The following is a 53,980-nucleotide window of genomic DNA, read 5'->3' as shown; positions in this document are numbered from 1 at the left end:
GACCATCCTTGTGACGCACCATGCTATTCGCCCTCCTAAATTAAGAAATCCAATTACCTGGCCCCTGCCGGGCGCCCTAGCTGGGCTGCCAGTGCCGCCCCTTCCGGATAGAGCTCCGCCATGACCTCCTCGAAGCCCGCGCCCAGCATGCGCCGGACCCGCGACAGGAAGATCGGCGCCGGATGACTCGGTTCGTGAAGCAGGAAGTATTCGACGATGCGATCGAGTGCCGCCTCCACGTCCTTTCTCGTCGCCAGACTGGACCCGCTCCTGTGCGCCTCGCCGTTGCGAACCGGCTCGACGGCTGAAACTGACGGTTCATCGCTCGTGTCGGGCGGCCCATTCGTGCTGATTCGCGACAGAGCCTGATTCAGCAAAGTCAACACGCCCGTGATGTCGATCTGCTGCTCCGCGGCATCCATCGATTCACTTATCTTTAGAAAGGAATCCTGAATTTGATGAAGAAAGCTCGATGTCGACGCCTTATGAGCGGAATCCTTGAGAATCGCACCCGCCTCTCCATTCGCCAGCGCACTCAAGGAAATGTCCGTCTCGCCGAAGCAGGCGCAGCCGAACTGATGCAGGAACTGAGAAGTTGAGATCCAGCCCAGGTGCAGCGCATGAATGTCGCCCGGCGCCTCGCCAGGTAACGCGCGCGGATGAATGGCATCGACCGGCAGGCTCATGATGTCGGCCAGCACCCTGACGCTCTCGGCCAGCCCGGCGATGCCTCTTCTCGCCATGCACGCGCGGATGTACCAGATCGCCACACGGATATCCTTCGCCCGTGCCAACAGAGTCATGCAGGTCTTTTCGATCGACGTCCATTGAAAGGCGCCCTCCCCCTTTCTCTGCGGCGCAGCGCCGATCGCGTCGTACTCGCAGATCGCGGCATCGATTCGCATGAAATCTTCGTCGAAGTCCAATTCGTCAGACACGCCCGGAGATTGCATTGATATGTTCTCGTCCATCACATTCCTCGAGATACCCCACACCGGCAGCAGGATTTCTAAAAAACGAAGTCGGAAAACGCTGCTGCCGTACTGCAGTCGCAATAGTGACTGCACACCCCACGGCCGGGGAGTCCTGGTGCTTGAAAGAAGCCCTGATTTTCTGACGCCACGTGACATTTGGGAAAATGATTCACCCCCCTCCATCACACCGCATCGTAAGCACCATCAAGCCCGCACGCCCATCCCTTAATGCAATTTAAATTTCATCAAACATAATTTGACGAATGATGGAGGTTTTACTATGTTTAAACTATCGTGCCCGAAAAGCCTTCACACCACGAGCCATCAGGCGCAACGATGGCGCGAACGCAGAACGGCACAGTGCGCATTTCGATGCAGGAAAAATACAATCCGGGAAATGAAAGTGCACGCATCGCTTGTACACAAGCAATGCGTCATTCGAGCATCGATTTACGCGCGAACACATCCACATCACAACCATTTATACAGTTTATTTCATTTGGCTGACATCAACCCACCACCACCCCAATCAGAACGGATGTGAAATTAATTGTTCGCTTCATAAAATCTTCATACTCATCACGGGCAAGCCACCACACAAACAGCTGCTTTTACGGACAAGCACGCTCTCAGGAATCACTCCGTCTAGAGAATTCACTCTATGACACAACAAATATAAGCGTTCACCTCCCCCATGGCAAGCTAAATAAATCGAACGAGAATTTCACATTTCTTCAGAAATGGCCGTTCAATGGCACCACCAGCCCTCGCGCCATCGGCAAAATCACCTATGGAACCGATTCCATTCAGTACGAAACACAGGAATATTGATTCTGTATTACCGATACCCGGCTCATTATATTTCAAGGTGGAATTTTTTTACCCAATCAACAACCAGGAAAAAACAATATCGACACATCAGGAAAAATATTCGCGCCACGATGGTTTCAAGAAAAAATTACTTACCCTCAACATTCTCCTCATCGGACGTACAGGATTGTCCGGCCCACATCAGACGCCGCCGACCCTCGCGACGCCCGCTCGATCGAGAAGGTTATAGCGATCGATATAGCCGGAGGCATCACCACACGCCATATCGTCGACCTTATAGAGGCGCGTTGGAATACATTTTCTCGGCCCACTCTCCTCGCCTGTGCCGTGAAGCGCGCCTCGAATCGGTCGGATCGATAAGGATGCGCAGGTGCAGTGCCCTGACGATATGGCGCTTCGGGCAACCGTGAATATTGTTGCTCCTCGGTTCGTCGCTCGACGTCGTGATGAATCGACCTGACACCATCGCATGTACCGACGCTGCACAACGCAAGTCGGACGGCGCGCGGTTAAACCGCCGCGAACACGAATAGACCAACCGTCGTGGGGCAGTGTTCCAACGTTGGCATGTACGCGTCGATTCCAAGCGAAGTGACTGCGCGACGAGAAGGACAAGAATCGGTTGAACGCAAGCGATGCTTCAGCCACCCGCACGGTGCGAGACACGTACCGTCGCGCTTCATGGCGAAGCGCGATGCCCACATCGATGACCATTGCGCGGGCAACCGATGGAATCGGTTATTCGACTTCGCGCTCGATCCGAATCATCAATACATGCCATTTACCGACCGGCGGACTGACCACAGCGTTTTGCAGATCACCCCGCACCTCGCGATTGTTCGAAACGCAGCAAGCCGAGCTTCGGCGAGAAGATGCGGCTGTTCACCCGATCGGGCTTGATTCGTTTCGTCAGGGTGGCGGAGGCCGTCGCGATGCTTCTTCCTGAATTTCGGGAATGCCACGCGTTTGGCGAAGAAGTTTTCATACGCCCACGCTCTCCCCTGGATCTCATGCCGCAAGGGATGCAGCGGCGCTTCAGCCAGTCGCGGCGGCTCGCCGCGCGGTCAGGTGTCACACCGTGGCCACGCAGTCGATGAACTCGTCGCCCGCCTCGCGGTTCTTCGTCGGCGACGCGAGCACCGTGTTGTAGACGAAGCTGCACGACCCGGCAAAGCGGCGCATGTCGTGTCGCCGTTCACCGGTCGACATCAGCGCGAACGCAAAGGGTTGAAGGCATTGCATCGGGTCACTGCACAGTTGACCGATCAACCCGAGCCACGACATTCGACACGACCGTCATCGCATCTTCCTGTTGCATGCGCATGTGTTCTTCTTGACGAAATACCGGCGCGAGATATTTACCAAGGCGATACCGGACGACATGCACGATGTCTTTGCCGGTATATGCCGCAATGTCGAAGTCGGGCGGCTGGAACCCGATGCAAGGGCAAGCCCGTGCGCCTGCCGGTGAACCCTCCACCCAGAGCCGCGGACCGCCGGCCTCGAAAGCACATCCAGCCGCATGATCCAGCGGAAGAACGACCTCGGCCTCCGCAAGAAATCGCGGCGTGCTGCACGTTATCCAACCTTGCCCGATGCCTGCGGCTTCCACGCTATCTTTCCGCGCCCCGACGCGCTATGTTTGACGCGCTTGCCGATCAATCGCTGCATGCTCCTCTCAACACCACCACACGGAGACACAGATGGCGACATGGCGTTTCAGATTCGCGTGCGCAGCCCTTGCCGCGGCGATGACCGTTCTGGCAGGGGGTCCCGCTCAATCGGCGCAAGCCGCCGAAGCCTTCGGCTCGCCGGGCGCGACACCCGTGCGGGGTCCGTCGGCCAAGTCGTTCCTCGGCACCGCGGTCAACGGAAAGTCGCGCGTGTACTTCACCGGTTACCGAGGCATCCTGTCCGAGGTCTACTATCCGGTGCTCGACACCCCTGAATCGGTCGACTTGCAGTTCCTGGTCGGCGATACGGGCAAGACCTTCGTCGACGAGGAAAAGTCGCAGGCCTACTCGGCGCAACAAACCGACGCGCGAACCATGAGTTGGCAAGTGACGGTCCGCAACCGCGCGCATCACTGGGAAATGCGCAAGGTCATCTTCGCGGACCCGACCTACAACGCCATCGTTCAGCGCGTCACCTTCACGGCGCTCGACGGCCGCACGGTCGGCGATTTCAATCTGTATCTGTTGTCGAAGCCCTATCTCGACAATGCCGGGAGCGGCAACACCGCGCAGACGGTTTCCTATCGCGCCGGCACGGCGCTGGTTGCCAGCCGCGACAGCCGTTATTCCGCACTGGTGGCAAGCGCGCCGTGGAAGGTGGTCAACGGCGTCCGCATGACATCGAACGGCTTCGTCGCGCAAAGCGACGGCTGGACCGATCTGCTCGGCGGGCGAGCCGACAAGACCATGGACTGGACCTTCTCGTCCGCCACCAACGGCAACGTGGCGCAGATGGGCTGGGTCGACACCGGCGACCCGACCGCGACCCGCGTGTCGTTCGACGTAGTGCTCGGCTTTGGCGGTACGCAGGACCAGGCGCTCGGCGACGCGGGCGCCGTGCTCGGCAGCGATCTCGCGAACGCGCAGCAGCAATACGATGCGGCGTGGCATCAGTACGCGGCGGGCCTGTCGACGCAAAACGGTACGGCCGATGCCGCCTACTATCTTGCCGCCATGACGCTCAAGACGATGCAGGACAAGAGCAACGGCGCGATGATCGCCGGCATCGGCACGCCCTGGGGCGAAACGCAGGGTGACGCCAACGCAGGCGGCTATCACCTGGTCTGGGCGCGCGACCTCTTCAAGTTCGCCAACGCGCTGACGACGGCGGGCGATACGTCGACGGCTGCGAGCGTCGTCAACTACCTGTTCGATACGCTGCAACAGACCGCCAACTGCGGTATCGCCGAATACAACGCGTCGGGCTGCCCGCAGGGCTACAGCCGCGTGGGCCGATTTCCGCAGAATGCCTGGGTGAGCGGCTGGCCATACTGGCAAGGCACCCAGATGGACGAGCAAGCCATGCCGATCATCCTGGCGTGGCGTCTCGGCCCGAGCGTATCCGACCCGCTATGGCCCAAGATCAAGCTCGCCGCCGACTATATCGTCGCCACCGGCCCCTGGACCTACCAGGAACGCTGGGAGGAAAACGCCGGCTATTCACCGTCCACGATCGCCGCCGAAATCGCCGGCCTCGTCACGGCGGCCGACATCGCGATTCGCAACAACGACACGGCAAGCGCCTCGCGCTACCTGTCGACGGCCGACTACTGGCAGGAAAACGTCGCGGCGTGGACTTACACCGGCACCGGTTCGTTCGGAAGCGGCCGCTACTACCTGCGCATCAACCCGGCGAACCGTTCAGGAACCGGCACCGATCGCGCGAGCTTTGCCCCGACGGCCGGCCCCGACGCCGCGCAAATCCTCGCGATCAAGAACGGCGGCGGAAGCCACGATGCGCGACGCGTGGTCGACGGCGGCTTCTTCGAGCTGGTGCGGATGGGCGTGAAACGCGCGACCGATCCCACGATCCTCAATACGATCGCCGTATACGACAGCGTGCTGGGCCAGTCGCTGAGCGTGCCGAACGGGCCGTCGCCGAGCCCGAACGCGTGGTTCCGCTACAACTTCGATGGATACGGCGAACATAACGACGACGGCGATTTCGACGGAACCGGCGTCGGCCGATTGTGGCCGATCTTCACCGCCGAGCGCGGCATGTACGAGATCGCTCGCCAGGGCCGCGGCGATGCCGGCCGCGCCTATTTGTCCACGCTCAAGCAGCTGACGACGCCCGAAGGGTTCCTGCCCGAGCAGGTATGGCCCACGTCGACCACGCTGCCGGACAACTGGGTGGTCACGACGCCCGCCAATGAAACGCCCGGCCGGCCGACCCGGTCGATGGCGCCGTTGAACTGGGCAATGGGCGAATACATCAGCCTCCTGGCCTCGATTCAGGCCGGACGCATCGTCGACGTGCCGTCGGTCGTCTGCGCGCGCTACGGCACTTGCCTGCCCCCCTTGCAAAGCGGACAGGTCGCCGTCTCGGTCAACGTCAATGCCGGCACCCAGCTCGGCCAGCAAGTCTACGTGACAGGCAACGTGGCGGCACTCGGCAACTGGAATACGGATCTCGGCATTCCGGTCGACCCGGCTCGTTACCCCGTTTGGAGCAATACCGTCAACCTCCCCGCCGGCCAGACCATTCAATATAAGTATTACCGCAAGAACGCGGACGGCGGCGTGAGCTGGGAGAATCTGACGGCGAACCGCCTGATGCAGACGCCGGCGCATGCGAACCTGACGCTGAACGATCAGGTGAGCTGGTGAAGACGCGTGTTCGCCGGCTTGCCGCCGCCGCCGCGCTGTTGAGCGCGGCGACATTGGGGATGCGCTTCGGCGTGCTTGCCGTTCGGGAGCCTGGGGCAGCCGCGCAAGCGGCCGCTCCGTCCGATCGCGCGCCGCCCGTGAGGTCGGCTCCACCGTCGAGTCGATCGCTCGTCGAGGCGCTGCCGCCGATGAAGGCCGCTGCGACGGGAACCACGTGGAGCGCGACCCCGGCCAAGACCCAGCCGCCGATCGAGGCCCAGCGTGGCGCGCCCGACATCCGAGGCGCGCAGCCGCTCAAGCCGCCGCCCTCGAATCCGGGTTGATCGTCATGCCTGCCGGCTTGAAGCGGGCGGATTTCCATGCCCCTTTGCCGCACCTCGTCAGGCGACGGCGCGGCATTCCGAAAATTTCCCGATCAACGGGACCACGCGAAGGATCGCGCGCGGCGCGCCGGACGCGGATCCGGGCGATGCCGCGCTGCAAGCCGTCGTCGACGCCGCCTTCGCCCCGACTGAAGCGGCCGGGCACGATCGACCGGACCGGCCGGGCTGCGTGGGCTCGTGCCGCGCCGCCCGCGATGCACGCCACACGCCGCGCCGCTAGATCCGCATCAGCACGACGCCGACGATCAGGCACAGCGCCCCGGCAAGACGCAGCGGCGTGGCGGGCAGCCGGGCGAGCCCCATCAAGCCGTACTGGTCGCAGAGCATCGACGTGAGCATCTGCCCCGTCACGATGAACGCCACGGTCGCCGCCGCGCCGAGGCGCGGCAGCAGGATGATGGACAGCACGATATACGCGCCGCCGAACAAGCCGCCGAGCCACGCGAACCACGGCACCGATGCGAGCGCGTGGGCGCCGGGCCGCGACGCGCCCTGGATCAGCAGCACGATGATCATCATCACCGTGCCGCCGAGATAGCTGACGAGCGCGGCCCAGGACCAGGACGCGAGCCCCGAACGCAGATTGACGTTGAGAATCGCCTGGACGACGAGGCTCGAACCCGCAAGCATCGCCACGAACGGCAGCCCCACGAAAGACAAAAGCTCACGCATGACGATCAGGATCGGTCGGTTGGGCATCCGGCGGGCCGGCGCGCGAGACGCCCCCGCCGCGATGCGATGATCAGCGGATCGCGCTCAGGTCGAGCGGCGCGCCCGTCTTGGTCTTGATTTCGTCGACGCTCACGCCGTCGGCCAACTCGACCACCTTCAGCCCCGCCGGCGTCACCTCGATCACGCCGAGGTCGGTGATGATCAGGTCCACGACGCCCACGCCCGTCAGCGGCAGCGTGCATGCGTCGAGAATCTTGTGCTGGTCGCCCTTCGCGACGTGCTCCATCAGCACGATCACGCGCTTCACGCCCGCCACCAGGTCCATCGCACCGCCCATGCCCTTGATCATCTTGCCCGGGATCAGCCAGTTCGCGAGATCGCCCGTCCTGCTGACCTGCATCGCGCCGAGGATCGCGAGATCGACGTGGCCGCCGCGGATCATCGCGAACGAATCCGCCGACGAGAACGTCGACGAACCCGGCAGCGTCGTGATCGTCTGCTTGCCGGCATTGATCAGGTCGGCGTCGACCTCGTCGTCGGCCGGGAACGGCCCGATGCCGAGCAGCCCGTTCTCCGACTGCAGCCACACCTCCGCCCGCGGCGGCACGTGGTTGGCCACGAGCGTCGGCAGGCCGATGCCGAGGTTCACATAAAAGCCGTCCTGCAGCTCCCGCGCCGCGCGCGCGGCCATCTGGTCACGATTCCAGGCCATGTCGCGCTCCTTTCGTGCGGACGGTGCGTTGTTCGATGCGCTTTTCCGGCGTGGCGTTGAGCACCACCCGCTGCACGAAGATGCCGGGCGTATGGACCTCGTCCGGATCGAAGGTGCCGGTCTCGACGATCTCCTCGACCTCCGCGACCGTGATCCTGCCCGCCATCGCGCATACCGGGTTGAAGTTGCGCGCCGTGCGGCGGTAGATCAGGTTGCCCGCCTTGTCCGCCTTCCAGGCCTTCACGAGCGCGACGTCGGCCGTGAGCGACGGCTCCAGCACGTAGTGGCGATCGCCGAACTGGCGGGTTTCCTTGCCCTCCGCGATCACCGTGCCGTAGCCCGTCCCCGTGAAGAAGGCCGGGATCCCCGCACCGCCCGCGCGCAGCTTCTCCGCGAGCGTGCCTTGCGGCGTGAATTCGATCTCGACCTCGCCCGCCAGATATTGACGTTCGAATTCCTTGTTGTCGCCGACGTAGGAGGAAAACATCTTCCTGATCTGCCGCGTTTCGAGCAGCAGCCCGAGTCCGAAGCCGTCGACGCCAGCGGTGTTGCTGATGCAGGTGAGCCCCTTCACGCCGGTGTCGCGCAGCGCGGCGATCAACGCCTCGGGAATGCCGCACAGGCCGAAGCCGCCGACCGCGAAGGTCTGTCCGTCCCCGACGATGCCATCGAGCGCGGCGGCCGCGCTCGGATAGAGTTTGTTCATCTCACATCCCTTCTTCCAAGAAAGCCTGTCGAGTCGGACGACGTGCGGCATGCGCGATACCCGTGCGCGTCCTCGTGCAACGGCGCGCGGATTCGCCGAAACGAGCGTGACGGCGCGCCGCATGAAACACCATCCGCAAAACCACATCAGCACCGATTGCGATGAAGGTCCGCCCGACATGCCCGCCTGCTTTGAATCGGCCATCGCGTCAGTCGGCATCGCTCGTGTCGTGGAAACGCGCCGGATTCAAACCGATGCACGCATCGACAAGCGCAGCCCATCCACGCCGACGGAGGCGATGCGCCCATGCGCACCAACACGCCGCGTCCCTATCGCAACACGCGCGATGCCGATCGGGACCGGCATGATCCCTGCGCCCTGCCAGGCGCTACGTCGTGCCCCGTCAAAACACCCCGGCACGACCGACCACCCGGCGCAACGCGCCGGCCGATCGATCGCGCCGGGGTCGGGCAACGCCTTCCCGTGCGCTCGCCTCGCGCCTAGACCGAGTGAAGCGTCCGGTCCGGCGCCGTCGGCCCGAGGAAATCGCTTTCCTCCAGCACGAGCCGCTCCACCCGCCCGCCTGCTTCGAGCGCATCCACGATCTCGGGCAGGTCCGCGCTGGACACCCGCCCGTAGAAGTAGTGATCCGGCTCGACCAGGAGCGCGGGCCCCGCCCAGCACGCGTCGAGACAGCTCGACGTGCACGCCCGGACTTCCGTCGCCGCCAGGCCGCGCACCCGCACCAGCTCCTTCAGCTCGGCGTGCAGCTCGACCGAACCGCGCGCCGCGCACGAGCCCTTCTGCGCCCCCGCCGGCCGCAGGTTCGTGCAGACCATCAGATAACGTTGACGCTGCGTCATCGTCCGGCCCCCGCTTATGCGCGCGCGCCGGACAGCAACGCGTCGCGCTCGGCCGGCTGCCGCGACGACAGCTTGAGCAGGCGCTCCGCGTTCAGGCCCAGGATCTTCTCCTTGCTCGAGGCGGACAGCTCCGTACGATTCGCGATCGCCGCCACGGCGCCCGGGAACATCGCGTCGAAGTGCGGATAGTCGGACGCGAACAGCAGGTTGTCGTCACCCATCGTCGCCGCGACGTAGTTCAGCATCACTTCGTCCGGGTCGCAGCTGACCCAGCAGTTGCGCTGGAAATACTCGCTCGGCTTGAGCTGGAGATCCGGCACATACCAGCCCAGGTGCTCGAAGTCCTTGTCCATCCGGTCGACCCAGTAGGGCAGCCAGCCCACGCCGCTCTCCATGAACGCCACCCGCAGATCCGGGAAGCGCTCGAACACGCCGCCCGCGATCAGCGTCAGGCAGGCGAACTGCTGCTCGAACGGATGCGACAGCACGTGACTGATGTAGTGGTTGTAGCGGCCCTTCGCGTTCGCCTCGTAGCGATCGGCGCCGATGATCGGCAGCGGGCCGTTCGCGCCCTCGTGAAAACCCACGCAGACGTCGAGGTCGACGATCGCCTCCCACAGCGGGTCGTACTCGGCATCGTCGAGATTGCGATGCCCATACGGATTGGGCCGCATGTACACGCCGACCATGCCCAGCTCCGTGACCGCGCGCCGCAATTCGCGGATCGAGGCCTGCACGTCGAGCAGCGGCAGGTGCGCATAGCCCTTCAGCCGGTCCGTATCGACCGAGCAATAGTCATGCAGCCAGTTGTTGTACGCGATGCTGATCCGCTCCGAGAGCGGCCGGTCCTGGATCCCGGTCAGGAACATGCCGAGCGTCGGGAACAGCACCGCGACGTCGATGCCTTCGAGATCCATGTCCTTCAGGCGCTCGCGCGAATCGAAGCCGCCCGCCTTGTTGAACTCGTAGCGCTTCGTCTTGATCGCGGGCGGCACGACCGGCGCGCCCGCCGAACCCGCGCCGTTCAGGCCGTAGTGATGGCGCGGAAACAGGCGCCCGTCCACCACCACGCGTTGCAGCCCGGTCTCGTCCTCGATGATCTTCGGCGCGCGTCCGCGGTAGGCGCTGTCGATATAGCGCTCCCACAGGTCCACGGGCTCCAGCACATGTCCGTCGGCGTCGATGACGCGATGCGTACTCATGCGCGTGCCTCCTGCAGCGATGCGGTCCGTTGTCCGTGCGCGGCGTCGCGCGGATCCTCGGCGAGCGTGCGGCTCAGGTTCTCCACGAGATCCGCATAGGTCTCGAGGAACAGGTGCAGGCCGCGGTACACCGCGTCGCGGTTGGTCTGTTCGAGCATGGCGTACAGGATCACCGCGTCGAGCATCAGGCTCGCGTGGCTCGCCTCGAATGCCGGCGCGCCGTCCTCGCCGTCCTCCGAGGCATGGTCGCCGAAGTAGTCGCAGGCGTGATCGCTGAGCCCGTAGTCGCGCTGGAACCGCTTGAAGCCCTTGTAGAGCTTCCCGTACAGCTGGCCCGCGACGGATTCGTTGCCGTACATGAACGCGCATGCGCCGGCGCACGACACATCCGGACGCTTGGTGATGATGCGGCGCGTATGCCAGGCGTTGAGCGCCTGCTCGGGCAGTACGTCGATCGGATCCTCCCGATCCATCTGGTCGGCCGTCACGCGCATGGAACCCGCCGCCACCAGCTCGTCGATGACGCCGTAGAACCGTTCCAGATGCGGCGGGTCGCGGCGCAGCATGCCCTTGTGCGTCAGGACCGCGAGCGCATCGTCGACCGAGATCTGCTGCTGCGATTCCGACCAGACCGCATGCAGCATCGGCGTGACCGTCGAGACGAGATAGTGCGGGTTGTCCGTGAACTCGTCGAAGGCGGCGAACAGCGGGCCCGCGGCCGCGATCCGGTCGCGCCGGCCGCGTTCGAGCCGGGTGTCCTCGGTGATCCGCCCGGACAGATACAGCAGGCCGCCGCGCAGGCCGTTGTGATAGTGGCGCACGGTGCGCAGCACCGTGGCCAGCGCGTCCGGGCCGTGGGCGCGCGCGCCGAAGCGGCTGTCGAATTCCTTGATGCTGCGCTGGACCCGGTGGTCGCGGATGTATTCGAGCAGATGCCGCCGGGTGTTCTCGGGCGACGGGTCCGCCGCGAGCTGCAACAGGCGCGGCGGCACGCGATCGGTGATGGACAGGATGTAACGCTCCAGGTCGTTCTCGGTGGCGACCCAGGTGTTCAGCGGAGGTTCGATGAACGGATTGGACGAAGACGTTGCAACGGACATATTCACGCTCCGATAGAGGAAACGGCGACCGCCGGCGGCGGCCGCCCACTGCGTTGAACAGGGAACACGCGCTTACAAGCCCTCGGGCCGGCGCGGCGGCCGAGTACCTCTGATTTGAGTGCGATGCATGACGCGGCGGGAGGCGGGATCGAACGCTTCCCGCATGTGCATGGTCATCCGGTTGTCCCAGATGAGCAGGTCGCCGACGGTCCAGCGGTGGCGATAGACCGCGGTCTCGACGTGCGCCCAGATCGCGTTGATCAGGCGCTCGGATTCGTCCAGCTCGAGCGGCGACAGGTAGGCGTTGCGGCGCCGCCCCATGTAGATCGCCCGTTCCCGCGTGACCGGATGTTCGATGACGAGCGGATGCAGGAGACCGACCGCCGCGCGCGGGTCGTCGCAATGCGCCATGCCCTTGCGCAGCGCGTTCGACGAGTCGTAGGTGCCGTCATGCTTGACGTCGAGCCCCTTGACCCGTTCATACAGCTCGGGCGGCAAGGCCGCCAGCGCGGCCTTCATGTTCGCGAACAGCGTGTCGCCGCCCCAGGCCGGCAGTTCCAGCGCGTACAGGATCGACGCGTCCGGCGGGTCCGGCCGATAGCTCGAATCGGTATGCCACGCGGATTCGCCGTCGCCCAGCGCGCCGATCGGATTGCCCTGCGCGTCGCGCACGTTGGACACGACGAAGATGTTCGGATAGCCGGGCGGGGATTTCACGCCCTCGCCCTGATTCGGCGGAACGTCGAGCGTGCCGAAATGCGAGGAAAAAGCCAATAGCTGATCGTCGCTCAGCGTCTGATTGCGAAACACCAGAACGCCATGCCGATCCCACGCCGATATTATCTTTTCTATTTCAGCCTGAGTCGGATCCCGCAGATCCACGTTCTTGATTTCCGCCCCGAAAGGCGTGATTGGAACAACAGTCAATGCACTGCCGGCAGACATAGGGCGCCTCCCTCTCGACAGAATATGACATCCCGCTGCGCGAGCGGCGTCCGGGCCGTTCTTGCGCGAGCGTGTGGGGTTGGATTGGGATCGAGCATAACCACGCGCAGTGCTCCGCGATAGTCCAAAAGATTGGACTTGCCGTTAATTTTGAAGCGCCGTCGATATTGAAAAGATGATTAACCCAACAACCGTACGACATGATTCGCATTCATCGAAATCGGCCCATTGAAAATCCAATGCGATCGGAAATCGTGGAATAAAAATCCCATCGATTTCATGCATCGGGAAAATAGGGTGATCGATTCGGCGCGCGGCACCCGGCGCGGCGCCGGATGCGGTATTCGCTACCGGTCCGGCGATCCGCGCATCACAGCGATCGCGAGCCGATCAGGCGGCGAAAGAACAGATTCGGCATTTTCTGGTGAATGCCCATGCCGACGAGCATTTCGCGCAGATGCGCGGGATGGCAGGCGAGCTTTTCGCAGATGCGATTGCGGCATTTGTAGATCGCATCCGGGCTGCGCGTGCTCGCGATCGGCCGGTGCTTGTTCATGAAGTGGGCGATCTGCTTGAAGTCCCAGTTCATCGCGAGCAGGAAGCAGACCTCGTGCTCGTAGTCCGTCAGCCGGGCGCCGCCCACGGCGAGCGGCCCGTTGACGTGCTCGATGCTGCAACCGATGCCGAATTCGAGCACGTAGTTGGGCACCAGCGCGAGGAAGCGGGACAGTTCGATCTTGTGGGCCGCATAGACGACGCCGAGCGCGGACTCGGTCGCCACCTGCTTCAGCGCGTATTTCTCGAAGACCAGCGCGTCGATCCCGTGACTGTATTCGTGCACGTTGAGAATCGATTTCTTCTGGTGGAGATCCGGCTGCCGCAGCAGTTCCTGGTCTTCCCGCACATAGCAGTCCGCGAACTGCGCGGTGCCCTCGCACGGCATGTCGCGATCCGTGCGGCCCGCCACGTCCAGGCCGCACGACAGGCCGACGAGCCGGGCAAAGGCGTCCGTGGCGCTCAGGTGGCGCGAATGGATGTCCTTGACGCCCAGGACGACGTCGGTCTGGGATGAGATCGTGCGCACCGACTCCTTGAACGTTTCGACCAGCACCTTTTGCGCCGCGTCGAAATGCTCAGGCGATACCAGCCTCATGCCGCCCCCTTCGCTGCCCACGGGCAGAGCTGCCCGGCGAGGGGCGCGTATGGATCGTGTGGGGAAACCTGCCTGGAAATGAAGCCGCCCGAACGCCCGGACAGGCGTCAAGGCGGGCTGGGCGCCCGCTCCGGTGTTGCCCGGATCCCGCCGGCGTCCTGCCGCATCAACCGTGTATCTCGTCCTGCTCTCGTCCTGCTCTCGTCCTGTTCGGAGCGCGACGCCGCGCCCGAACCGCGCCGACCGCCGACCGCCAACCGCCGCGCGCGGCGCGCCGCCTCGCGCGTCGATCGGATGATCAGATCGCCTGCTCGACCAGGAAGTCCTCCCTGCAGCGTCCCACCAGCCAGCGCGGCAGACGCCCGCGGCCGCACCAGGTCTGCCCGGTCTCGGGATCGCGGTACTTGGGCTGCAAGGGGCCGCGCCGGCCGTCGCGGATCCGCATTCTCACGTGGTTGCCGTAGATCTGTTCCGGCGCGATCGCGTAGCGTTCCACGGCCGCGCGGATGTCGCACAGCACCTGTTCGAGTTCACGTTGCCGCGCAGCCTTGGCTTCATCGTTGAGCGCCTTGAGCTGCGCCTTCAGTATCGCGTAGGTTGTCATTCGGTTTCTCCCGGCAAGCGTCGACCTTCGTCACGGCCCGCCCGCTCTCGACAGGCGGCACGCAGCGCCCAGAACCCCGCGCCCGTGCGCGCCAGAACAAAACAACGATCGCCGAACCCGGCGATCGCAAACCCGCCCGCCCCCGGGCCAACGGTGCGTTACTTGGCAAGCGGTAATTCGATATTCGCCCGCGAATCGACGGACGCCCGGCCGGCGTCTGCCACGCTCGCATGCACCATCCGGATGCATGCTTCGCAGTGCGAAATGAAAACTCAGGGAAAACACGATATTTCCCCTACTCACGCCCCAGGGCGGCGTCGCCGCTACCGCATCCGCCGGACCTGCGCGACGGATGCGCCCGCCGCCACCCGGACGTCACCGGCGGGACGGGTGGCCAGGACGATCGCGCTGGCAACGAGCAGCACCGCGATCGTGAGAAAACCCGCCTCGCTGCTGCCCGAGGCACTCGTCACCCAACCGATCAGCGTCGGGCTCACGAAGCCGCCGAACAGTCCCAGCGTGTTGATGAACGCAATGCCGACCGCCGCGTCCTGCTCGGCGAAATAATCGGCGGGAATCGCCCAGAACACGGTATAGCCCGTGTACATGCCGGCCGTCGCGACCGAGATCGCGGCCAGCGCGAGACCGAACTGATCCGCGAAATGCGCGCCCACCACGAGCCCCGCCGCGCCCACCGCGGTCGACAGCGCCGCGTGCGCCTGCCGTTCACCCTGCCGGTCCGAACGCCGCCCGACCAGGTAGGTCACGACAATGGTGAACAGATACGGCACGGCCGAGTACAGGCCGATTTCGGTATAGCCGCGCACGCCGGCCGACTTCAGGATGGTGGGCAACCAGAAGCCCACCGCGTAGATGCCGCTGATCAGGCCGAAATAGGTCAGCGCGAGCCGCCACACGCGCGCATCGCGCATCACCCGGCGCAGCGCGGCGCGCGGCGCGGGCTCGGGATGCCGCTGCGCGAGCGCGGTCGCGACCGCCTGCTTCTCGTCATGCGTCAGCCAGCCCGCAAGCTCGGGCGCATCGCTCAAGGACGCCCACGTGATGACGCCGAGCACGAGCGCGGGCATGCCTTCGAGCAGAAACATCCAGCGCCAGCCGGACAGGCCGGCGAGCCCGCTGAAATGCTCGATGATCGCCCCCGACACCACGCCGCCCACGATCGACGCCACGGGCAGCGCCCACATCAGCATCGCCATCGCGCGCCCCATGCGCTGGCGCGGATACCAGCGGGTCAGGAAATAGATCAGGCCGGGCGCGAAGCCCGCTTCGAACAGGCCCAGCAGGAAGCGCAGCGCGTAGAACGTGTTCGCATCGGACACGAGGCAGGTCGCCGCCGACGTCAGCCCCCACAGCACCATGATGCGGCTCAGCGTCAGGCGCGCGCCCACGCGCACGAGCAGCATGTTGCTCGGCACCTCGACGAGCACGTAACCGAGAAAGAAAATGCCCGCGCCGAGCCCGTAGGCGGCGTCGCTGAGCCCCAGCTCGTGCTGCATCTGCAGCTTCGCGAAACCGACGTTGACGCGGTCGATATAGGCGACGCAATAGCACAGCGCCAGGAATGCCAGCACTCTTAAATCGATCTTCCGATATGCGCTCGCATATGAATCAGGAACGCCTTTCGTTTGAACGGACATTCGATCCTCGGTAGCCGTTGTAAGTATGTGCAGCCGAATGCGAGCAGACTATACAGAAGGTTTGGCGTATTTAGACGACAATGTACGAGACACGGTGTGCGGAAACCTGCACCATGCGGGATGTGGTCAGCCTGGATTGAATCATGGAGCTATATAAATCGCGGCAAATTCAATGTTTCGAAGCAGTGATGGCGGAACGCTCCGTACGCAAGGCGGCCGATCGGCTCGCCATGTCCGTCTCGGAGGTCAGCCGACAGATCCGTAAACTCGAAACCGAAACCAAGTTGCACCTGTTCGATCGCGAACGCTCCGGCGTGAAGCCGACCGAAGAAGCCAAATATCTGCTCGAATTCCAACGCGGCTGCGATGCGCAATATGAAGTTTTCGAGAGTCATATTAATTCGTTGAAATCACTAAAAACGGGGACTGTTTCCATTTCCGCAAGTGAAAGCATGATGACGCCGTTCGTCAATGAAGTACTGTGGAGTTTCTGCCGCGAATATCCGAATATCCGCGTTTCATTGAGCCAGCGTGCGACCCGCGAAATCATCGAGGACGTGCTGACCGACAACGCCCATATCGGGATTGCCTACAACGCGCCGGCCGTCGACGGCGTCTCGGTCTACCGCAGCGTGCGCGACAGCGTGACCGCGGCGGTGCATCCCGACCACCCGCTCGCCAAGCACGACGGCCCGATCACGTTCACCCGCGCGGTGTCGTATCCGTTCGCCACGATGCCGACGCTGTACGGCCTCGGCGGCCTCATGGAAAGCGTCGCTCATGCCGAGGGCATCAAGTTCAAGCCGACCGTGGTCGCCAATACGCTCGACGTGCTGCGCCGCTTCGCGCTCGAAGGGCTCGGCGTCGCCTTCGTGTCGACGTTTACGATCCGCAGCGAGGTCGAACGCGGCCTGCTCGTCGGCAAGGCGCTCGATCATCCGTCGCTCGGCCGCCAGTCCACTTCGATCCTCGTCAAGGCGCAGCGCGGCCTGTCCGATGCGACGCGCGAGATGCTGCAACGCATCGAAACCGGCATGACGGTGTTCCAGTAGGCGCGTCGCGCCTCGGTGCACACCGGCCGCGCCGCGGTCGTCGTGCCGGCCCGAACGGCGAGCGCCGTCGCCCAGGGACGCCGAAGCGCATCCTTAAAACGGTGAGCGGTTAGACGATACGGGGAAATCCGTGGAAGCCGCCCATCGACGTCGACCCGCTTCTCTCCGCACTGCGGAGAGAATTCAACGTCTGCCTCAGCGGCGTTGCCGTTCGGGTGGTCGCCGCGGTTGCCCACGCGCACAGAACGCTTCGACCTGCGCGCGTTCACGGGGTACTCGTCCTTTTCGTGCAAAATCCGGCGGTTTTGTTCGAAAAGCTGGTATGAATCATCCGCTTCGAGGGACGTCGTTTTCGCGATCCGCATCCGTCAGGCGCAAAATCTGACGCTTCAGCCGACGATGTCGCAATCGCCTTGAGGCGGCTTGGCTTCCCGTTGCCGAACGCCTGATAAGGCTGCCGGGCCCGGCGAGCTTCATCGCTGTGCAAGTAGGTCGACGTCGTCGAGCTCGACGCGTATCGCAGGGTGTCACGCACCATGATCCGTGTTGCAAAAATGGGGCGGACCATAGATTGACTTCGGCGGACGTCCGACGAGCTGGCTCATTTACATCCGATCAAGCGACACCGCGCAAACCTGCGTAGCGGGCGGGCAGTATTCGGCGAGCCGTTTCCGTGCGCTGTCGTAGTCCTTTCGTTGATCGGGCGTCAAATTCCCGATGCCTTTTCCTTCGTAAGCCTGCGTCAAGCCGAAATACGCCCAGCCGTTCCCTTTGAAGTTCATGTACAGTTCGCGATTCGGGTCGTCGTTGCCGAGCGACGCGTGGAGCGTGTCGATCGCATGGTCGTATCGGCCGAGGTCGATCAGAAGCGCGGCGAGGGTTTGCCTGACCGGCACCATCCAGTAAGGCGGCTCGTCATAGTGCATCGCGTCCTGCTGCTGGACGGCGTGTTCGAGAACACGTATGCCGCTACGCGTGTCGCCGTTCATCTGGTCGATCCGCGCGTGCGCGACCGATTGCATGATCTGCGTTACCTGGTGATTCATCACTTCATCGCTCCGCTCATTCCGGAAGGCGATCACGTCTTTCGCAAGCTGCGCATACGCACTTCGTGCGCCGCGCACATCGTGTTTGCGAACGTAGGCAAGCACGCGTGCGTAGCTCCGGGAAATGCGTGCAAAGCGCCATTCCTTTTCCGTTCCGTCAGGCGGTGGCTGCTGGATGATCTCGTCCGGCGACATGAAATACGTCAGCGCCTGGTAATAGACGCCGCGATAGCGGTCCGTTCGGAACTTCACGCCCTGGCCTTCCGAATTCCGGAGCCGAGCGGCGGCCCACTTCATGTCCTCGACGTTGCCTGTCATGATCGCCGAAGCCAGCGCGAAATGGATGTTGTGCCGGTAGTAGCCCCAGCGATAACGGTCGCCGTCCGGATGCTTGATGCCGCCCCCGGGCCCGGCGTCGACCTTCGCGAAATACGCTTCGTCACTCACCGTTGCGTTCTGATTCGCTTCGAACGATTTCAGGTGGTCGCCGGTGCGGTAGTAAATGTGCGACGGCATATGAACCAGATGGCCCGCACCGGGTGCGAGGCCGGGCAGCGTGTCCGCAAAAGGCGTCACGACGTTCGGCTCCGTCGACCCCTCGCGAATGTGAATGTACCAATGCACGAGCCCCATGTGATCGGCGTGCGTCTTCAGCCCGCCTTCGACTGCATCGACGGCCGGCGGAATGTCCTCGTAGGCCGGGTTCCCCTGAGGGTCCCAGTAACTCCAGGCGCTGAGGTTCATCACGGCATCCGCATACAGAGTCTGGATATCGGGATCGTCCGGGTAGCTGTGGGCCAGCGAGGTCATCGCCTCGGCATAGCCCTTGTTGCGCCGGCTCTGGCGCTTGCGCTCGTCGGGAATCTGCTGATGTGCCTCGTAGCGTGGCATCAGCGCCTCGACAAGCGAACGCTCCTTCGGGTCTGCATCACGGATACGCAGTGCGTCCTCCAGCATCTGTCGCGCGATCCGGCGATCTTGTTCCGGCTGATCGAGCTGATTGATGTTCACGCCCAGCGACATCGCGATCCCCCATCGGCACATCACGCAGTCGGGATCTCGCTTGAGCGCGGCCCTGTACGCGCGGTACGCCTCGCGAAAATTGAACGCGTAGTAGAAGCGCAAGCCTTGATCGAAAAAGGCTTGCGTCTCCGGATTGGCCGTCTTGATCGGTTTCGTCAGCGAGCCGAGCTGGAAATCCGTCGGCGGCTCGGGATCGTTGGCCGCGATGTCCGACAGCGCGATCGACGCCGTGCTGCCGGGCAGCGCACTCATCATGTGTTCGCTCATGCCCTGCATGTCGTGAACCGCCGCGCCATGCACGCCGCCACCGGATGCGGACATCGCGCAAGGCGCGCTCAGCCCGGCCATCACACCGATCGCCCAGGACAGGCACGCCTGCCTCAGGCGGTTTCGATGAGGGCCGTCGCTGCCGGAACGCGTGCGATTGTCGGTTGCTCCCATTGCATGCTCTCCCGTCAATGTGCTCAGCAATTTTGATCCACAGATGCTGGCGCCATGATTTTTTAAAAAGTCAAATGAAGTGTGAAAACCATATTAGACAAGGAATGCAGCTCGACAATTTGAATTGTGTATCGAATAAAATTATTGATTATAATTTTTAATTGAGTCAAAATAACTGCATTTGGCTTGACATAATGCCATTGATTTGCACATGAATTGGCGCAATTTAAATGCGTTGCATCGTCTTCCCGCCGTGGCTGGGGAATCCGTTTCAGGGTTGGTGATGTTCGGGTGTTGATGGGGAGCACGCACTTTGTCTTTGATGAAAGTCAAATATAAATTCTGTCGAATTCAATCCATCATGCGTGTGAAAAACTCGCCTCGAGTGCCGCCAGATTTCTTCGTCAATTTTAAAGGGCCGCCTGTCTCGTCCGTTATGCAGACGACAGGATCATTGATCAGCGGTTTCTTGACTGCTATCGTCAAAGGGCGCCTGCGAGGGAGTGCCCCCCGGCGCGGCGAAGCCAACGCCATGATGAAGTGATGGTGGTCGAGAAAACATGGAATTCAATCGTCAATCTGCACGGTAAACCCCGGTTCCGTACGTTCAATCTCATCGAAACAAGGGAATGCCATGGCGGCTTTCGATACGAACAGTGATGCTGGCGGAGGCACCTTTTATAAGTTCTATGTTAGCAATCACACATCCAGTACCGGCTTGTACTATGACATCGCGATGCTGATGAACGGAACAAAATCAGAATGGCGATCTGGAATAGGAAGAGGGATTTCAAGCCCGGGAGAACAGCGATATGCAACTTCGATCTTTATAACTCCGACACCAATCCCGTGCAGCAATTCTCTCCGGACAATTTTTTGCGTCAGACGCTGGAGAAAGGCAGCGTATCCCTGTTCAATGTCAACAATACGCCTATATCACTGTGGTTCTGGAGTGGGAATGGCAATCAGCAGTACATCAACTTTCTCGGTGGCGGCCCCGTAAGCGTTACAAAGGATCGTTCGGCATTCAATGAAATCAGGTTCAACCAGTACCGTTTCACGCTGGATTCTGGCGGACACAACAACGGCACGCTTGATATCTTCTTCCAGCTCTACGACGCCTGAATCTTGATCCCCATGCTCGCTCCTGCCACCCGGCAGCGGGAGCGAGCTTCTATTGGGACGGTGTCAAGGAGAAGATGTGGCGCATGATCGCGGCGGATCAGGTGCGTTCAAGTCGCCGGGCCGAGGGCGAGCGCGTCGGGCGCGACATGGCGAGCCTGTGTGCCCACGGGCGTGCCTTCACGCAGATGCAGCACGTCGTGCGCGAGCGCGTGGAGCGTCGCGCGGTCGTGCGTGATCAGCAGCATGGCGAAGCGCCGCTCGCGTTGCAGCCGCGCAAGGAGTTCGAGCAATGTCGCAGCCACGAGCGGATCGAGCGCCGAGGTCGGCTCGTCGCAGACCAGCAGCGCGGGGCGTGCGGCCAATGCGCGCGCGATGCAGACGCGCTGCAGCTGACCGCCCGACAGCTCGCGCGGATAACGCTGCCCGTGGCTCGCGTCCAGCCCGACCTGTTCGAGCAGCGCGGCGGCCTCGGCGTCGCGCGCCGTGCCGGACGGCACGCCGGCGAGTGCGAGCACGCGCCCTATCGTCTCGCTGATCCGCTGTGCCGGATTGAGCGCGAGATCAGGAATCTGATGCACCAGCTGGATTGTGCGCAACGTCTCGCGGCCTCGTTGGCGCAGCGCTGGTGCGAGCGGCGCGCCGTTCAAGTACAGCGAACCGGTGGACGGTGCGAGCAAGCCGGTGACGATACGTGCAAGCGTCGACTTGCCGGAACCGGACGGCCCGACGACCGCCAACGTGCGGCCCGCATGCAGCGCGATCGATACGTCGCGCAAAGCCACATGGCCGTTCGGATAGCGCGCGCCGATGCGCCGGGCTTCGAGTAGCGGCACTTGCGTGCCGTTTTTCTCGGGCCCGGAGTCGTCTGCGACGTGATTGGCGTCGCCGCGGCCGGCATGCTGTGCGTCAAGGAGCGCGCGCGTATACGGATCACGCGGCGCCACCAGCACCTGCTCGGCCCGGCCCGACTCGATCACTCGACCATTGCGCAGCACGAGCAACGCGTCGCAGACTCGCCCTATCGACGGCAGATCGTGGCTGATGAACACAGCCGCCGTGCCGGTCGCTGCCAGCGTCTCACGGATCAGATCGAGCACCCGCGTGCGAGCCTCGGCGTCGAGCGCGGCGGTCGGCTCGTCGAAGACCACGATGTCCGGCGATGCGCACAAGGCCATCGCGGTCATCGCCCGTTGCAGTTGTCCACCTGAGGCTTCGTGCGGGTAACGCTCCCCGAAGCGCTCGGGGTTGGGCAGGTCGAGTTGTGCGAACAACGCCACGGCGCGCTCGCGCGCAGCGCGCTTCGAGAGCAGCCCGCGCGCGACCGCGATCTCCACGACCTGATCGATCAGGCGCCCCGTCGGATTGAAAGCCGCCACCGACTGCGCCACATAGGCCACGCGCGCGCCGCGTAGCGCGGCGAGTTCGCGCGGGCGCAGCGCGAGCACATCGGTTTCGCCGAGCAGGACGCAGCCCGCGCCACGCACGAGACCGTCGCGCAGATGGCCGAGCAATGCGAGGCCGAGCGTGGTCTTGCCCGCACCGGACTCGCCGATCACGCCGAGCGTTTCGCCGCGTCGCAACGTGAACGAGACGTCGTCGAGCACGGGGGCACCGTACGCGTTGCCTTGCACGGACAGGCGCTCTGCGCGCAGGACGATCTCATCGGCCACGGCGCGTCCCCCATTCGAGCAACCGGTTCACGCTCAGGCTGAACGCAGCGATCAACAGGCCGGGAAACAGCGCGGCCGACACGCCGAACAGCACGCCGTCCTTGTTGTCTTTCGCGAGACTGCCCCAGTCCGTCGCGGGCGGCGGCAGGCCGAGGCCGAGAAACGAAAGCGTGGCAATCAGCAGCACGGCGAACACAAGCCGCAAACCGAGTTCTGCGACGAGCGGTGTGGCGATGTTCGGCAGCACTTCGCGCACGATGAGCGTTGCCAGCCGGTCGCCGCGCAGCCGCGCGACATCGACATAATCGAGCTGGCTCACGCTGGCCGCGAGTGCGCGCGTGACGCGAAAAAGCCGCAAACCTTCGAGCAGGCCCACGACGATGCACAAGGACAGTGCGCCCGGCGTGACAACCGACAGCGCGACCAGCGCGAATACCAGCGTTGGGATCGACATCAGCACATCGGTCAAGCGCGCCAGCATCGTATCCAGCCAGCCGCCGCGCAAGCCCGCAACCAGCCCTGCCACGCCGCCCGTGAGCGACGCGAACAGCACGGCGAACAGCGCGAGCGTGAGCGTTGTGCGAGTGCTCCAGAGCAGGCGCGAGAACATGTCGCGGCCCAGATTGTCAGTGCCGAGCCAGGCAAGACGCGAAGGCGGCTCCCAGTTGCCGCCGAGCACATCGCCGGCGGCGTGAGGCGCAAGCAACGGGGTTGCGACGCAGACCACGGCGCAGGCGAGCAAGAAGCCGAGCGTGAGCCAGGGACACCGGGGCGATCGAGGCCCTTGCAGCCGTGCAGCGGCGCCACGGCTCTCGGAGGAGGCGTCGATAGGCGTAGTCATCGATGCGGTCTCAGGCGGGGATCAAAAAGCATGGCGACGAGATCGGCGGCGAGATTCAGCCCGGCGTAGATCGCCGCGAAAACGACGCCGCACGCCTGCACGGCGGGAATGTCTCGCTTCGAGACACTGTCGACCATGTATTGGCCGAGGCCAGGCCAGACGAAGATCGTCTCGACCACGACCGCGCCCACCGTCAGCCACGCGAGATTGAGCGCAACGATGTTGGCGATCGGCGCGACCGCGCAGGGCAGCGCGTGGCGCCAGACGATGCGCCCGGCACCGAGTCCCTTGAGCCGTGCCATTTCGATGTAGGGCTGCGCCAACACGTCGATCAGCGCTGCACGGATCATGCTCCCCATATGACCGATCACGGCGAGCGCAAGCGTCGCGCACGGGAGCGCGAGCGCGGCGAGATTTTCGCGCGCCGAGCCGTCAGCGCCGAAGTTCGCTGCGCTGCTCGGTAGCCACGCGTGCGCGACCGCGAACAGCAGGATCAACAGATAGCCGGTGAAGAATTCGGGCAGCGCCACCGAAACGCGCATCAGCGCGAGCAAGCCCCGATCCAGCAGGCTGTCGCGGTTGAGCGCCGCCGCGATGCCCGCCGCGAGGGCAAGCGGCAACGCGAGCGCGGCGGCCGCGCCCGCGAGCAGCAAGGTGTTGGCGAGACGAGGCAACACGCTTCGCATCACGGGCGTGCGCGTGGTGAAGCTCTTGCCGGCATCGCCTTGCAGCAGCGCACCGAGCCAGTCGCCGTATCGTTCCGCGAGCGGCCGGTCGAGCGCCAGCTCGTGTTCGAGCGACTGCACGGCCGAAGGCGTCCCGCTCTGGCCGAGAATCGTCGCGGCGATGTTGCCAGGGAGGAGGCTCGTCGCTGCGAAGACGAGCGTGGCCGCGGCGAACAGCGTGAGCGCGGCGTGCACGAGCCGGCGCAGCACGAAGGTTGTCAGCCGCCGCGTACGCTGCCAGGCACGTGACGAGGTGCTCTGCCAGGAGCGGACATCGCGCGCCGCGCGTGTGTTCAGCTCGCGAACCATACCCGCTCGGCGGCACGCGAGCCGACTTCGCCCGGAATGTCCACATAGCCGCGCAGACTCGTGCGCGACGCCCGGAGCGAATCGGCGTACAAGGGAATCACCGATGCGCCCTGTTCGGCGTACAGCACTTGAATGTCGTGATAAAGCTGGCGGCGGCGCGTCTCGTCGGCTTGCGCGCGTGCTTGGGCGACCAACTGGTCGAACTTGGGGTTCTTCCACTTCGACTCGTTCCACGGCGCATCCGAGACGCAGACCATCGAAAGATAAGCGTCGGCGGTCGAACGGTTCGCCCACGACGACGCGCAGAACGGCTGCTTCATCCAGACCTGGGTCCAGTAGCCGTCGGCAGGCACGCGATTGACGCGAAATGGAATGCCTGCGCGTGTCGCCGACGCCTGATAAAGCTCGGCCGCCGACACCGCACCGTTGAAGGTCGCGCCGTCCGCCGCCGTGAGTACGATCGGCTGGCTCAGGCCCGCTTTTTTCCAGTAAAACCTCGCCTTGTCGGGGTCGTAGGTGTGCTTCGGTATGTCGGTCGTATAGAAACGGTTCGACGGAAACAACGGATTGTCGTTCGAGACCGAGCCATGACCGCTCAGCAATGAGTTGCGCAATTGCTCTCGATCGATCGCATACTTGAGCGCCGTGCGCAGGTCGTTGCCGGTGTATGGCGCCGTGTCGGCGAGCATCGGAAACAGAATATTCTGCGTGTCGCGCGCACGATGGATGACGATGTTCGGCGTATTTTCGAGGCGCTTCGCGACGCGCGGCTCGACTCGATTGATCAAATGCACCGAGCCGCTCAGCAGCGCGGCCACTCGCGCGGTACTGTCGTTGTAGGCCACAGTCTCGACCGAGTCGACAAAGCCGCGCGAGCTGTCCCAGTAGTTCGGATTGCGGCGCGTGAGCGTACGCACACCGGGCTGGAAACGTTCCAGCACGAAGGCGCCCGTGCCGATGCCCTTGTCAAAATCCGCACCCGCCGGCGTAATGCCGAAGTGGACGTCGCCAAGCAGCCACGGAAAATCGACGTTCGGCGAGGCAAGGCGAAACGTGAGTTCGTTCCGCCCGGTGACGGCGATATCGCGCACCGGATCGAGATAGCTCTTCGCGGCGGATTGCGAGTCCTTCGCGCGATGGTGATTCAGCGAGTAGATGACGTCGGCGGGTTCGAGCGTCTTGCCGTTGTGGAATTGCACGCCTTGGCGCAGCTTGAACACCCAGACCGTCGCGCCTTGCCGGCTTTCCCAATGAGTCGCGAGGCCAGGGCGCAGCGTGCCGTCGTCGTTGAGATCGGTCAGCGTATTGAAGATCTGGCGCCCGACGTTGTACATGTACTCTTCGAAGTAGAACGCCGGGTCGATGCGGTCGGAACTCGACGCCGTGTCGACGCCGAGAATCAGGTGCCCGCCGCGTTTGGGTGTGTCGGCCGCGCGCGCGCTCAAGGGCAATAGCACGGCGGCCGCGCCGGCGGCGAGACTGCCGCCGGTCAGTTGCAGGAAACGGCGGCGTGACGCGTGGGCCGGCGTGGACGTATCCGTATCGTTCGACATAGACGGGTAGAAGAGAAGTGCAAGAGCCGGGTCCGAGGATCGCGCTTATCGCGGCCTCAAGGCGTGCTCATTGTTGGGCGATACCGCGCGCTGACCGCGAGTTTGTCGCCGGGTCACTGCTCGCTTTCGCGCAGTGCTTCGGCGAGACGTTCGATATGCTCGGGGCCGATGCCGCAGCAACCGCCGATCAGCGACGCGCCCGCAGCGGCCCATTCGCGTGCGAAGGCGAGGTAGCCATCGGGTTCGAGATCGCCGCGCAGTGCGCTCAATCCGGTGTTCGCGGCGCGGCGCTGACGCTCGGGTTCGAACGCATTGGCGTAGACACCGAGCGCGAGCGTCGGGCCGGCATGTTTGCGCGCTTCGAGTACGGCGGATTTCATGATTTCGGCCTGGCTGCAATTGAAGAGCAGCGCCTGGGCGTTCAACGCCCGCGCGGTATCGACCGCTGCGCTCACGCTTTCTCCCGAGCGCAGCCGCGCGGGTGCATGGCCCGCGGCAATCGCAGGCACGTCGTCCGCGTCGTCGAGCGTGAAGGAGAGCCAGAGCGGTCGCGTGTCGTCGCCCAATGCGGTGCGGATCGCGCGTGCTTCGGCTGTCGAGCCGAGCGTTTCACCGAGCCACAGATCGACGTGCGGCGCGAGCCCGTTGATGAGCGTATCGAGCAACGGCGCGGCGCGCCTGGCGTCGAACAGATCGGGGCGATAGGAGCCGAACAGCGGTGGCAAGGAGCCCGCGACCTGCACGGGGCTCGCGCTGTTGGCGACCGCATCGCGCGCGAGCCGGCCCGCGCGGTCGGCAAGTTCCTGCCCATGCTGTGCGAAGCGCTCCTCGCCAATATGAAACGGCACGACGGCGTAGGAGTTGGTCGTCACGACATCGGCACCCGCGCGCACGAATGCCTCATGGGCGGCGCGCACATAGTGGGGCGCTTCAATCAGCGCCAGCGCCGACCATTCGGGTTGTTTGAACGGCGCGCCCATGCGCAATAATTCGCGGCCCATGCCGCCGTCAAGAATGCGGATCATCTCTCGTTACCTCCGAGCGGCGATCATACGGCCCCCTCGTTCCGTCCCCAACCAGTAAATGACGATATCGTTATTCCAAACAGAATCACGTGCAATCGTTCAAGGGGCGCGCTTCACGACGCCATTCGCGCGTTCGCGGCAAGCTGGCGGAGGTCGACAAGGGGCGATCATCGAACACAGGTGCCCGAGTCACGCGCTGCAGGTGGCTGTACGTGGCATTCGTGATCGACGTGTTCGCCCGCGTATTGTTGGCTGGCGCGCCCGCTCGCCGTTGACCGCTGCCAGCGCTGCCAGCGCTGCCTTCGCTTTGAACGCTGCGGCGTGCGTCCGTCGGGTTCTCTTCGTGATGTCCTCGATTCCTTTGCCAGCATCATCACTGGCTCAGGCCCCGGACCAACCACTTATCCGACTGTCCCAATTGGCGCGCCCACCGCTCACTGCACCGAAACCCGATTGTTAATGGCGGCGCAGCTTCGGTTGTTGTACGTACTCGGTGCCGTGCCTCACGGCTACCGGATCGGCTCAACAACGCCAAGCCTTGGCGGATTGTTCAGGGCCGACTCAATACTCCAGCCCGCCGACAATTTGACAGTCCCGCAAGTCGGCTACTCATTGACTCGTTGCGACGGCTCGGTCAGCTTCTCCATAGCGCAATTCCCCGGTATCGCCGCTCCGGAAAAAGCCTTTCTGACAAAAATCGTCGAATCTGGCGTCGATCCCAGCACCGTACCGGAGTGATCGAGATCGGGGTAGAAATGAAATTCGACGCGATTTCCAGCTGCGCAAGCCCGTTTGGCTAGTGCGATCTGGCCTGGAACGGAAACAGCGCGGTCCTTGCCGCCGGTTCCAAAGAAAATCGGAATGTTGGTCTTGATTTCAGGGTAGGCGCCCAGATCGGATATTGCGGAAAACACGTCCTTGGGGTCAGTCTTGAAGCTCCCGTCAAAGGTTGCCTTAGTTCGAACAATTTCGCTTTGGAGGTCAAGCACACAATGATCCTCGGCAAACTTAAAAATCTTAAGCCCTTGTTCATTGAGGTAGTTTTCCGGACGATACGCGACATTTAGGAGTCTGGCGGATTGCAACTGATAGAGATCGAAGGCAAAGGCGGTATTGACGCTCTTGCGCGAGGTCGCCAGAGTGTCATCGGAGGCCCCTTCGTTCGAGTCCCAGAGATAGTCGGGCGTGCCGGTCGCGACCACTCCGGCGATATCGAGGTTCGGCGAGTACGACGCTGCGTACAGCGCGCTCGCGAAAGCTGCTCGCGCGCCTTGGGATTGTCCAACGACGACCGTCTTCTTCGAAATGTGAAAGCCGTGCTCAGCTACCGCCCGAACGCTGTCCAGCACACTGTACGCAAGCGAACGGGTTCCCGCATATGGATGCAGTCCTTCGGTTCCTAGTCCCGGGTAGTCGGTTGCGACGATCGCGTACCCCCTATCCAGCCAATGATCCAGATAGTCGCGATCCCGACGACTGCGGCCCGAGTACGATGGCGCGCAAATGTCTGCAGTCCCTACGGTGCCGTGAGCCCAGGCGATCAGCGGCCATCCGCCGGGGGGCGGATGGCCCTTTGGGAGATACAGCGCGCCAGACACCACGACTGGTGTGTGACCGTCAACGCCGTCGGTCGACGCATATAGCAGGCGGACGCTCGCGCCCGCCTTGGAAAGGCGTTGTTCAGCCGTCAGCGGCTCGGTCCGCAGAAGTCGGCCGGGCACCGAAGGAATGTCGTCGCTCCATCTATAGAATGCCGGAATGCTACCGCTGGGTGCGAATTCGCCGGCACGGGGCGCCGCAGGGTTCAAAAATATTGCTGCGACGACGATATGGAAAATCTTTGGAATTTTCATCATGTTTTTCAATTTAGTCCAACGCCATCCACTTGATAAAGCCCGCACACCATCAAACATACGAAAATTTAAATCACATAAAATCGATTCAAATTTCATATAAAAATAGCAAAATTGATCAATATTGATGGCTTAATTCTCACTTAACCCCATTTCCATTGATCACCGCACACCATTATTTTCACTTAATTTCATTTCGCCTACAATCAAGAAGATCTTGCTTGACCATAAAGAAAATATTGTGCCTGTCGAACGCCATTCGATCAGTCCCGTAATGTGTCAGGAGCGTTCGATGCGCCCCACTGCGTCGTTGCCGGCGCAGTCATAATTGCCTTCGATGTCACCCTGTCCTTGGGTAGCGCGACGCTTTGGAGTCCTATCACATAGTCATGAGATTGGGCATGAAGAAACGATTCACCTAAGAGCAGATCATTGGTTTTTTGCGCGAGGCAGAGGCCGGCTTGCCGATCAAGGCGCTCTGCCGTCAGCACGGATTTTCCGAGGCGAGCGACTACCTGTGGCGCAGCAAGTTAGGCGGAGTGAGCGTGTCTGACGCGAAACGCCTGAAAGAGCGCGAGGCGAAAAACAACCGGCTGAAGAAGTTGCTCGCAGAATCGATGCACCAGAGAAATCGGACGGCCGCTTCATTACTTAAACCTTTCGCAATCCTATCCACGCACCCGCGCTCGTCAAACACTGTCATTTCCGCTGTCTACGGTGGGCTATCGTACTTTCTCCCCCAATCCGTACGGCTATGCTCCCGACCGGGATAGCCCGCAGGCAAGCAGCGGGCGTCCGGACCCGGGCCCGCTGCCTTTCGCCGATCAGCCCCCATTACTCGAATCGACTCCAGTCAATCAGCAGGCCAAATCGTTATCATGAGCGGGATACGACCGTACCATCGGCTTTGGGCTGTGACCTTCGTGATCGCCGCGGCAAGCGAGGTCTTGTCCGGTGCGCTCCGGTACTACCTGTCGGCCGCGGGTATCGCGTCGCTCAACTATCTGCCGAAGGTGATGATGGTGGGCTGCATCGCCGTCGCGCTGCTGCGGCGCCCCCGCCCCATGCATCTGATCGTCGCCTGCTACATCGCCGCGGAGACCTGCGTGGCGCTTGCCAACGGCGTTGGGCTCGCCGCGACAGGCTTCTGGATCTGGACTGTGTCGCCGATGCTGTTCGCGGCGCTCACGCCACCGGAAGCGCTCGAAGCACTCGAATATCCGCGCATGCTGGGGGCATTGATCGCCGTTGCGGCGCTATGCAACGCCGGGGTGATCATCAATACCTTCACCCGCATGCCGTGGGCCGGCGGCAGCATCGACATCGACGGCGTGAGCGTGCAGATCGCGGTCAACACCTATGTCGGCACCGCGACGCGACTGGCCGGATTCGGCCGAAGCAGCGCCACGACCGGACTGATGATCGGCCTGATGACGGTCTGGCTGCTGCCCCGGCTGCGCGCGCCGCTCGCGATCGCCGCGCTGCTGACGGTCTCGGCGATCGGGATCTGGGACACCACCAACAAGACGACGCTCATTGCGCTTGCGATCGTCGTCGGCTTCCATTACCTGATGCGCCCGCACGCGCTCAAGCGCGCTTGCGCGTGGATCACCATGCTGATCGTCGTGCTGCCGTTCGCGGGCTGGGTCGCGTCGCTGTCGACCAACGCCGGGATGACCGATTCCACGCTGCTGGCGTCGATGCAGGACCGCGTCATCAACACTTGGCCCCAACTGCTCGAAGGATTGCTGCGCGAACACCTGATCTGGTTTGGCATCGGGCCGGGCGGCTTCGGCTCGGCCACCGCGTATTACGTCGGCGACTTCGGCTTCAACGTCGGCTGGTCGGACAATGCCGCCCTTCTCATGATTGCCACGCTCGGCGTGATCGGCACCGCGATGTCCTTGTTCGCCTTCGCCCACTACGTGCTCGCGAGCCGCTCGACCGACACGCGCGCATGGCTGATGCTGTCGTTCCTGCTGTTGAGCGGCATCACCACCGACATCTACGAAACGCTCGGCTGCCTGCTGTTCTTCGGCATCACGGTGCGCATGCTCACGCTAAGCCCGGCGCAAGCCGACGCGGATCGTACCGTCTACTCCGTGCCGGCCGCGCCCCGCATCGCGCCGCTCTGGCGCTAACTCCGGATTCGCGATGCTCTCCCCACCCCGCTCCCTCGTTCGCCGAACCGTCCGCTGCCGCCTGCTGCTCGCGGCCGCGCTCGCGAGCGCGGCGCTCGTCGCGGCCGGCGCGGTGCACGCGGCGGCCGTCGTGGTCGTTCCCGGTGCGGCGTCGTCCTATGTCGACCTGCCGCGCTTCGAAGCCTCCCGCGCCAATACCGGCATCGCGATCCACGACATCGACGATCCGGGCCTGCTCGACGCGGTGCGCGACGCGGGATTCTCGTTCGTCCGCACCGACCTGTTCTGGGAGGCGGTCGAGACACCGGCCGGCTGGGATTTCTCGAAGTACGACGCGCTCGTCGCGAACCTGGCCGAGCGCGGGCTCGGCGCGCTGTTCATCCTCGGCTACCAGCATCCGCTGCACAGTCCCAGACAGCCGCCCACCACCCCCGCGCAACTGGCGGCGTTCCACGCGTATGTGTCCCAGTCGGCGCTGCGCTACCGGCACGACGCAGTGCGCTTCGAAGTTTGGAACGAGCAGAATCACCCGACCTACTGGCTTGCCGCGCCGTCAGCCGCCGGCTACCGGAACCTGCTGAAAACCGCCGTGCAGGCGATCAGACAGACCAATCCCGCCGCCCAGGTTGCGATGGGCGGCGTCCAGCAGATCGATCGATCGTTCATCCGCGCGGTGGGCGACATCAGCGCCGGCGACCGGTACGCGCCGGACGCGGTCAGCGTGCATCCGTACCGGCAAGGCAATCCCGAAACGGCGCTGGACGACTATCGCGCGCTCCGCCGTGACCTGTCTGCCTATCGGCGGGTGCCGGAGATCTGGGCGACCGAGTGGTCGTATCCGAGCGTCGGCTACGCGTACGTCTCCGATCTCGCCGACGGCCACGCGCCGCGCGCGCGGGCCCGGCAGGCCACCTACGCGGCGCGCCGGCTGCTGGTCGACTGGATCGCGCAACTCGGGCTGAGCGCCTACTACGACATCCGCGACGATGGCCCAGACCCGAAGAACATGGAGCACAACTTCGGCCTGCTGGATGCGCAGGGCGAGCCGCTGCCCGCGTATGTCGCGGTGAAACGGCTGTTCGCGTTCACCGCGCACGCGGCGCGCGCCGCCTATCGGATGGATCCGGCCGGCCGCTATATCGTGCTGAGGCTGAGCAACGGCGCGGCGACCCGCTATGTGGTCTGGTGCTACGGCCAGGGCAACGCCGTCACCGTGGATCTGTCGCGCCTGCCGCCCGCCGAAGCGGCCGCGACCGACCTGTACGGCACACCACGCGCCGCGCACGATGGCCTCGTGACGTTGCGCGAGGACCAGGGGCCGCTCTACATCGGGCCGGACGGCTAGCGCCGCTCGCGGCCAACATACCTACATCTAAAACATCGCGGCAGTCGTCATGATTGCCGCACTGGGCAGGACTGGAAATGAATCTGAATGCGCAACGGATGCCGGCAACCCAGGCGACGCAGCGGGACGACGGGCTGTCGAGCCTGTGGTGGAGCACGGTCCGGTATCGCTGGTGGATCGCGTCGATTGTCGCCGCGTTCACGCTGCTCGGCACGATCTACGCGCTGGTCGCGACGCCGCAGTACCGGGCGGAGGCGCTGCTGCGCATCCAGACCAAACCCGGCGCGGCGATCAGCGCGCTGTCGGACGTATCGGGCACGATCTCGGCCGGCCCTTCCGCGAATGACGAAAGCGAGATCCTGACGTCCCGCTCGATCGTCCTTGAGGCCATCGAGCAGACCGGCGTGGGCTACGACATCCGCACCGAAAGTCATTTCCCGCTGATCGGCCGCCTGCTGGCATCGCGCCACGCCAACGACGACACACTCGCCGCGCCGCTACTCGGCCTGAGCAGCTATGCGTGGGGCGGCGAGGCGCTGAAGCTCGGCGTGTTCTCGATCCCCGACGACGCGCTCGGCGAACCGTTCAGGCTCGTTGCCGAAGACGGCGGGCGATGGACGCTGCGAGACAAGGCGGGGCATCCGCTCGCGCAGGGCGCGCTGGGCCAGACGGTACCGTTCCACATGAACCTGGCCGGCACGGAGCAGGCCGGCGAGATCCGCGTCGACACGCTGCGGGCGCGGCCCGGCATCGCCTTCTCGGTGCGCAAGGAGCCGGAGCAGCTCGCTTACGACGACGTGTCGAAGCACCTGAAAACCCTGGTGACGAACCGCGATTCGACGCTCGAGGAGCCGTCGATGATGCGGCTCAGCTACCAGTCCGACACCGCCCGGCATGCCGAACAGATGGTCAACGCGATCGTCGCCATCTATCTGCGGCGCGACCTCGCGTTCCGCACCGACAAGGCGCGCCGCAATCTCGATTCGCTGCGTGCCCGCCTGCCCAACCTGAAGAAGGATCTGCAGAAGGCCGAGGACGCGCTCAACCGCTACCGCACCACGACCGGCACGATCGACGTCGATCAGCAAGGCGCGGCGCTGATCGCACGCCTCAACACCCTCGCCGAACACGAGATCGTGCTGCAGCTTGCGCTCGGCACCGTCCGGGAACGCTTCCTGCCGGCGAGTCGCGAATACCAGACGGTGATGTCGCAACTGAAGTTGGTGAAGGGCGAGATTCGCGACACCACGGCGGCGGCCGGCAAGCTGCCCACCGTGCAGCGCGAATACGTCCGCCTGTCGCGCGACGTGGCGGTCGCCACGCAACTCTATACGAGCGTGCTGACCAATTCGCAGCAGCTGGACATCGCGGTGGCCAGCACCGCGCCGGGTGTCAGCGTCGTCGACTGGGCCGCCGCGCCGTACCGTCCGACCTGGCCGCGACGCGGCCTCGTGGTGCTCGGCTCAATGCTGGGCGGACTGTTCGTCGCGCTCGCCCTCACCCATCTGCTGGCCCGCTATCGCCGCGAGCTGTACTCGCCGCTTGCGCTCGCCACGCTGTCCGAGCGCCCCTGCGTGGCCGTCGTCGCGGCCTCGCCCGCGCTGCGTGACCAGCGCCGCGCGCGGTACACCGGGCCGCGCCTGCCGGATCATCTGCTCGCCGCCAGCCTGCCACACGATCCCAGTATCGAATCGCTGCGCGCGCTGCGCACCAACCTGAAAGCCGCATTCTCGAAGCGCCGTCGAGGCGGCGCCGGCAAGGTCCTGCTGTTCACCGGGCCGACCGCGAACGTCGGCTGCAGCTTCATGGCGTCGAACCTGGCCTATCTGCTGGCCGAGGTGCATGCGCGCGTGCTGCTGGTCGACGCCAACCTGCGCGACCGCGCGCCGGCGACGGCGCGCGAATCGGCCGGCCTCGCGGACGTGCTGGCCGGCACCGTGCCGCTCGACGCGGCCATTGCGCCGCTCGACAAGAGCCGGCTGTCGATCCTCGGGCCGGGCACGGCAGACGAGGTCAACCCAGGCGAACTGTTCGAACGGCCTGCCTTCCGCGAACTGCTGGCGGCGCTGCGCGCGCGCTACGATTTCGTGATCGTCGACGCGCCGCCCGTGCTCCCCTACAGCGACACGCTCAGCATCGCCTCGGAGCTGCGCGACATGATCCTGCTGGTGTCGCGCGCCGGCCTGACCCGCGCGCCGGAACTCGAAGCCGCGCTGCATCGGCTTGCGAGCGTCGGCGCGAGCGTGGCCGGACACGTGTTCAACGCCGACACGGACACGTCCGCGCAAGGCGCCGATCCGACATGGCGCGCGCGACTGCTCGGCTTGACCAGGCAGCACGCGTCGTTCGGCGGAAAGGTCTGGGCCGCGACGAAGGGACAGGCGCTCGCGCTGACGAAAAAGACCGTGACCGGCGTGTCGCGCAACTTAATGCCTGGAGAGGAATTGGGACGGAGTGGGCCGCAGCGGCCCACGGCGCGACGCCCTCATCGTGGCGCTCGCGCATTGCCTCCAACCCTGAGCGAATCGCCGACCCGAAAGCGCTGATACCACGCGATCGTGCATCAAAGCGCGAACGCATCGATGATTTTGTCTGAGATGATAGAAATCCTAATGAAATGTCACATAGAATGTGCACCGTTTTCAGACCGGAATTTCATCGATGAAGCATTTCGCCGACTTGACGGACGCGGGTGCCGCGACCCTGCGTTCGACCTTGAGCACGGTACTGCTGGCGAGTCTCCTCGCCGCATGCGGCGGAGGCGATGGAGGCAGTGCCGGCCCGGTGGTCGCATCGCCCGCCGCCACGCCGACGCTCGTTCCCGTTCCGGGTCATTCGTCCGGCCCTTCGCCGTCGAGCGATACGCATACGCCGACGCCAACCGCAACCGCTACGCCAACCGCAACGCCTGCGCCTGCGCCAACCCCAACCCCAACGCCTGCTCCTGCTCCTGCTCCTGCTCCTGCTCCTGCTCCTGCTCCTGCTCCTGCTCCTGCTCCTGCGCCTGCGCCTGCGCCTGCGCCTGCGCCTGCGCCTGCGCCTAACCCCACCACCTCGACCCTGCCGTTCTTCGGCGTGAACGGCCACTACGTGCAGGGCGGTATCTACGCATCCACCCCGTTCGCGACGCAAGCCGCGTCGATCACCCAACTCGGTGCCGGACTCTACCGGCAGGACGTGTACCTGCCCGCGCATATCGACATGCTGGTCAACACCGTCATCCCCGGCCTCGGCTCGAAAGTCACGGTGCTGCCGATGATCGAGGCCTATCCGTGGGACGATCCATCGCTGAAGGGGAAAGCGCCGACCGAGGCCAGCGCCTACGCGTATGCGTACACGCTATCCGTCTATGCCGCGCAAAAGCTCGCGGGCATCCCCCTCGTGGAATTCGGTAACGAATACGACAGCGATCCGCACAACGCGGTGATCAAGGGCGACGGCCTGAATCCCTCGGATTTCGACAACTCGACCTTTCCGATCTACCGCGGCGCGTTGCGCGGCGCGCTCGACGGCTGGCGCTCGGTGGACACGCAGCACAAGACGATGTTGATCGCGAACGCGTCGACTGGCTGGCTCAATTTCGGTTTTCTCGACGCGTTGATGACAGGCGTTCAGCCGGACGGCTCGACCGGCCACCCGAAAATCACGCCCGATGCGATTCAGTGGCACTGGTATTCGAACGGCGGCGATTTCGAGAACGCGGTCGCCAAGACCGGCGGCACCTACAACGTGCTGGCGCGCCTCAAGGCGACCTACAACCTGCCGATCGTGTTCACCGAGCTGGGTGTCGACACCGACAACACCGATGCGCAGGCAGCCGCCTATATCGCGAAGACGGTACCCGAGATGGTGGCCGCGAAGGCGGCCTACAACGTGATCGGCTTCGCGTGGTACGAACTCTACGACTACAAGAACACCACGTTCGGATTGCTCAATGCGAGCGGTGCCCCGAAACCGCGCTATGCCACCTTGCAATCGGTCATCGCGACCAGCACCAAGGCTCTCCAGTGATGCGCGTGTGCCACACGGCTGACGCCAGCCGCGCGAGGATCCGCAGGGCCGGGCCGATCCGCTCGACGTCATGGAACGCGAGCCGCGTCCGGCCGCCGAACGTCGCCGGCGCGGCGAGCCCGAACATCGCCGCCGCGTCGTCACCGAGCAGGCTGGGCGCGACGTAGACGGGCAATGCGTGTGATGCCATTTGTGAAGCCGATACAGGGCGCGGTTTCAATTGCAGGGGCATCGTCCGGTCCAACACCCGTGGGGCGCCGAAACCACTTTCCAAGGCGTTTCCCTGCGACCGGGGAAACAGGCTGCTTTCGTTTGCGCGAAAGCCACCCGTGGACGTCTGCGAGCGGCGCCGGATTGGAGCAGCCCTCGTCAAAACCTTTTCGAGCCTCATCACACTTGTAGTCGTGTCGCCATCCTTCAATCGTTTGATGCGCAATCTCCGGATAACCACTTCCTTCCTGACGCCACGCCGTAAGGAAGCGCTCTGCATCAACTTCAATCACCGCCCTGCCGGAGCATCGTTCCGAGATCCTCATCCAAACCTCACCGTGTTCCGGGGTTGGGATGCGAAACAAGGCGAAGCGTTCCAACTGGACCCTTGTTTCCAGATGGAAAATGTGTTCATCCGCTTTGAAATATCTGTGCTTGCAATCGATGAGGCCGTCACGCCTGGAGCTGCCCCTCAGCTCCTTGTGGATACTGCCTGCTGCCGCGACGGCGACGCAGGCCGAACAAGCTGCCGTCGTCAACGTCGAACTTTGCGCCGGATTCCCTGGTGTTGGCATCGTCGCTACGGCGCCGCTACTCGGCGCGCGCTCGCCCCGTCCGCGCTGCTCCATGAGCGGCGCATCCAGGGCACCTAAATGGGCCCCAATCGTTTCCCCGTGGACCTGCCGAACCTCGTGGACTTTTATCTGCGAGACCGGCTCGAACTCGATGCGATGATCTCGCAACGGATCACCGAAGGCTTCGAGGCCATGCGCCACGGCGAACTGGCGCGCTCCGTGATCGTGTTCGACCCGTGAGCGGCGGCGCGGCAAACCGGACGTCGCATTTCCGGGCGGAGTGCTAGGATTTCGCGTTGCGGCGCGCGACCCGTGCGCGCCGAACCCGTCCACGCTTCAACCCGCTCATGCGAATGCTCACGAGATCCTTTCTGATCGCCCTCGCGCTGGCCTGCTCCTGTGCCCGCGCCGCCCCGTTCCAGTCCAACGTCACGGTGCTCTCCAACGACATCGCCTACGACATCCACGCCGACGGCACCTTCACGAAGCAGGTGTCGGAAACCTATCGCATCAACACCGACCAGGGTGTGAAGAACGACAGCCAGATGCCGCTGCGCTACAGCACGTCGCTGGAAACGCTCGACGTCGAGGAGGCGTACACGACCACGCCGCAGGGCGAACGCCTCGACGTCGCGCCCGACAAGATCATCGTGCAGCAGAGCCGCGAAAGCGCGGCCGCGCCGATGTTCGACGACGGCAAGGTCAAGACCGTGGTGTTTCCGCGCGTCGAGATCGGCTCGGTCCTGACACTGCGCACCCGCAGAACCCAGAAACAGGCGCTGTTTCCGAACCAGTTCAGCGCGTCCGAGTACTTCAGCAACGAGGTCGCGCGCACCGCGACGCACATCACGGTGCGCGCGCCGGCGTCCGTGCCGCTGCGCGCGGAGGCGATCGGCCTGACGGGCGGCCGCGTGAACGACGGCGACGGCGCGCTCCAGCAGTGGCGCTGGTCGCTGCCCGACGCGCCCGCGCGCGCGCCGGAACTCGGTTCCGTGAGCATCGGCGACTACAGCCCGCGCCTCGCGCTCACCACCTTCCCGGATTTCGCGGCCGTCGGCGCGGCGTACCAGCAGCGCGCGGCGTCCAAGGCGGCCGTCACGCCGGCCGTGCGCGAGCTGGCCGAACGCCTCACGCAGGGCGTGAGCGAGCCGCGCGCGCAGGCGGAAATCCTCTACAACTGGGTCAGCGCGCATATCCGCTACGTCGCGATCTATCTCGACTTCGGCGGCGTGGTGCCGCACGACGCCGACGCGATCCTCCATTCCGGGTACGGCGACTGCAAGGACCACGTGACCGTCCTGCAGGCGCTGCTCGCCGCGAAGGGCATCGCGAGCAGCGCGGTGCTCGTGAACGCCGACAGCACCTACTGGCTGCCGAGCGTCCCCGCGCCGCTCGCCGTGTTCGATCACGCGATCACCTACCTGCCGGACTTCGACCTGTTCGTCGACTCGACGGCCTCCTTCGCCCGCTTCGGCACGCTGCCGTCGAGCGAACTCGGCAAGCCCGCGCTGATCACCGACGCACCCGGCGGCGCGCGCATCGTGACGCTGCCGCTCGGCACGCCGGACAACGCGCGCACCCGGGTCACGACGCGCGTGTCGATCGACCGCGACGGCAACGCGCGCGGCGCGGCGACGATCGACAACTCGGGCGTGCTCGACTACTCCGCGCGCCAGCTGTTCGCGTCGCTGCCGCCCGGCGTCGAACCCCAGGTCGCGAACCGGATCCTGACGCTGACCGGCCAGAGCGGCACCGGCAGCTACCAGCACGGCGACCCGCGCGACCTCACGCAGCCGTTCAACTACGCGACCGCGTTCAAGCTGCCCGACTACACGCCGTTCCCCGGCCCCGGCGCGATGCAGGTGCCGCTCGGTCTCGGCAGCTTCAGCAGCATCGCCTCCGCGTTCGACCAGTGCGAGCTGGATACGCGCAACTACGCGATCCCCGTCACCGGCCAGCGCGTGGCGGAAACCACCGTCATCACGCTGCCCGACGGCATCCGGATCACCCACGTGCCGAAGCCGGCCCGGGTCGTGTCGCCGCTCGGCCGCTATTCCTCCGGCTACCGGATCGAGGGTCGCACGGTCACCGTGACGCGCGAGCTGGACATCACGCCGTCCGGGCCGCTCGTCGGGCCCGATCGCTACCCGGCGTTCAAGCAGTTGGCGACGCAGGTCAAGCGCGACCTGCGCAATCAGCTGGTGTACGAGCCGAGCCGGTGAGCGGAGCGCCCGTCGAGCGGCTGCGGCCGCGCGACGGGCGCCGACATGCACGGATAAATCGCAAGCGCCCTCAATGACATGAGCTTGCAGATGGTCAACGCATCGTGCCCGGACGCGGAGTCCGTCACCCATCGCGAATTCATTGCGTCGCGGCTGGGCACGGCGCTGATCGATTTCACGAATCCTCTCTATGCGCGGCATCCCGATCCGAGCCTTCGGAACTCCCGTGACTTCAGGACCCTGGCCGCCCGCCAAGGCAGCCGGCCCGCATCGATGGCGGCGGGTGTCGGCGAATCGAAGATTCGCTTCGTTGGGTTCGTTGCAATAAATCAGTATATAAAATTGTCCAGTTGTAACGTGACAACTTTATCCTCCCAATAAAATTGTCGCGTCCCACCCCAAGGGGCATTGCGCCGCCCACCCACCCCGCGATGCGGTCATGATGCCGCCTGCGCTCCCGCCCGTCGGCAGGATCACTCCGTCGATCATTAACTACGCAGTAGTAATATTTCATCGCTTCGTAAGTTTTTAGTATGGATCCACGTTGCTACGATGCGTTCACACATCGAGTCCCGCTCGCTCGATCCGCATCGCACAACCCGGAGATCTCCATGAAATCGCTCGCCTACGCCTTTGCCGCTGCCGTCGCACTGGCCGTGTCGTATGGCGCGTCGGCCCAGTCGACGCCGCTGACGCGCGAGCAGGTCCGCGCGGAACTGGTCCAACTCGAACAGGCAGGCTACAAGCCGGAGGTGGCGGACCCGTACTATCCGCGCGCGCTGCAGGTCGCCCGGACACGCGTGGCGACGACCGACACCACCGGCTATGGCGCGCAAGCCGCGCCCGTGGTGCAAACAGGTCGCGCGACGAGCGCCGCGCCGAATGATTCCAACGCGGCCCGCACCGGTCAATAACAGGATTCAAGCGCGCGAGGGCACCCTGCCCCGCGCGCCATTCGCGAACGGGAAGTTGTCCTCGACGCCGTCCGTCAGCTGATCGCGCGCGGCGCAAAATCGTTGTGTGCGCAACGAACTTTCCCGTCAACCGTCGACTTGCAGTTCACCACTGCGGAGCGGCCGTCAGTTGCATTGAGCACGTCCAGTACGTTCTCGACGCGCGCGAGGCATATCTCGCCGCCTTCGGTCCATGGCAAACGTCGTGGCCCCGGTTCAGCAACCGCGCACCCAGGCATGCGTCGAATGCGTTGACACGCGCAACCATGCGCCGGGACTCACCTTCCCTCGTAGTCCCACGAACACCCGGATCGTTTTCAAATAATCGCTTAATCTCGATTCCTATTTTCGTGACGCACGATTCACATCGATTGCCTGCGTCGGATGACGCGGCCTTGCAAAGCGTATGAACCGCGCACGTCGATGCACAGCTTTGATCATGTTCGTTTAATTGCCTCGATGAGCCCGCTGCAATGCCAGAGAATCCTGCGGCTCGACCGGTGTGCACATTGATGTTCAGCGCCGCGAGGAGAGGCGAGGCCAATCGGCAAATCGGCTGTGCGGCCGCCTGTCAATTTAGCCGCGAATACGCGTGCCTGCGCGGCCACGATACGACGTTGGCCGGATCACCAATCTGGTTCAAACGGCACCAGGCGGCCCGGTACACGCATGCGATGCGCGCCGCGCCCACGCTGCCCCACGGATTCACCGCCCCCCTCGGGATCGGCACGCGGCGTTCGCCCTGTCCATCGTCGGTACGCATGGCGGAAACTGCGCGGCTCGCTGTAGCCGAGGCGCTCCGCGATTGCCGCGACCGTCAGCGCGCGATCGCGCAACAATCGGATCGCCTCCTCGCGCCGCACCTCGTCCAGCAACGACTGAAACGTCACGCCGTCCTTGTCGAGCCGACGGCGCAGCGTGCGTTCCGTCATGTGCAGCGCGCTTGCGAGCGAGGTCATCGACTTGAAGCGCGCCAGGTCGCGTCCCATCAACTCCTTTGCGCGCCCGGCGAACCGCTCGCCGATCGATGCAGCCCACTGCCGCTCAAGCGCGTCGCACTGGCTATGCAGCGCATTGAAGCTGACCTCGTTCGCAAAACGCGGCGTCTCCGTGCCGTCGACGGTCGTGAACACAAGACTGTTTTCGCAGGCATTGAATCGCACCCGGCAGCCGAAGTGATCCACATACTCCGCGCCGTTGCGCGGAGTACGCCGCGCGAGATGCAAGTGCGCCGGCCAGACCGGTTTGCCGACGAGATCGGATACGATCACTCGCAGGCTCGACAAACACATGTCGGTCTGGAATATCTCGATATCGGGATCACCGCTGTACCGGCCGATCGTCACGCTCACGCCATCCGGGCGCGCCTGGACGCTGACGTCGAAATACAAGCCCATGAACAGCGGAAACCGGCTCATGCATGTGAGCGCCTGCATGACGGACCCGCTGATCAACATCGCATAGCCCGCCAGGCCGAGCGTCGACACCTGGAGCCGATTGCCGATCGACAAGCCGATCGACGCGACGCCGCTGCGCCGCAGCAGGTTCCTGAAGCAATGCTGCTCCTGCGCACGATTCACGCGCAGGTCCGGGGATGCGACTTCGTCCGCGCCGAGCCCCGTCCCCTCCAGTACGGCCGCACGCTCGATCTGACGCACGCGGCATTCGTCCAGAACGACCGCTATCGCGTGGACGGTGGCAGGAATGTCTTCCTGGCGTCCGCTCGGGCGGGCGAGGCCGAGCGCCGAACGCAGGCGGTGTTCGGCACTGCTTTGCTGTCGAGTGAGCCTGCTGACCATGGGTTCGGATATCGCGGCGGGTTCGCGTAGAACATAGCCGGAATGGCCGCGGCGCGCCAGTGCGGTACGCCCGTGTGACAGGCCGATGCGTCCGGAAATATCCCTCGATTACGTCCGCTTTTCTCATTCGTCCTCGAATTTTTGGCGCACCACACTTTCCTCGAATCGTGCAACGCAAGCGTTGCCGACCGAACGAGCGTTGCAGCCATGAGCGCGATCCGCGCGAGGACAGCATGAGAGACGACAGGTCACGTCGGTGGGTATCGAGCATCGCGACAGGCACAGCGCAGCAGCGCACGCCCGGCAGCGGACCGGCTCATCCCTCTCTGCTCGGTCTCTCCACCCTGGTGATCTTCGGCCTGGCCTACATGTTGCCGATGACGGTGTTTACCACCTACGGGCTCGTCACCCGCACGACGAACGGTCATCTCACGATCGCGTATGCGGTCACGCTGATCGCCATGCTGCTTACCGCGCGCAGCTACGGCCACATGGTGCGGCTCATGCCGAGCGCCGGATCGGCCTATACGTTTGCCAGCCGCGGCTTCGGCACCGCGGCGGGGTTCATGGTCGGCTGGGCACTGCTGATGGACTACCTCTTCATCCCGATGATCAGCTACCTCGTCATCGGCATCTACATGAAGCAACTGTTCCCCGTCGTGCCGTCCAGCGTGTGGATCGTGGCGAGCATCGCCTGCGTCACCGGGCTGAACATCATCGGCATCCGGCTCGTCAATCGCGTCAACCTGATCCTGATCGTCGGTCAGCTCGTCTTCATCGCGGTCTTTCTCGTCGCCTCGGCACGCTTCGCGGCCGGCCAGGCGCCGACGCTGCCAGGTGTGCTGCCCGGCGCGGGCGATGCCCGCGCGGTCTTGGCCGGGTCCGCGATCCTGTGCCTGTCCTTTCTCGGCTTCGACGCCGTGTCGACATTATCGGAGGAGACGCACGAGCCGCGCCGCACCGTCCCGCGCGCCATCCTCCTCTGCACGCTGCTGAGCGGCCTGCTGTTCATGCTGATCGCCTATGCGGGGCACATCGTCTTTCCCGACTGGCGCGCCTTCAAGGATCTCGATTCCGCCAGCCTCGAACTGATGCAGCGGATCGGCGGCGGCGCGCTGTCTGCGCTCTTCGTCGCGGTCTACGTGGCCGGCTGCTTCGCAAGTGCGATGGCCGGGCAGGCCAGCGTGACGCGCGTGCTGTTCGCGATGGGACGCGATCAGGTGCTGCCGGAGCGCGTGTTCGGGCACCGGCATGCGCGGCTGCGCACGCCGGTGCGCGCCACGCTCGCGGTCGGCGCCGTGTCGCTGTCGGCGCTGTTCATCACGCTCGATCTCGCGTCCACCATGATCAGTTTCGGCGCGCTCGTCGCGTTCGCGGTCGTGAACCTGTGCGTGATGCGCTGCCATCTCGCGCGAGCGGAACACCGCCATCCCGCCGGCTGGATCACGTTCGGCCTGCTCCCCGCCATGGGCTTCGCGATGAATGTCTGGCTCTGGTCCGGCCTGTCGCGCCAGACCTTCTATGTCGGCGTCGGCTGGCTCGCGCTCGGGCTTTGCCAGCTCGCGTGGCTGACCCGCGGCTTTACGCGCCCCGCCCCGACGCTGACGATGCATTGAACGACGGGTTGCCGAACCCGCTTTGCAACCACACTGGAGGCAGCATGAACAGTATCGACGTCAACTTCGAGGCGGATCTTCAGGCGCTGGGCAAGCGCCACCTGCTGATGCATTTCACGCACGCCGATGCCTACGGCGACCACCCGCTGACCCTATTCGAGCGCGGCGAAGGGTGCTGGCTCGTGGACCGGAACGGCCGACGCTACTTCGATGCGCTGGCTGGACTGTACTGCGTGCAGATCGGCTACAGCCACGGCGCGGAAATCGGCGACGCGGTCCGAGATCAGATGGTCCGGCTCCCGTTCGCGACCAACTGGGGCTACGGTCATGAGCCGGCGATCCGTCTCGCCCACGCGCTCGCGACGCTCGCGCCGGACGGTCTGAACCGCGTGTTCTTCACGTCGAGCGGATCCGAATCGAACGAAGCCGCGATCAAGCTGGTGCGCCAGTATCACCAGGCCCGTGGCGAACCGCAACGGCGCAAGTTCATCGCGCGCCGCGTCGCTTATCACGGGACCTCGTTCGGCGCGCTCGCGCTGAATGGAATGACGCACTTCCGCAAGCATTTCGAACCGCTGATGGCGGGGGTTCGGCACGTCGGCAATACCAAGCGCTACGGGCGCCCGGCCGCCGAGACGGAAGCGCAGTTTACGCGTCAGTTGCTCGACGAGATCGATTCGCTCATCGTTCAGGAAGGACCGGATACCGTCGCGGCGATCGTCGTCGAACCGCTGCAGAACGCGGGCGGCAGCCTGACGCCGCCGGACGGCTATGCCGAAGGCCTGCGCGCAATCTGCGACCGGCATGGCGTGCTGCTCGTCGCCGATGAAGTGATCTGCGGCTTCGGCCGGCTCGGCGAGTATTTCGGGTCGCGTCGCTATGGACTCAAGCCGGACCTGATGACGTTTGCAAAGGGCGTCGCTTCGGGCTATGTGCCACTCGGCGGCGTAATCGCGAGCGACAAGGTGATCGACACGGTTCTGACGGGACCACAGCGCATGTTCCTGCATGGCGCAACCTATGGCGGCCATCCGGTCGCCTGCGCCGCCGCGCTCGCGAACCTGGCGATCATGGAACGGGAAAGCGTGCTCGCGAACGTCCGCGAGAACACCGCATATTTCCGCCAGGCGCTCGAGGGTCTGCTCGCGCTGCCGTGCGTCGGCGACGTACGCGGCGACGGCTACCACCACTCGCTCGAACTCGTGACGGACAAGGAAGCGTGCCGCTGGACGGCACGCATGCCCGCCGCAACCTTCGTCTCGACGCTGCTCGCGCCCGCGATCCTCGACGCGGGGCTGCTGTGTCGCGCGGGCGTCGATCACGAAGGCACGCCGATCGTGCAATTCGCACCGCCGCTCGTGATGACGCGCGCGGAAATCGCGTGGCTGATCGCGACGATCCGCGATCTCCTTTCCGACACCTATGCACGCGCGACGCGCTGAGCGCGGCCTCGACGCACCCTATCGACTCAGGAGCATGCGATGCGAACCTCGCAACACACCTATATCGACGGCCAGTGGAGCGACCCGGCCGAGATGCGGACGATCGACGTCATCGACCCGAGCACCGCGCGACCGTACGCCCGGCTCGGGATCGGAGGGGCAGCCGACGTCGAGCGCGCGGTCGGCGCGGCGCGGCAGGCGTTCGACACATTCTCACGCGAACCGATCGAGACGCGTCTCGCCCTGCTGCAACGCGTACTCCACGTCTACCAACGCCGCTACGACGAGGTCGCACGAACCATCAGCCAGGAGATGGGCGCGCCGCTCGCGTTCGCGCGAGCGATGCAGGCCGCCGTCGGCACCGCACACCTCGAGCAGACGATTCACGCCTTGCGTTCGTACCGCTTCAGCACGTGGACGGACTCGCTACTGGTCTCGCGCGAGCCGATCGGTGTGTGCGCCTTGATCACGCCGTGGAACTGGCCGATCAACCAGATCGTGTGCAAGGTCGCGCCCGCGCTCGCCACAGGCTGCACCATGGTGCTCAAGCCGAGCGAGATCGCGCCATTCAGCGCGATCCTGTTTGCGGAAATTCTGCATGAGGCCGGCGTCCCGCCCGGCGTGTTCAATCTCGTGCACGGAGACGGCCCTGGGGTCGGTGCCGCCCTGTCGCGGCATCCGGACGTCGACATGGTGTCGTTTACGGGCTCGACCCGCGCGGGCATCGAAGTCGCCAAAGCCGCCGCCGATACGGTGAAGCGCGTTCACCAGGAGTTGGGCAGCAAGAGCCCGAATCTCATCCTGCCCGACGCCGACATCGAGGATGCCGTCACGCACGGCACGCGCAGTTGCTTCAGCAACAGCGGCCAATCGTGCAATGCGCCGACGCGCATGCTGGTGCACGTGGATCACCTCGGTCGTGCGGAACAGGCTGCGCGCGACGAGGTTGCCCGGATGGTCGTCGGCGACCCGCGCGCACCGGACACCACGCTTGGGCCGGTCGTCAGCCGCGCACAGTTCGAACGCGTCCAGCATTTCATCCAACTCGGGATCGACGAGGGCGCCACCCTGGTCGCGGGCGGTCCCGGGCGACCGTCCGGATTGAGCGAGGGATTTTACGTCCGCCCGACGGTGTTTTCCAACGTCACCCCAGACATGGGCATCGCGCGCGAGGAAATCTTCGGGCCGGTCCTGTCGATCATGACCTACCGATCCGAGGACGAGGCAGTCGCGCTTGCGAACGACTCGGTATACGGGCTCGCCGCCTACGTGCAATCGAAGGACGTCGAACACGCCCGCCGAATCGCGGCGCGGTTGCGCGTGGGGAACGTCCACATCAATTACCCGCCGTGGAACCCGGCAGCGCCGTTCGGCGGCTACAAGCGTTCGGGCAACGGGCGCGAATACGCCGAATTTGGTCTCGAGGCGTACCTGGAAACGAAAGCCACGACGGGGTATGCCTGAGCGACCGCCCCTCCATGGCAGCAGCGCTGCGCTGCATCGCCGCCTGCCGAGGGGGCCGAGCGCGAGTCACACGCCAACACGGCCTTGTCGATGCGCTGATGCCGCACGCGCGAAGCGCAGTCGTCCACGGTTATCGCGAGGTTTGATCCATGCAAGGTCGAAATTCGGCACCGGGCGTCGCATCGACCGCGACGCCGCGAAGGACAAGCGCGTTCCAGCAGAGCGATGCGGCTTCCCCGCACCCGGCGGCACGCGACGACATCCCCCCGCGGACGTGTTCCCACGCGATCGGTAGCAGGGAGGTCGACACGCGATGAAGCTGCTGATTGCCCGGATGAACCACGAGACGAATACGTTCTCGCCCGTACCGACGCCGCTCGCGGCGTTCGGTCGCGACGGTCCCGATTGGGGTGACGATGCATATCGCGCGAACCACGGCATGCGCACGGCGATGGCCGCCTTCCTCGACATGGCTGCCCGCGAGGGCGCCGACGTCGTGACCCCCGTGTCGGCTGCCGCGAACCCGAGCGGCCCGGTCGCAGCCGACGCGTATGCGGCCATCTGCGACGCGATCGTTGCCGCCGCGCCCGGCTGCGACGCCGTGCTGCTCGACCTGCACGGCGCGATGGTCGCCGAACACAGTGTGGACGGCGAGGGCGACTTGCTCGCACGCGTGCGCGCCGCCCTGCCCGATGCGCCGATTGCGGTTGCGCTGGACCTGCATGCGAACGTGACACAAAAAATGATCGACCACGCGGATGTGATCGTCAGCTTCAAGACCTACCCCCACGTCGATATGTACGAGACGGGCGAGCACGCGGCGCGCGTGCTGTTCAGGCAACTGTCCGGTCACGCACGGCCCGTGCTCGCTTGGCGCCAGCCGCCGCTCATGACGTCGACCCTGCGCAGCGCGACCGCCGAAGGCGCGATGCGGCGCGCGGTGAACGCCGCGCGCGCAGCCGAGGCCGATGGAATGCTCGCGGTATCGGTATTGCCGGGCTTCTCGCTGGCTGATATTCCCGCGCCATGCCTCAGCGTCGTCGTGGTCGGCGACGGCGACCGCGCGGCGGCCGACGCGCACGCCGAACGTATCGCGCGACAGATCTGGCAAGCGCGCGACGATTTCGTGTATCGCAGCGCCCCGCTCGCGGCCTCCGTCGCACAAGCCGCCGCGCTGGCGCGCGGTGCGAAGCGGCCTGTGCTGATGCTCGATCACGGCGACAACTGCATGTCTGGCGGTCCGTGCGACACCATGGACGTTATCGAGACGGCGCTTGCGCAGGGACTCGACGGTATCGTCAGCGGACCGATATGCGATCCGGATGCGGTGGCTCGAATGATCGCGGCGGGCGTCGGCGCGACCGTGACGCTGGCCATCGGCAATCGACTGCCGTCGCACGATGGCCTGCAGCGTCAGCCGTTTCGCGCGACCGGCATCGTGCGCGCCATCACCGACGGCGAATACGTGATCCAGGGGCCGACCTATACAGGGCAACGTGCCTGCATGGGACGTACCGCCGTGCTCGATACCGGGTCGGCCCTGTTCGTCGTCAGCGAACGCACACAGGAGCCCTGGGATCTCGGTGTATTCGAGAGCGTCGGCATCGATCCCCGGCGCGCACGATTCCTGTTGCTGAAATCGAGGATGTATTGCCGGCCCGTTTTCGAGCCGATCTCGGCCGCGCTCGTCGAGTGCGACAGCCGCGGCGTCACGGGATCAGACTACGGCCTGTTCCGCTACGTGCGGCTCGTCCGCCCCGTCTATCCGCTCGACAACCTCGACTGGTGACATCGCAACGCGCCACGCGCGGCCGGACAGCGGACGATCGCATGACGGCTATGCCCGCGCCGGCCCGTCGCTCAACCGCTCACCAACCCCGCCGGCGGCGCCGCGCCCGCAACCTGAACCGGCTTCGGCAGCAGCCCCGTCCGATAGAACACATCGGACAGCTGCTGCTGGTAGGCGAGCGCCGCCGGCGTGATCGGCTCGATGCCGAAACGCGTGCGCTGGAACGCCAGCGCGACCGTCGGCTCCGGAATACCCCACAGCTTCGCGAATTCGGCGGCGGCCGGCCCGCGATTCGCGTCGAGCCAGCGTTCGAGCGCGGCCACTTCGCCGAGCGTCGTGCGCAGCACCTCCGCGTGGCCGGTCGCGTACGACCGTGACGTGAAGTAATAGACGCGATTCTCGACGAGGCCCGTGCCGTCGGCGATGATCCTCGCGCCGAACGATTGCTGGACCGCCGCGAGAAACGGATCCCAGATGATCCACGCATCGACCGCGCCGCGCTCGAATGCCGCACGCGCATCAACGGGCGAGAGCCATACCGGCGTGACGTCCGTGTAGCCGAGCCCCGCCGCCTGCAACAGGCGCACCAGCAGGAAATGCGTGTTCGAGCCTTTGGTCAGCGCGATGCGCTTGCCGCGCAGTCCCGCGAAGGTCTTGACGGTCGAGGTCTTCGGCACGACCACCGCCTCGGACGAAGGGCGCGCCACGCCTTGCGCGCCATAGACGAGCGGCGCGCCCGCCGCCAACGCGAAAATCGGCGGCGCCTCGCCCACGTCGCCGAAATCGATGGCCCCGGCATTCAGCGCCTCCAGTTGCGGCGGCCCCGAGGGAAACTCGGTCCACGTCACCTTCGCGCCGAGCGGCGCGAGCTTGCGCTCCAGGGTGCCGCGCGCCTTCAGCAGGCTGAGCGGCCCTTTCTGGTAGCCGATGCGCAGCGTATGCGGATCGGTCGTCGCGTGCGCAGTCCCGGCCGCGACCGCGGCGCTCCAGGCGAGACCCGCGCCCACGAAGCGGCGTCGCTTCATCGAAATCGTATCCGTCATGTCGTTCCAGTCCTCATGGCATGCCGGGGCGCGACGGCTGACGGCCCCTTGTTCTCCCGCGGCGCAATGCCAAGGCGCGAATGGGATTCACGCATCTCGCGCGCGACGCACGGGTGTCCGGACGATTCTATGGGGCGTGGTCCGTCAATCGAACCAACGATGCACGATATTCAAAGCAGGAACAGGCATAACCCGCGCAAAGGCGCGCCGCCGCCGCTCATGCAGCGCGAAGCGCACGCGCCGTCGACGGCGCGCATCCAATGGTCGGGAACGCTTAGGACTGGCTGCCCGAACCCAATGCCGCCTCGTCGGCGGCCAGCAGTTGCGGGACGAATTCCCTCAGGAAATCGATGAAGGTGCGGATCTTCGCATCGAGGTACTGGCGCGACGGATACAAGGTATACACCGTCAACTGCTGCAGGCGATAGTCGGGCAGCACACGCACCAGCGCGCCGCTGCGCAGGGCGGGCAGCGCGGTCGACATCGGCAGCGAGCCGATGCCGATGCCTTCGCGCAGCGCGGCGCCGAGCGCGTCCGCGACGTTGACCTGGAAATCCGCCGACGGCAGCGCCAGGGTTTCGCGGCCGTTGGGTCCGTCCAGATGCCAGCGATCGGGCGGGAACACCGGTGTGACGATCTGCAGGCACACGTGATCGGCCAGATCGGTCACGCTTTGCGGTACGCCGCGCGCGCGCAGATACTCGGGCGACGCGCACAGCACGCTGTGCACGGTGCCGAGCCGCTGCGACACGAGCCCCGAATCGGGCAGTTCATTCGCGCTCAACTGCAGCGACACGTCGTAGCCCTCGTCGAGCAGATCGGGAAAATGCTGCGACAACGTCAGCTCGACCATCACGCTCGGGTGGAGCGTCCGATAGCGCACGATCGCGGGCACCACGTAGGCCTGCCCGAAGCTCGTCGTCGCATGCACGCGCAGCCGGCCGGACGGGCTCGCCTGCGCATCGGCCGCCTCCGACTCGGCTTCGTCGATATACCCAAGAATCTGCACGCAGCGTTCGAGATAGCGCTGGCCCGCCTGGGTCAGCGCCACCCGGCGCGTGCTGCGATTGAGCAGGCGCGTGCGCAGGTGCGTCTCCAGCTGCGCCACCGAGCGCGACGCAAAGGCGGTCGTGATGTCCAGCCGTTGGGCGGCATGCGTGAAGCTGCCCTCCTCGGCGACGCGGACAAAAATGCGCATCATCTGTAGCGTATCCATCGCCCCCCTTCCCGCGAATGACATCGCGCCGCGCGGCGGCACGGCTCGCGGCGGCATCCGGTTCGTCGCGGCGCATCGCGCGCGACCCACGCAGTCGGCATGCGCCGATTTCCGTCACCGCACGGCACGCGCGGCGACGTTCCGACGCGAATTTTGCGGAACGGTACAGGACGTTAAATGCCGTGTCCAGATCGCGATCGAGGGCGTGCGAGGCCGTCGCATCCGCGCGTCACCGCGGACAGGCGCACGCCCTGCCATCGGGGCTCGCCGGTGCACACAGGGAAAATACGGATCGCGACGACGAGGCCGACCCGCTAGCCAACGCGCCCGCCGGCGAGGCCCCGCATCCGGACGACGACGCCCGGGCGATTCGCGACGGACCTGCGTCGCTCGGGCCTCACCGGCCCGCAGCGCTTAACCGCGCCCCTGCGAAGCCGTTGCGGGAGGCGGGGCGCTCATGGGAAAGAGAACGGTGACGCTCAAGCCGGTTTGCTTCGCCGGGTCCGCGAAATCAAGGCGGATCTCCGCGCCGACGCGATCGACAATCGTCTGGACGATGGAGAGCCCCAAACCCGATCCCATCTGTTCACTGCCCAGTGTGCGGTAGAACGGATCGAAAACCCGGGCCCGCTCGGCTGACGGGATGCCCGGCCCGTTGTCCGTGACGCGCACTTCGACCTTCCCGTCCAACGCCCCCACGGAAAGATCGACCCGCCCGCCTTCCGGCGTGTAGCGAATGGCGTTGTCGATCAAGTTCTTGACCACGGCGATCAGGTCCAGCTCGCTGACCCACACTTCGTCGTCCTGCGTGCCTTCGACGCCGATGTCGATGCGCCTGGCCTCGGCCAGCGGCATGAGGTCCTCCAGCACACGGCGGTAGACGCCTTGGACAGATACCGGCGATTCCGGCGCGTCGGCAGCCGACTGCGCCCTGGCCAAGGTCAGGAGTTGATCCAGCAGGTTTCGGCCACGCTCGATCCCTTGGCGCAGCGCCGTCAACCGTTCGCGCGCCGGACCGGACATCTCCGTTTGCGCCAGCCGTTCCGCCTGCAGCGAAAGCGCCGTCAACGGCGAGCGCAGCTCGTGCGCCGCGTCCGCCACGAAACGGCGCTGAGACGTCATGGACTGGCCGACGCGGGCGAGCAGGCGATTGATCGCCACGGCGAAAGGCCGCACCTCGACCGGAAGATGCCGATCTGCGACGGGGTGCAGTTCCTGCTCGGCGCGCTGGTCGATTTCCCTGGAGAGGGCGGCGATGGGCCGAAACATCTTGCGCACCAGATCGGCGACGATCAGCAGCAACACCGGCACGAGCACCAGGAAAGGCATCACCGTGCGCAGCGCGCCCTCGCGGGCGATTTCATTGCGGAAGCCCGCCTCCTGCGCCACGGCGATGCGTTCGCCGGCGGCCGTGGTCTTCACCAGGACGCGGAATGTCTCGCCGCCGACCTCCAGCGTCTGCAATCCGTCGGACAGCGTGGCGGGCAGCGGCAGGATGCCTCCCGAATCCACGTCGACCGGCGAGGGTTGGGCCCCGCCCAGGCGCTGAACGATCACGCGCGATTCCTCATCGGCATCCGCGAGACGCCCCCCGCTCGGCGAAGGCGTCGGCGACAAACGCTGCTGATCCATGAGCTGCGCCACCTGGCGCAGAACGTCATCCTGCAGCTCGTGCGCCTCGTCGAAGGCAGACAGGAACGAGAATGCGCCCGCGACGATGGCCATCACGAGAATCGCCAGCGACAGGGTAACGGACAGCTTGAGTTGAACCGACTCGTTCAAGCGTCTTTTGAAACCATCCATCCCAGCCCCCTGACGTTCTTGATGACCGCGCTGCCGAGCTTGCGCCGCAGCGCATGGATCAGGAACTCGACGGCATTGCTTTCGACTTCTTCCCCCCAGCTGTAGATGCGATCCTCCAGTTCGCTGCGCGAGAGAATGGCGCCCGGCCGAACCAGCAAGGCCCGCAGCAGTGAAAACTCGCGGTTGGACAGTTGTACCGGGGATCCGCCGTCGACGCTGGCCTCCTTGGTGACCGGATCGAGCGACACCACGCCGTTGCCGAGGACGGGCGCGGCCTTGCCGCCCCTGCGCCGCAGGACGGCGCGCATCCGGGCCAGCAGCGCCGCCATCTGGAAGGGCTTGGCGACATAGTCGTCGGCCCCGCCGTCCAGGCCGCGGAGCAGATCATCGAGGCCATCGCGCGCCGTGATGATGAGGAGGGGAACCGGATCGTCCCTGGCGCGGAGGCTCGCGAGCACGTCCAGCCCGTCTTTGCCGGGCAAGCCCAGGTCGAGCAGCACCAGGTCATAGTGCTGGCAGCCCAATGTCGTGAGCGCAGTCCGTCCGTTCTTGACCCAGTCCACCGCGTAGGACGCATCCTTCAACGCACCCTGGATCGCGTCCCCGATCATGGGATCGTCTTCGACGAGCAATACCCGCATTCCCACTCCCTTCAATCGTCGGTCAATGTGTCGTCCTGGCTGCGCGCTGCTTGAAGAACAGGATCGCCGTCAGCATGAAGGCGAACAACGCAGCCGACGCCGAATAACGGCTCAAGGCCAGACCGCCCGCGCTCGACGGTTTGTCCAGGAAGTCGCCGACCGCCGCGCCCAGCGGGCGGGTCAGAATGAACGCCGCCCAGAACAGCAGCGTACGGGACACGCCGGTCCGGTAGTAGGCGGCCGCGACCAGGGCGAGCAAGCCGCTGAACACGGCGGCCGCGCCCGTGTAGCCCAGGCCCGCCGTATCGGCGGTCCAGTCGCCCAGCGCCGTGCCCAGCGTCTGGGAGAACACGATGGTCAGCCAGTAGAAGGCTTCCGCCTTGGGCGAGTGGGTGGTGCTCGCGGACACGGAACCGAGGGTGCGATGCCAGACCAGGAGCGAGCCGAGCAGCAAGGCCAGCAGCAGGCTCGAACCGCCAGCGTACCCGATTCCCAGCGAGCGATCCGCAAAATCGGCCAGCGTCGTGCCGACGGTGGTCGTCGCGATGATGGCGGCCCAGTACAGCAATGGATGGAACCTTTTGGCCTTGACCTGCGCGACGACGACGACCAGGAAGATCGCCGCGAAGATGCCGGTGGCGACCAGATAGCCGAGATGCATGGACATCGAAACGGCATCGCCGCCGGTTTCGCCGAGCGTGGTGGCCGCGATCTTGATCAGCCAGAATCCCAGCGTGGTCTCGGGGACCTTGACCAGCGCGTGTTCAGTAGACGTTTTCATCGGGTGCGCTCGCGGGTCAGGCCTTGCCTTGGAAGGCGTCGAAGGTCTTCAGCAAATTGGCCATCGCCGCCTTGCAGTCGGCCTGGCCCGGCGCGGGGGGGGGCAGGGCCGACCAAAACC

At 64.8% G+C, this 53,980-nt stretch carries 42 protein-coding genes and 3 pseudogenes; 17 read left to right on the top strand and 28 right to left on the bottom strand.

Annotation, left to right across the window (positions count from 1 at the left end):
* Window positions 1-53 precede the first annotated feature (53 nt).
* The 3 genes from AC1RQF_RS10085 to AC1RQF_RS10075 form a co-directional block, all read right to left on the bottom strand.
* Window positions 54-971, bottom strand: coding sequence for a type VI secretion system protein TssA (locus AC1RQF_RS10085; protein WP_492871932.1), 918 nt, complete (start codon window positions 969-971; stop codon window positions 54-56).
* 1,905 nt (window positions 972-2,876) lie between these two features.
* A complete protein-coding gene (locus AC1RQF_RS10080) occupies window positions 2,877-3,047 on the bottom strand; it encodes a helix-turn-helix domain-containing protein (protein ID WP_492871931.1) in 171 nt (56 codons plus the stop codon).
* Between the two features lie 4 nt (window positions 3,048-3,051).
* On the bottom strand, window positions 3,052-3,417 hold the full coding sequence (locus AC1RQF_RS10075; protein WP_273995315.1) for a hypothetical protein: 366 nt from the start codon (window positions 3,415-3,417) through the stop codon (window positions 3,052-3,054).
* A gap of 91 nt (window positions 3,418-3,508) precedes the next feature.
* Between AC1RQF_RS10075 and AC1RQF_RS10070 the strand changes: the two genes are divergently transcribed.
* A complete protein-coding gene (locus AC1RQF_RS10070) occupies window positions 3,509-6,148 on the top strand; it encodes a glycoside hydrolase family 15 protein (RefSeq protein WP_492871930.1) in 2,640 nt (879 codons plus the stop codon).
* Window positions 6,142-6,471 (top strand): hypothetical protein, encoded by a 330-nt coding sequence (locus tag AC1RQF_RS10065; protein WP_273995647.1) that lies wholly within the window; start codon window positions 6,142-6,144, stop codon window positions 6,469-6,471. The genes AC1RQF_RS10070 and AC1RQF_RS10065 overlap by 7 nt, the downstream gene beginning before the upstream one ends.
* Before the next feature lie 276 nt (window positions 6,472-6,747).
* Here AC1RQF_RS10065 and AC1RQF_RS10060 read toward each other — a convergent pair whose 3' ends face one another.
* The 10 genes from AC1RQF_RS10060 to AC1RQF_RS10015 all read right to left on the bottom strand — a co-directional run bounded on the left by AC1RQF_RS10060 (window position 6,748) and on the right by AC1RQF_RS10015 (window position 16,146).
* Entirely contained in the window at window positions 6,748-7,203 is a 456-nt protein-coding gene (locus AC1RQF_RS10060) for a DMT family transporter (protein ID WP_273995313.1), read from the bottom strand.
* 70 nt (window positions 7,204-7,273) lie between these two features.
* Window positions 7,274-7,915 (bottom strand): CoA transferase subunit B, encoded by a 642-nt coding sequence (locus AC1RQF_RS10055; protein ID WP_273995312.1) that lies wholly within the window; start codon window positions 7,913-7,915, stop codon window positions 7,274-7,276.
* Window positions 7,899-8,621, bottom strand: a complete 723-nt coding sequence (locus AC1RQF_RS10050; RefSeq protein ID WP_492871928.1) for a CoA transferase subunit A — start codon at window positions 8,619-8,621, stop codon at window positions 7,899-7,901. Before AC1RQF_RS10050 ends, AC1RQF_RS10055 begins: the two co-directional genes overlap by 17 nt.
* A gap of 500 nt (window positions 8,622-9,121) precedes the next feature.
* Window positions 9,122-9,484 carry a (2Fe-2S) ferredoxin domain-containing protein gene (locus tag AC1RQF_RS10045; protein WP_273995309.1) on the bottom strand — a complete coding sequence of 121 codons (363 nt, stop codon included), beginning with the start codon at window positions 9,482-9,484 and terminating at the stop codon, window positions 9,122-9,124.
* Between the two features lie 14 nt (window positions 9,485-9,498).
* A complete protein-coding gene (locus AC1RQF_RS10040) occupies window positions 9,499-10,686 on the bottom strand; it encodes an amidohydrolase family protein (RefSeq protein WP_273995308.1) in 1,188 nt (395 codons plus the stop codon).
* Window positions 10,683-11,786 (bottom strand): heme oxygenase-like domain-containing protein, encoded by a 1,104-nt coding sequence (locus tag AC1RQF_RS10035; protein WP_492871926.1) that lies wholly within the window; start codon window positions 11,784-11,786, stop codon window positions 10,683-10,685. The genes AC1RQF_RS10040 and AC1RQF_RS10035 overlap by 4 nt, the downstream gene beginning before the upstream one ends.
* A 72-nt stretch (window positions 11,787-11,858) precedes the next feature.
* Window positions 11,859-12,731, bottom strand: a complete 873-nt coding sequence (locus AC1RQF_RS10030; RefSeq protein WP_273995306.1) for a TauD/TfdA dioxygenase family protein — start codon at window positions 12,729-12,731, stop codon at window positions 11,859-11,861.
* A 370-nt stretch (window positions 12,732-13,101) separates the two neighbouring features.
* Window positions 13,102-13,884 carry a hypothetical protein gene (locus AC1RQF_RS10025; RefSeq protein WP_273995305.1) on the bottom strand — a complete coding sequence of 261 codons (783 nt, stop codon included), beginning with the start codon at window positions 13,882-13,884 and terminating at the stop codon, window positions 13,102-13,104.
* A 298-nt stretch (window positions 13,885-14,182) separates the two neighbouring features.
* A complete protein-coding gene (locus tag AC1RQF_RS10020; protein WP_273995303.1) occupies window positions 14,183-14,488 on the bottom strand; it encodes an H-NS histone family protein in 306 nt (101 codons plus the stop codon).
* 323 nt (window positions 14,489-14,811) lie between these two features.
* A complete protein-coding gene (locus tag AC1RQF_RS10015; RefSeq protein ID WP_273995302.1) occupies window positions 14,812-16,146 on the bottom strand; it encodes an MFS transporter in 1,335 nt (444 codons plus the stop codon).
* Between the two features lie 143 nt (window positions 16,147-16,289).
* On the opposite strand from AC1RQF_RS10015, the gene AC1RQF_RS10010 reads away from it, so the two are divergent.
* Window positions 16,290-17,198: a LysR family transcriptional regulator gene (locus AC1RQF_RS10010; RefSeq protein WP_273995301.1), complete on the top strand. Its 909-nt coding sequence runs from the start codon at window positions 16,290-16,292 to the stop codon at window positions 17,196-17,198.
* Window positions 17,199-17,803: 605 nt separating this feature from the next.
* Here AC1RQF_RS10010 and AC1RQF_RS10005 read toward each other — a convergent pair.
* On the bottom strand, window positions 17,804-19,708 hold the full coding sequence (locus tag AC1RQF_RS10005) for a tetratricopeptide repeat protein (protein ID WP_273995300.1): 1,905 nt from the start codon (window positions 19,706-19,708) through the stop codon (window positions 17,804-17,806).
* A 762-nt stretch (window positions 19,709-20,470) separates the two neighbouring features.
* Between AC1RQF_RS10005 and AC1RQF_RS10000 the strand changes: the two genes are divergently transcribed.
* Window positions 20,471-20,833 carry a hypothetical protein gene (locus AC1RQF_RS10000; RefSeq protein ID WP_273995299.1) on the top strand — a complete coding sequence of 121 codons (363 nt, stop codon included), beginning with the start codon at window positions 20,471-20,473 and terminating at the stop codon, window positions 20,831-20,833.
* Between the two features lie 107 nt (window positions 20,834-20,940).
* Here AC1RQF_RS10000 and AC1RQF_RS09995 read toward each other — a convergent pair whose 3' ends face one another.
* From AC1RQF_RS09995 to AC1RQF_RS09970, 6 genes are all read right to left on the bottom strand, one after another.
* Window positions 20,941-22,503 carry an ABC transporter ATP-binding protein gene (locus AC1RQF_RS09995; protein WP_492871925.1) on the bottom strand — a complete coding sequence of 521 codons (1,563 nt, stop codon included), beginning with the start codon at window positions 22,501-22,503 and terminating at the stop codon, window positions 20,941-20,943.
* On the bottom strand, window positions 22,493-23,344 hold the full coding sequence (locus tag AC1RQF_RS09990) for an ABC transporter permease (protein ID WP_492871924.1): 852 nt from the start codon (window positions 23,342-23,344) through the stop codon (window positions 22,493-22,495). The genes AC1RQF_RS09995 and AC1RQF_RS09990 overlap by 11 nt, the downstream gene beginning before the upstream one ends.
* Window positions 23,341-24,378 (bottom strand): ABC transporter permease, encoded by a 1,038-nt coding sequence (locus AC1RQF_RS09985; RefSeq protein ID WP_273995294.1) that lies wholly within the window; start codon window positions 24,376-24,378, stop codon window positions 23,341-23,343. Before AC1RQF_RS09985 ends, AC1RQF_RS09990 begins: the two co-directional genes overlap by 4 nt.
* Window positions 24,363-25,931, bottom strand: coding sequence for an ABC transporter substrate-binding protein (locus AC1RQF_RS09980; protein ID WP_273995293.1), 1,569 nt, complete (start codon window positions 25,929-25,931; stop codon window positions 24,363-24,365). The genes AC1RQF_RS09985 and AC1RQF_RS09980 overlap by 16 nt, the downstream gene beginning before the upstream one ends.
* A gap of 113 nt (window positions 25,932-26,044) precedes the next feature.
* Window positions 26,045-26,956 (bottom strand): homocysteine S-methyltransferase family protein, encoded by a 912-nt coding sequence (locus AC1RQF_RS09975; RefSeq protein ID WP_273995292.1) that lies wholly within the window; start codon window positions 26,954-26,956, stop codon window positions 26,045-26,047.
* A gap of 605 nt (window positions 26,957-27,561) precedes the next feature.
* Complete coding sequence (locus AC1RQF_RS09970) at window positions 27,562-28,908, bottom strand: alpha/beta fold hydrolase (protein WP_492871923.1); 1,347 nt, start codon at window positions 28,906-28,908, stop codon at window positions 27,562-27,564.
* Between the two features lie 329 nt (window positions 28,909-29,237).
* On the opposite strand from AC1RQF_RS09970, the pseudogene AC1RQF_RS09965 reads away from it, so the two are divergent.
* The 5 genes and pseudogenes from AC1RQF_RS09965 to AC1RQF_RS09945 all read left to right on the top strand — a co-directional run.
* Window positions 29,238-29,465: pseudogene (locus AC1RQF_RS09965) on the top strand (transposase); the annotation flags it as partial.
* Between the two features lie 258 nt (window positions 29,466-29,723).
* Window positions 29,724-30,950 carry a hypothetical protein gene (locus AC1RQF_RS09960; RefSeq protein WP_273995289.1) on the top strand — a complete coding sequence of 409 codons (1,227 nt, stop codon included), beginning with the start codon at window positions 29,724-29,726 and terminating at the stop codon, window positions 30,948-30,950.
* Window positions 30,951-30,963: 13 nt separating this feature from the next.
* Window positions 30,964-32,295, top strand: a complete 1,332-nt coding sequence (locus tag AC1RQF_RS09955) for a cellulase family glycosylhydrolase (RefSeq protein ID WP_492871922.1) — start codon at window positions 30,964-30,966, stop codon at window positions 32,293-32,295.
* Between the two features lie 77 nt (window positions 32,296-32,372).
* Window positions 32,373-34,562, top strand: a pseudogene (locus AC1RQF_RS09950) (GNVR domain-containing protein); the annotation flags it as partial.
* A gap of 394 nt (window positions 34,563-34,956) precedes the next feature.
* A complete protein-coding gene (locus AC1RQF_RS09945; RefSeq protein ID WP_492871921.1) occupies window positions 34,957-36,306 on the top strand; it encodes a beta-glucosidase in 1,350 nt (449 codons plus the stop codon).
* On the opposite strand, the pseudogene AC1RQF_RS09940 reads toward AC1RQF_RS09945, so the two are convergent.
* Window positions 36,275-36,481, bottom strand: a pseudogene (locus AC1RQF_RS09940) (hypothetical protein); the annotation flags it as partial. The gene AC1RQF_RS09945 and the pseudogene AC1RQF_RS09940 sit on opposite strands and share 32 nt — an antisense overlap.
* Window positions 36,447-36,842 (bottom strand): plasmid fertility inhibition factor family protein, encoded by a 396-nt coding sequence (locus tag AC1RQF_RS09935; RefSeq protein ID WP_492871933.1) that lies wholly within the window; start codon window positions 36,840-36,842, stop codon window positions 36,447-36,449. The pseudogene AC1RQF_RS09940 and the gene AC1RQF_RS09935, both read right to left, overlap by 35 nt.
* 327 nt (window positions 36,843-37,169) lie before the next feature.
* Between AC1RQF_RS09935 and AC1RQF_RS09930 the strand changes: the two genes are divergently transcribed.
* The 4 genes from AC1RQF_RS09930 to AC1RQF_RS09915 all read left to right on the top strand — a co-directional run bounded on the left by AC1RQF_RS09930 (window position 37,170) and on the right by AC1RQF_RS09915 (window position 40,227).
* Entirely contained in the window at window positions 37,170-37,331 is a 162-nt protein-coding gene (locus tag AC1RQF_RS09930; protein WP_492871920.1) for a hypothetical protein, read from the top strand.
* 113 nt (window positions 37,332-37,444) lie between these two features.
* Window positions 37,445-39,313, top strand: a complete 1,869-nt coding sequence (locus AC1RQF_RS09925) for a DUF3857 domain-containing protein (RefSeq protein WP_492871919.1) — start codon at window positions 37,445-37,447, stop codon at window positions 39,311-39,313.
* 90 nt (window positions 39,314-39,403) lie between these two features.
* On the top strand, window positions 39,404-39,694 hold the full coding sequence (locus AC1RQF_RS09920) for a hypothetical protein (RefSeq protein WP_273995285.1): 291 nt from the start codon (window positions 39,404-39,406) through the stop codon (window positions 39,692-39,694).
* 230 nt (window positions 39,695-39,924) lie between these two features.
* Window positions 39,925-40,227 (top strand): DUF4148 domain-containing protein, encoded by a 303-nt coding sequence (locus tag AC1RQF_RS09915; protein WP_492871917.1) that lies wholly within the window; start codon window positions 39,925-39,927, stop codon window positions 40,225-40,227.
* 665 nt (window positions 40,228-40,892) lie between these two features.
* Here AC1RQF_RS09915 and AC1RQF_RS09910 read toward each other — a convergent pair.
* Window positions 40,893-42,065 carry an AraC family transcriptional regulator gene (locus tag AC1RQF_RS09910; protein WP_273995283.1) on the bottom strand — a complete coding sequence of 391 codons (1,173 nt, stop codon included), beginning with the start codon at window positions 42,063-42,065 and terminating at the stop codon, window positions 40,893-40,895.
* Window positions 42,066-42,298: 233 nt separating this feature from the next.
* On the opposite strand from AC1RQF_RS09910, the gene AC1RQF_RS09905 reads away from it, so the two are divergent.
* The 4 genes from AC1RQF_RS09905 to AC1RQF_RS09890 all read left to right on the top strand — a co-directional run bounded on the left by AC1RQF_RS09905 (window position 42,299) and on the right by AC1RQF_RS09890 (window position 48,376).
* The gene (locus AC1RQF_RS09905) at window positions 42,299-43,681 is read left to right on the top strand and encodes an APC family permease (RefSeq protein WP_492871916.1); all 1,383 of its coding nucleotides are present in this window, start codon (window positions 42,299-42,301) and stop codon (window positions 43,679-43,681) included.
* 44 nt (window positions 43,682-43,725) lie between these two features.
* Window positions 43,726-45,123, top strand: a complete 1,398-nt coding sequence (locus AC1RQF_RS09900) for an aspartate aminotransferase family protein (protein WP_273995282.1) — start codon at window positions 43,726-43,728, stop codon at window positions 45,121-45,123.
* A 39-nt stretch (window positions 45,124-45,162) separates the two neighbouring features.
* The gene (locus AC1RQF_RS09895) at window positions 45,163-46,587 is read left to right on the top strand and encodes an aldehyde dehydrogenase family protein (protein WP_492871914.1); all 1,425 of its coding nucleotides are present in this window, start codon (window positions 45,163-45,165) and stop codon (window positions 46,585-46,587) included.
* 313 nt (window positions 46,588-46,900) lie between these two features.
* Window positions 46,901-48,376 carry a M81 family metallopeptidase gene (locus AC1RQF_RS09890; RefSeq protein WP_492871913.1) on the top strand — a complete coding sequence of 492 codons (1,476 nt, stop codon included), beginning with the start codon at window positions 46,901-46,903 and terminating at the stop codon, window positions 48,374-48,376.
* A gap of 71 nt (window positions 48,377-48,447) precedes the next feature.
* Here AC1RQF_RS09890 and AC1RQF_RS09885 read toward each other — a convergent pair whose 3' ends face one another.
* The 5 genes from AC1RQF_RS09885 to AC1RQF_RS09865 all read right to left on the bottom strand — a co-directional run bounded on the left by AC1RQF_RS09885 (window position 48,448) and on the right by AC1RQF_RS09865 (window position 53,860).
* The gene (locus tag AC1RQF_RS09885; protein WP_492871912.1) at window positions 48,448-49,419 is read right to left on the bottom strand and encodes a sulfonate ABC transporter substrate-binding protein; all 972 of its coding nucleotides are present in this window, start codon (window positions 49,417-49,419) and stop codon (window positions 48,448-48,450) included.
* Window positions 49,420-49,693: 274 nt separating this feature from the next.
* The gene (locus AC1RQF_RS09880; protein WP_273995276.1) at window positions 49,694-50,635 is read right to left on the bottom strand and encodes a LysR family transcriptional regulator; all 942 of its coding nucleotides are present in this window, start codon (window positions 50,633-50,635) and stop codon (window positions 49,694-49,696) included.
* Between the two features lie 414 nt (window positions 50,636-51,049).
* On the bottom strand, window positions 51,050-52,438 hold the full coding sequence (locus AC1RQF_RS09875; RefSeq protein WP_273995274.1) for an ATP-binding protein: 1,389 nt from the start codon (window positions 52,436-52,438) through the stop codon (window positions 51,050-51,052).
* On the bottom strand, window positions 52,414-53,079 hold the full coding sequence (locus tag AC1RQF_RS09870) for a response regulator transcription factor (RefSeq protein ID WP_273995273.1): 666 nt from the start codon (window positions 53,077-53,079) through the stop codon (window positions 52,414-52,416). The genes AC1RQF_RS09875 and AC1RQF_RS09870 overlap by 25 nt, the downstream gene beginning before the upstream one ends.
* Before the next feature lie 22 nt (window positions 53,080-53,101).
* Window positions 53,102-53,860, bottom strand: coding sequence for a COG4705 family protein (locus tag AC1RQF_RS09865; protein WP_273995272.1), 759 nt, complete (start codon window positions 53,858-53,860; stop codon window positions 53,102-53,104).
* Window positions 53,861-53,980: the final 120 nt, after the last annotated feature.

The sequence above is a fragment of the Burkholderia sp. GW821-FHT14F03 genome, from assembly GCF_058803765.1.
Note: the sequence above shows the minus strand (reverse complement) of the source record. Positions and strands in the feature narration are given on the sequence as shown.

Excerpts from the sequence above, each read along its gene's own strand:
- AC1RQF_RS09930 (WP_492871920.1), top strand. The coding sequence starts at position 37,170 with ATGGGCCCCAATCGTTTCCCCGTGGACCTGCCGAACCTCGTGGACTTT.
- AC1RQF_RS09875 (WP_273995274.1), bottom strand. The coding sequence starts at position 52,438 with ATGGATGGTTTCAAAAGACGCTTGAACGAGTCGGTTCAACTCAAGCTG.
- AC1RQF_RS09915 (WP_492871917.1), top strand. The coding sequence starts at position 39,925 with ATGAAATCGCTCGCCTACGCCTTTGCCGCTGCCGTCGCACTGGCCGTG.
- AC1RQF_RS09955 (WP_492871922.1), top strand. The coding sequence starts at position 30,964 with ATGCTCTCCCCACCCCGCTCCCTCGTTCGCCGAACCGTCCGCTGCCGC.
- AC1RQF_RS09925 (WP_492871919.1), top strand. The coding sequence starts at position 37,445 with ATGCTCACGAGATCCTTTCTGATCGCCCTCGCGCTGGCCTGCTCCTGT.
- AC1RQF_RS10035 (WP_492871926.1), bottom strand. The coding sequence starts at position 11,786 with ATGTCCGTTGCAACGTCTTCGTCCAATCCGTTCATCGAACCTCCGCTG.
- AC1RQF_RS09990 (WP_492871924.1), bottom strand. The coding sequence starts at position 23,344 with ATGACTACGCCTATCGACGCCTCCTCCGAGAGCCGTGGCGCCGCTGCA.
- AC1RQF_RS10020 (WP_273995303.1), bottom strand. The coding sequence starts at position 14,488 with ATGACAACCTACGCGATACTGAAGGCGCAGCTCAAGGCGCTCAACGAT.
- AC1RQF_RS10005 (WP_273995300.1), bottom strand. The coding sequence starts at position 19,708 with ATGGGAGCAACCGACAATCGCACGCGTTCCGGCAGCGACGGCCCTCAT.
- AC1RQF_RS09980 (WP_273995293.1), bottom strand. The coding sequence starts at position 25,931 with ATGTCGAACGATACGGATACGTCCACGCCGGCCCACGCGTCACGCCGC.
- AC1RQF_RS10040 (WP_273995308.1), bottom strand. The coding sequence starts at position 10,686 with ATGAGTACGCATCGCGTCATCGACGCCGACGGACATGTGCTGGAGCCC.
- AC1RQF_RS09910 (WP_273995283.1), bottom strand. The coding sequence starts at position 42,065 with ATGGTCAGCAGGCTCACTCGACAGCAAAGCAGTGCCGAACACCGCCTG.
- AC1RQF_RS10050 (WP_492871928.1), bottom strand. The coding sequence starts at position 8,621 with ATGAACAAACTCTATCCGAGCGCGGCCGCCGCGCTCGATGGCATCGTC.
- AC1RQF_RS09900 (WP_273995282.1), top strand. The coding sequence starts at position 43,726 with ATGAACAGTATCGACGTCAACTTCGAGGCGGATCTTCAGGCGCTGGGC.
- AC1RQF_RS09985 (WP_273995294.1), bottom strand. The coding sequence starts at position 24,378 with ATGGTTCGCGAGCTGAACACACGCGCGGCGCGCGATGTCCGCTCCTGG.
- AC1RQF_RS09970 (WP_492871923.1), bottom strand. The coding sequence starts at position 28,908 with ATGAAATTTGAATCGATTTTATGTGATTTAAATTTTCGTATGTTTGAT.
- AC1RQF_RS10060 (WP_273995313.1), bottom strand. The coding sequence starts at position 7,203 with ATGCGTGAGCTTTTGTCTTTCGTGGGGCTGCCGTTCGTGGCGATGCTT.
- AC1RQF_RS10010 (WP_273995301.1), top strand. The coding sequence starts at position 16,290 with ATGGAGCTATATAAATCGCGGCAAATTCAATGTTTCGAAGCAGTGATG.
- AC1RQF_RS10055 (WP_273995312.1), bottom strand. The coding sequence starts at position 7,915 with ATGGCCTGGAATCGTGACCAGATGGCCGCGCGCGCGGCGCGGGAGCTG.
- AC1RQF_RS10015 (WP_273995302.1), bottom strand. The coding sequence starts at position 16,146 with ATGTCCGTTCAAACGAAAGGCGTTCCTGATTCATATGCGAGCGCATAT.
- AC1RQF_RS10070 (WP_492871930.1), top strand. The coding sequence starts at position 3,509 with ATGGCGACATGGCGTTTCAGATTCGCGTGCGCAGCCCTTGCCGCGGCG.
- AC1RQF_RS09865 (WP_273995272.1), bottom strand. The coding sequence starts at position 53,860 with ATGAAAACGTCTACTGAACACGCGCTGGTCAAGGTCCCCGAGACCACG.
- AC1RQF_RS09945 (WP_492871921.1), top strand. The coding sequence starts at position 34,957 with ATGAAGCATTTCGCCGACTTGACGGACGCGGGTGCCGCGACCCTGCGT.
- AC1RQF_RS09890 (WP_492871913.1), top strand. The coding sequence starts at position 46,901 with ATGAAGCTGCTGATTGCCCGGATGAACCACGAGACGAATACGTTCTCG.
- AC1RQF_RS10080 (WP_492871931.1), bottom strand. The coding sequence starts at position 3,047 with ATGCAATGCCTTCAACCCTTTGCGTTCGCGCTGATGTCGACCGGTGAA.
- AC1RQF_RS10030 (WP_273995306.1), bottom strand. The coding sequence starts at position 12,731 with ATGTCTGCCGGCAGTGCATTGACTGTTGTTCCAATCACGCCTTTCGGG.
- AC1RQF_RS09880 (WP_273995276.1), bottom strand. The coding sequence starts at position 50,635 with ATGGATACGCTACAGATGATGCGCATTTTTGTCCGCGTCGCCGAGGAG.
- AC1RQF_RS10000 (WP_273995299.1), top strand. The coding sequence starts at position 20,471 with ATGGCGATCTGGAATAGGAAGAGGGATTTCAAGCCCGGGAGAACAGCG.
- AC1RQF_RS09920 (WP_273995285.1), top strand. The coding sequence starts at position 39,404 with ATGGTCAACGCATCGTGCCCGGACGCGGAGTCCGTCACCCATCGCGAA.
- AC1RQF_RS10025 (WP_273995305.1), bottom strand. The coding sequence starts at position 13,884 with ATGAGGCTGGTATCGCCTGAGCATTTCGACGCGGCGCAAAAGGTGCTG.
- AC1RQF_RS09895 (WP_492871914.1), top strand. The coding sequence starts at position 45,163 with ATGCGAACCTCGCAACACACCTATATCGACGGCCAGTGGAGCGACCCG.
- AC1RQF_RS10085 (WP_492871932.1), bottom strand. The coding sequence starts at position 971 with ATGGACGAGAACATATCAATGCAATCTCCGGGCGTGTCTGACGAATTG.
- AC1RQF_RS09975 (WP_273995292.1), bottom strand. The coding sequence starts at position 26,956 with ATGATCCGCATTCTTGACGGCGGCATGGGCCGCGAATTATTGCGCATG.
- AC1RQF_RS09885 (WP_492871912.1), bottom strand. The coding sequence starts at position 49,419 with ATGACGGATACGATTTCGATGAAGCGACGCCGCTTCGTGGGCGCGGGT.
- AC1RQF_RS09905 (WP_492871916.1), top strand. The coding sequence starts at position 42,299 with ATGAGAGACGACAGGTCACGTCGGTGGGTATCGAGCATCGCGACAGGC.
- AC1RQF_RS09935 (WP_492871933.1), bottom strand. The coding sequence starts at position 36,842 with ATGAGGATCTCGGAACGATGCTCCGGCAGGGCGGTGATTGAAGTTGAT.
- AC1RQF_RS10045 (WP_273995309.1), bottom strand. The coding sequence starts at position 9,484 with ATGACGCAGCGTCAACGTTATCTGATGGTCTGCACGAACCTGCGGCCG.
- AC1RQF_RS09870 (WP_273995273.1), bottom strand. The coding sequence starts at position 53,079 with ATGCGGGTATTGCTCGTCGAAGACGATCCCATGATCGGGGACGCGATC.